The organism is Sphingomonas sp. PR090111-T3T-6A, from assembly GCF_000383095.1.
GTDB lineage: Bacteria > Pseudomonadota > Alphaproteobacteria > Sphingomonadales > Sphingomonadaceae > Solisphingomonas.
On record NZ_AORL01000001.1, the window covers coordinates 1 to 55705 of the forward strand.

General features: G+C 68.1%; 54 protein-coding genes (1 of these 54 cut by a window edge). 23 read left to right on the forward strand and 31 right to left on the reverse strand.

The features are described 5' to 3' along the window. Positions 1-117: 117 nt before the first annotated feature. Positions 118-1800 carry an aminotransferase class III-fold pyridoxal phosphate-dependent enzyme gene (locus tag ST3T6A_RS0100005; RefSeq protein WP_019830826.1) on the reverse strand — a complete coding sequence of 561 codons (1683 nt, stop codon included), beginning with the start codon at positions 1798-1800 and terminating at the stop codon, positions 118-120. Between the two features lie 35 nt (positions 1801-1835). On the opposite strand from ST3T6A_RS0100005, the gene asd reads away from it, so the two are divergent. After that, complete coding sequence (gene asd / locus ST3T6A_RS0100010; RefSeq protein WP_026359283.1) at positions 1836-2711, forward strand: archaetidylserine decarboxylase; 876 nt, start codon at positions 1836-1838, stop codon at positions 2709-2711. 47 nt (positions 2712-2758) lie between these two features. Further along, entirely contained in the window at positions 2759-3295 is a 537-nt protein-coding gene (locus ST3T6A_RS18940; protein WP_162140496.1) for a TPM domain-containing protein, read from the forward strand. A gap of 1 nt (position 3296) precedes the next feature. Here ST3T6A_RS18940 and ST3T6A_RS22090 read toward each other — a convergent pair whose 3' ends face one another. From ST3T6A_RS22090 to ST3T6A_RS0100050, 7 genes are all read right to left on the reverse strand, one after another. Further along, on the reverse strand, positions 3297-3419 hold the full coding sequence (locus tag ST3T6A_RS22090; protein ID WP_019830829.1) for a hypothetical protein: 123 nt from the start codon (positions 3417-3419) through the stop codon (positions 3297-3299). A 159-nt stretch (positions 3420-3578) separates the two neighbouring features. Further along, the gene (locus tag ST3T6A_RS0100025; protein ID WP_019830830.1) at positions 3579-4868 is read right to left on the reverse strand and encodes a Xaa-Pro dipeptidase; all 1290 of its coding nucleotides are present in this window, start codon (positions 4866-4868) and stop codon (positions 3579-3581) included. An 8-nt stretch (positions 4869-4876) separates the two neighbouring features. Further along, the gene (locus tag ST3T6A_RS0100030; protein ID WP_235785689.1) at positions 4877-7327 is read right to left on the reverse strand and encodes a TonB-dependent receptor; all 2451 of its coding nucleotides are present in this window, start codon (positions 7325-7327) and stop codon (positions 4877-4879) included. Between the two features lie 117 nt (positions 7328-7444). Further along, the gene (locus ST3T6A_RS0100035; protein ID WP_019830832.1) at positions 7445-9355 is read right to left on the reverse strand and encodes a tetratricopeptide repeat-containing sulfotransferase family protein; all 1911 of its coding nucleotides are present in this window, start codon (positions 9353-9355) and stop codon (positions 7445-7447) included. A 19-nt stretch (positions 9356-9374) separates the two neighbouring features. Beyond that, a complete protein-coding gene (locus ST3T6A_RS0100040) occupies positions 9375-9962 on the reverse strand; it encodes a TetR family transcriptional regulator C-terminal domain-containing protein (RefSeq protein WP_019830833.1) in 588 nt (195 codons plus the stop codon). A gap of 1 nt (position 9963) precedes the next feature. Next, the gene (locus ST3T6A_RS0100045) at positions 9964-11364 is read right to left on the reverse strand and encodes a M20/M25/M40 family metallo-hydrolase (RefSeq protein ID WP_019830834.1); all 1401 of its coding nucleotides are present in this window, start codon (positions 11362-11364) and stop codon (positions 9964-9966) included. Positions 11365-11428: 64 nt separating this feature from the next. Further along, positions 11429-12517 (reverse strand): aminotransferase class V-fold PLP-dependent enzyme, encoded by a 1089-nt coding sequence (locus ST3T6A_RS0100050; RefSeq protein WP_026359285.1) that lies wholly within the window; start codon positions 12515-12517, stop codon positions 11429-11431. 60 nt (positions 12518-12577) lie between these two features. Between ST3T6A_RS0100050 and ST3T6A_RS0100055 the strand changes: the two genes are divergently transcribed. After that, the gene (locus ST3T6A_RS0100055; protein WP_037537266.1) at positions 12578-13753 is read left to right on the forward strand and encodes a PrnB family protein; all 1176 of its coding nucleotides are present in this window, start codon (positions 12578-12580) and stop codon (positions 13751-13753) included. On the opposite strand, the gene ST3T6A_RS0100060 is transcribed toward ST3T6A_RS0100055, so the two are convergent. Continuing rightward, entirely contained in the window at positions 13750-14607 is an 858-nt protein-coding gene (locus ST3T6A_RS0100060) for an NAD(P)-dependent oxidoreductase (protein ID WP_019830837.1), read from the reverse strand. The two genes, ST3T6A_RS0100055 and ST3T6A_RS0100060, sit on opposite strands and share 4 nt — an antisense overlap. A 132-nt stretch (positions 14608-14739) precedes the next feature. On the opposite strand from ST3T6A_RS0100060, the gene ST3T6A_RS21005 reads away from it, so the two are divergent. From ST3T6A_RS21005 to ST3T6A_RS0100075, 3 genes are read left to right on the forward strand one after another with little or no spacing between them, the layout of a single operon-like run. Continuing rightward, positions 14740-15198: a PDZ domain-containing protein gene (locus ST3T6A_RS21005; protein WP_019830838.1), complete on the forward strand. Its 459-nt coding sequence runs from the start codon at positions 14740-14742 to the stop codon at positions 15196-15198. Further along, positions 15173-15859: a winged helix-turn-helix domain-containing protein gene (locus ST3T6A_RS0100070; protein ID WP_026359287.1), complete on the forward strand. Its 687-nt coding sequence runs from the start codon at positions 15173-15175 to the stop codon at positions 15857-15859. The genes ST3T6A_RS21005 and ST3T6A_RS0100070 overlap by 26 nt, the downstream gene beginning before the upstream one ends. A gap of 7 nt (positions 15860-15866) precedes the next feature. After that, positions 15867-17237, forward strand: a complete 1371-nt coding sequence (locus ST3T6A_RS0100075; RefSeq protein WP_019830840.1) for a sensor histidine kinase — start codon at positions 15867-15869, stop codon at positions 17235-17237. Between the two features lie 199 nt (positions 17238-17436). Here ST3T6A_RS0100075 and ST3T6A_RS0100080 read toward each other — a convergent pair whose 3' ends face one another. From ST3T6A_RS0100080 to ST3T6A_RS0100100, 5 genes are all read right to left on the reverse strand, one after another. Beyond that, complete coding sequence (locus ST3T6A_RS0100080; RefSeq protein WP_019830841.1) at positions 17437-20784, reverse strand: glycosyltransferase; 3348 nt, start codon at positions 20782-20784, stop codon at positions 17437-17439. Positions 20785-21033: 249 nt separating this feature from the next. Further along, the gene (cysN, locus tag ST3T6A_RS0100085; protein WP_019830842.1) at positions 21034-22959 is read right to left on the reverse strand and encodes a sulfate adenylyltransferase subunit CysN; all 1926 of its coding nucleotides are present in this window, start codon (positions 22957-22959) and stop codon (positions 21034-21036) included. Continuing rightward, positions 22959-23882: a sulfate adenylyltransferase subunit CysD gene (gene cysD, locus ST3T6A_RS0100090; RefSeq protein WP_019830843.1), complete on the reverse strand. Its 924-nt coding sequence runs from the start codon at positions 23880-23882 to the stop codon at positions 22959-22961. The genes cysN and cysD overlap by 1 nt, the downstream gene beginning before the upstream one ends. Positions 23883-23954: 72 nt before the next feature. Continuing rightward, positions 23955-24692, reverse strand: coding sequence for a 3'(2'),5'-bisphosphate nucleotidase CysQ (locus ST3T6A_RS0100095; protein WP_019830844.1), 738 nt, complete (start codon positions 24690-24692; stop codon positions 23955-23957). A 63-nt stretch (positions 24693-24755) separates the two neighbouring features. Beyond that, complete coding sequence (locus ST3T6A_RS0100100) at positions 24756-25277, reverse strand: SH3 domain-containing protein (protein WP_235785690.1); 522 nt, start codon at positions 25275-25277, stop codon at positions 24756-24758. Positions 25278-25409: 132 nt separating this feature from the next. Here ST3T6A_RS0100100 and ST3T6A_RS0100105 point away from each other — a divergent pair, with 132 nt between their 5' ends. Next, positions 25410-25694: a hypothetical protein gene (locus ST3T6A_RS0100105; protein ID WP_019830846.1), complete on the forward strand. Its 285-nt coding sequence runs from the start codon at positions 25410-25412 to the stop codon at positions 25692-25694. A gap of 57 nt (positions 25695-25751) precedes the next feature. On the opposite strand, the gene ST3T6A_RS0100110 is transcribed toward ST3T6A_RS0100105, so the two are convergent. The 4 genes from ST3T6A_RS0100110 to ST3T6A_RS0100125 form a co-directional block, all read right to left on the reverse strand. Beyond that, on the reverse strand, positions 25752-26459 hold the full coding sequence (locus ST3T6A_RS0100110) for a glutamine amidotransferase (protein WP_019830847.1): 708 nt from the start codon (positions 26457-26459) through the stop codon (positions 25752-25754). Further along, positions 26459-27862, reverse strand: coding sequence for a nitronate monooxygenase (locus tag ST3T6A_RS0100115; protein ID WP_019830848.1), 1404 nt, complete (start codon positions 27860-27862; stop codon positions 26459-26461). The genes ST3T6A_RS0100110 and ST3T6A_RS0100115 overlap by 1 nt, the downstream gene beginning before the upstream one ends. An 81-nt stretch (positions 27863-27943) precedes the next feature. After that, positions 27944-29086 carry a glycosyltransferase gene (locus ST3T6A_RS0100120; protein WP_026359289.1) on the reverse strand — a complete coding sequence of 381 codons (1143 nt, stop codon included), beginning with the start codon at positions 29084-29086 and terminating at the stop codon, positions 27944-27946. A 52-nt stretch (positions 29087-29138) separates the two neighbouring features. Beyond that, positions 29139-30026, reverse strand: a complete 888-nt coding sequence (locus ST3T6A_RS0100125) for an alpha/beta fold hydrolase (RefSeq protein WP_019830850.1) — start codon at positions 30024-30026, stop codon at positions 29139-29141. Between the two features lie 37 nt (positions 30027-30063). Here ST3T6A_RS0100125 and ST3T6A_RS0100130 point away from each other — a divergent pair, with 37 nt between their 5' ends. The 8 genes from ST3T6A_RS0100130 to ST3T6A_RS18945 all read left to right on the forward strand — a co-directional run bounded on the left by ST3T6A_RS0100130 (position 30064) and on the right by ST3T6A_RS18945 (position 37546). Next, positions 30064-31473 carry a protein adenylyltransferase SelO gene (locus ST3T6A_RS0100130; RefSeq protein WP_026359290.1) on the forward strand — a complete coding sequence of 470 codons (1410 nt, stop codon included), beginning with the start codon at positions 30064-30066 and terminating at the stop codon, positions 31471-31473. A 46-nt stretch (positions 31474-31519) separates the two neighbouring features. After that, complete coding sequence (gene astD / locus ST3T6A_RS0100135; protein WP_157602230.1) at positions 31520-32932, forward strand: succinylglutamate-semialdehyde dehydrogenase; 1413 nt, start codon at positions 31520-31522, stop codon at positions 32930-32932. An 85-nt stretch (positions 32933-33017) separates the two neighbouring features. Beyond that, entirely contained in the window at positions 33018-33809 is a 792-nt protein-coding gene (cobA, locus tag ST3T6A_RS0100140; RefSeq protein ID WP_026359292.1) for a uroporphyrinogen-III C-methyltransferase, read from the forward strand. Beyond that, positions 33806-34102, forward strand: a complete 297-nt coding sequence (locus tag ST3T6A_RS0100145; protein WP_019830854.1) for a DUF2849 domain-containing protein — start codon at positions 33806-33808, stop codon at positions 34100-34102. Before cobA ends, ST3T6A_RS0100145 begins: the two co-directional genes overlap by 4 nt. Before the next feature lies 1 nt (position 34103). After that, positions 34104-35738: a nitrite/sulfite reductase gene (locus ST3T6A_RS0100150; RefSeq protein WP_019830855.1), complete on the forward strand. Its 1635-nt coding sequence runs from the start codon at positions 34104-34106 to the stop codon at positions 35736-35738. Continuing rightward, positions 35731-36156: a DUF934 domain-containing protein gene (locus ST3T6A_RS0100155; RefSeq protein ID WP_019830856.1), complete on the forward strand. Its 426-nt coding sequence runs from the start codon at positions 35731-35733 to the stop codon at positions 36154-36156. Before ST3T6A_RS0100150 ends, ST3T6A_RS0100155 begins: the two co-directional genes overlap by 8 nt. Next, complete coding sequence (locus ST3T6A_RS0100160; RefSeq protein WP_019830857.1) at positions 36149-36919, forward strand: phosphoadenylyl-sulfate reductase; 771 nt, start codon at positions 36149-36151, stop codon at positions 36917-36919. The genes ST3T6A_RS0100155 and ST3T6A_RS0100160 overlap by 8 nt, the downstream gene beginning before the upstream one ends. A gap of 99 nt (positions 36920-37018) precedes the next feature. After that, positions 37019-37546, forward strand: a complete 528-nt coding sequence (locus ST3T6A_RS18945; protein ID WP_019830858.1) for a hypothetical protein — start codon at positions 37019-37021, stop codon at positions 37544-37546. A 49-nt stretch (positions 37547-37595) separates the two neighbouring features. On the opposite strand, the gene ST3T6A_RS0100170 is transcribed toward ST3T6A_RS18945, so the two are convergent. Next, complete coding sequence (locus ST3T6A_RS0100170; RefSeq protein WP_019830859.1) at positions 37596-38012, reverse strand: nuclear transport factor 2 family protein; 417 nt, start codon at positions 38010-38012, stop codon at positions 37596-37598. Continuing rightward, the gene (locus ST3T6A_RS0100175) at positions 38009-39529 is read right to left on the reverse strand and encodes a replicative DNA helicase (protein ID WP_019830860.1); all 1521 of its coding nucleotides are present in this window, start codon (positions 39527-39529) and stop codon (positions 38009-38011) included. The genes ST3T6A_RS0100170 and ST3T6A_RS0100175 overlap by 4 nt, the downstream gene beginning before the upstream one ends. Positions 39530-39688: 159 nt before the next feature. Between ST3T6A_RS0100175 and ST3T6A_RS0100180 the strand changes: the two genes are divergently transcribed. Genes ST3T6A_RS0100180 through ST3T6A_RS0100190 form a run of 3 tightly spaced genes read left to right on the forward strand, consistent with a single transcriptional unit; the run spans position 39689 to position 41335 of the window. Next, on the forward strand, positions 39689-40171 hold the full coding sequence (locus ST3T6A_RS0100180; protein WP_019830861.1) for a UPF0262 family protein: 483 nt from the start codon (positions 39689-39691) through the stop codon (positions 40169-40171). 2 nt (positions 40172-40173) lie between these two features. Then, on the forward strand, positions 40174-40641 hold the full coding sequence (locus tag ST3T6A_RS0100185; protein WP_157602227.1) for a cytidine deaminase: 468 nt from the start codon (positions 40174-40176) through the stop codon (positions 40639-40641). Between the two features lies 1 nt (position 40642). After that, entirely contained in the window at positions 40643-41335 is a 693-nt protein-coding gene (locus tag ST3T6A_RS0100190) for an HAD family hydrolase (RefSeq protein WP_026359293.1), read from the forward strand. A 106-nt stretch (positions 41336-41441) separates the two neighbouring features. Here ST3T6A_RS0100190 and ilvD read toward each other — a convergent pair whose 3' ends face one another. The 3 genes from ilvD to ST3T6A_RS0100205 all read right to left on the reverse strand — a co-directional run bounded on the left by ilvD (position 41442) and on the right by ST3T6A_RS0100205 (position 44445). Continuing rightward, positions 41442-43295, reverse strand: coding sequence for a dihydroxy-acid dehydratase (gene ilvD, locus ST3T6A_RS0100195; protein WP_019830864.1), 1854 nt, complete (start codon positions 43293-43295; stop codon positions 41442-41444). Positions 43296-43369: 74 nt separating this feature from the next. Further along, on the reverse strand, positions 43370-43666 hold the full coding sequence (locus ST3T6A_RS0100200; RefSeq protein WP_019830865.1) for a putative quinol monooxygenase: 297 nt from the start codon (positions 43664-43666) through the stop codon (positions 43370-43372). Then, a complete protein-coding gene (locus tag ST3T6A_RS0100205) occupies positions 43666-44445 on the reverse strand; it encodes an enoyl-CoA hydratase (protein WP_019830866.1) in 780 nt (259 codons plus the stop codon). Before ST3T6A_RS0100205 ends, ST3T6A_RS0100200 begins: the two co-directional genes overlap by 1 nt. Positions 44446-44592: 147 nt before the next feature. Between ST3T6A_RS0100205 and leuC the strand changes: the two genes are divergently transcribed. Further along, entirely contained in the window at positions 44593-46029 is a 1437-nt protein-coding gene (leuC, locus tag ST3T6A_RS0100210) for a 3-isopropylmalate dehydratase large subunit (RefSeq protein WP_019830867.1), read from the forward strand. After that, positions 46029-46628, forward strand: coding sequence for a 3-isopropylmalate dehydratase small subunit (gene leuD, locus ST3T6A_RS0100215; RefSeq protein ID WP_019830868.1), 600 nt, complete (start codon positions 46029-46031; stop codon positions 46626-46628). Before leuC ends, leuD begins: the two co-directional genes overlap by 1 nt. 4 nt (positions 46629-46632) lie before the next feature. Here the strand turns inward: leuD and ST3T6A_RS0100220 are convergent, their stop codons facing one another. From ST3T6A_RS0100220 to ST3T6A_RS21655, 5 genes are all read right to left on the reverse strand, one after another. After that, complete coding sequence (locus ST3T6A_RS0100220) at positions 46633-47532, reverse strand: ROK family protein (protein WP_019830869.1); 900 nt, start codon at positions 47530-47532, stop codon at positions 46633-46635. A gap of 210 nt (positions 47533-47742) precedes the next feature. Then, positions 47743-49041 (reverse strand): sugar MFS transporter, encoded by a 1299-nt coding sequence (locus tag ST3T6A_RS0100225; RefSeq protein ID WP_037537272.1) that lies wholly within the window; start codon positions 49039-49041, stop codon positions 47743-47745. Positions 49042-49125: 84 nt separating this feature from the next. Beyond that, entirely contained in the window at positions 49126-50166 is a 1041-nt protein-coding gene (locus ST3T6A_RS0100230) for a LacI family DNA-binding transcriptional regulator (protein WP_037537274.1), read from the reverse strand. 32 nt (positions 50167-50198) lie between these two features. Next, entirely contained in the window at positions 50199-51257 is a 1059-nt protein-coding gene (locus ST3T6A_RS18950; protein ID WP_019830872.1) for a Gfo/Idh/MocA family oxidoreductase, read from the reverse strand. Between the two features lie 31 nt (positions 51258-51288). Then, on the reverse strand, positions 51289-51693 hold the full coding sequence (locus ST3T6A_RS21655; RefSeq protein ID WP_019830873.1) for a hypothetical protein: 405 nt from the start codon (positions 51691-51693) through the stop codon (positions 51289-51291). Between the two features lie 157 nt (positions 51694-51850). Here ST3T6A_RS21655 and ST3T6A_RS0100245 point away from each other — a divergent pair, with 157 nt between their 5' ends. Then, entirely contained in the window at positions 51851-52624 is a 774-nt protein-coding gene (locus ST3T6A_RS0100245) for an SGNH/GDSL hydrolase family protein (protein WP_019830874.1), read from the forward strand. Positions 52625-52628: 4 nt separating this feature from the next. On the opposite strand, the gene pip is transcribed toward ST3T6A_RS0100245, so the two are convergent. Beyond that, entirely contained in the window at positions 52629-53591 is a 963-nt protein-coding gene (gene pip, locus ST3T6A_RS0100250) for a prolyl aminopeptidase (protein ID WP_019830875.1), read from the reverse strand. A gap of 146 nt (positions 53592-53737) precedes the next feature. Here pip and ST3T6A_RS0100255 point away from each other — a divergent pair, with 146 nt between their 5' ends. Further along, positions 53738-54367: a glutathione S-transferase family protein gene (locus tag ST3T6A_RS0100255; RefSeq protein ID WP_019830876.1), complete on the forward strand. Its 630-nt coding sequence runs from the start codon at positions 53738-53740 to the stop codon at positions 54365-54367. Between the two features lie 65 nt (positions 54368-54432). Here ST3T6A_RS0100255 and ST3T6A_RS0100260 read toward each other — a convergent pair whose 3' ends face one another. After that, entirely contained in the window at positions 54433-55176 is a 744-nt protein-coding gene (locus ST3T6A_RS0100260) for a Bax inhibitor-1/YccA family protein (RefSeq protein WP_019830877.1), read from the reverse strand. After that, positions 55160-55282 carry a hypothetical protein gene (locus ST3T6A_RS22095; RefSeq protein WP_019830878.1) on the reverse strand — a complete coding sequence of 41 codons (123 nt, stop codon included), beginning with the start codon at positions 55280-55282 and terminating at the stop codon, positions 55160-55162. Before ST3T6A_RS22095 ends, ST3T6A_RS0100260 begins: the two co-directional genes overlap by 17 nt. Here ST3T6A_RS22095 and thpR point away from each other — a divergent pair. Further along, on the forward strand, positions 55281-55705 hold the 5' portion of the coding sequence (gene thpR, locus ST3T6A_RS0100270; RefSeq protein WP_019830879.1) for an RNA 2',3'-cyclic phosphodiesterase. Its footprint extends 127 nt past the window's final position; the window shows 425 of its 552 coding nt (coding positions 1-425); it begins with the start codon at positions 55281-55283; the stop codon falls past the right edge of the window. The two genes, ST3T6A_RS22095 and thpR, sit on opposite strands and share 2 nt — an antisense overlap.

Consider the following 55705-nt stretch of genomic DNA (forward strand, 5'->3'; position numbering starts at 1 on the left):
TGTCAGCCTCAAGCCCCCTCCACCACCCTTCGGGTGGTCCCCCTCCCCCTTGGCAGGGGGAGGATCATGGAAACAGGCGGTGAGGCCATGTTCGCGACAGACCTGACCGCCCTTCCCTCACCGGCCCCGCTTCGCCGCCCACATTTCCTTGAGGATCGAGCGGCGGATCATCTTGTTGGTGACGGCCGGATCATGCCACCACCAGCCGTCCGCCTGCATCGCCTTGGCCGCCTTCACGAAGCGCTCGACCACCTCGGCGAAGTCCGTATCGCTATAGTTGAGGCTGAAGATCAGGCGGCCGGTGCCGACCCAGCTCAGCGCCAGCCCCTCGGCCCGGAGATAATATTGCAGCATCCAGTTGTAGCGCGACGGCTGCGTATAGCTCACCGTCCAGATCGAAGAGAGGTTGCTGACCGTCACCGGCAGGCCCGCTTCCGCGAGCTTCGCGTTCATCAGCGCCGCGCGGCCGTTCCAGATGTCGTCCGCGCCCTCGTAGAGCGCCTTGCCCTCATCGGTGTCGAGCGCGCGCAGGAAGGCGTTCATCGCGCCCATCACATAGGGGTGCGAGTTGAAGGTGCCGCGCGCGAAGCAGATGTCGACGGGCTTGTCGTCACGGTAGCGCTTCATCAGCTCCGCGCGGCCGCACAACACGCCGACGGGCAGACCGCCGCCCAGCGTCTTGCCGTAGGTCACCATGTCGGGCTGGACGCCGAAATATTCGGCCGAGCCGCCCTTGGCGAGGCGGAAGCCGACGAACACGTCGTCGAAGATCAGCACGATGCCGTTGGCACGGCACGTCTCGGCCAGCTTCTCCAGCCACGCCGCATAGGCCGCCTTGTCGAAGCCCGCCTTGCGGCTGCTGTCGACCAGCGAGGAGTCCGACGGCGCGCCACTGTTCGGGTGCAGCGCCTGAAGCGGGTTCACCAGCACGCAGGCGATGTTCCTGCGCGTGGCGAGCACCTTGAGCGTCTTCTCGCTCATGTCGGCGAGCGTGTAGGTGTAGTCGGCCGGCGTGGGGTTGCCAACGCCCGGCTGCACATCGCCCCACCAGCCATGGTACGCGCCGCAGAAGCGGACCACATGGCTGCGCTTGGTGTGATAGCGCGCGAGCCGCACCGCCTGCATCACGGCCTCGGTGCCAGACATGTGGAAGCTCATCTCGTCCATCTTCGAGATGGCCTTCAACCGCTGCACATTGTCCGCGACGACGGGGTGGAAGGCGCCGAGCACCGGTCCGAGTTCCGCCACCTGCGCCGCGCCCTCCGCGATCATGCGCTTATAGGCGTCGAAGCCCATCAGGTTGACGCCGTAGGAGCCCGCGAGATCGTAGAAGCGGTTGCCGTCGAGATCGGTGATGGTCACGCCATCGGAGGACGCAAGGAAGCTGCCGGCGGAGAGGTTCTCGCGCACGACGCGGCTGAACTGGAAGGGCACGCGGTAGCTGCCGGTGAACTGGAGATCGGAAAGGCCCTGAGCGGCCTCCTTGGTCAGCGCCGCGGTCCTGGCGAAGCGCGTCTCATAGAGTTCGGACAGGCGCCAGAAGCCCGCCTCGCGCTGGCAGACGACATCTTCCGGCGCCGCATCGGCGCGGAAGAAGCGTTGTTCGTCATAGCTCCAGGCCGGGATCAGCCCCGCCACCCGGCGCGACATGCGCGCATGGCCGGCGAGCGAGCGATGCTTCGCGCGGGACAGCATGAGGCGCGCCCGGCCCTTGGTGGCAGCGGCGGCGGCAACGGCCAGCGCGCCCGCGCCCCACAGGGCGAGAGGCTGCGCGGCGACGGCAGTGAGATTGGCTTCCATGCCAAATTACAGGCACGAAAAACGGTGACGGCATCATGACATTGCGTAGCGCGCTCGCCCGCATCGGCGGGAATGAGGATCTGAACTTCCTGCTCACCAACAGGCTTCCGCGGCGTTTTGCCACGAAGCTGATGGGGCGCATCTCGCCGATCGAGCAGCCGCTGGTGCGCAAAGCCTCGATCGGCCTGTGGCGCCTCTTCTGCGACGTCGACCTGAGCGACGCCGCCGACAGCCGCTTCAGGAGCCTCCACCACGCTTTCACCCGCGCGCTGAAGCCGGGCTCGCGTGCCCCCGATCCCGATCCCCGGGTGCTGGCGAGCCCGTCGGACGCGATCGTCGGCGCCTGCGGCCGGGTCGAGGACGGCAGGCTCTATCAGGTCAAGGGCATGGACTATGCCCTCGCCGACCTGCTCGGCGACGAGACGCTCGGCGCGCCCTATCGCAACGGCAGCTTCGTCACGCTGCGGCTGACGGCGGCGATGTATCATCGCTTCCACGCACCCCACGATCTCTCGGTCGAGGAGGTGCGCTACATCTCCGGCGACACCTGGAACGTGAACCCGATCGCCTTGAAGCGCGTCGAGCGCCTCTTCTGCCGCAACGAGCGCGCGCCGATCCGGGTGCGGCTGGATCGCGGTGGGCACGACATGCTGCTGGTCCCGGTGGCCGCCATCCTGGTGGCGGGCATCCGCTTCACATTCGCGGACGTTGGCCCGCACATCCGCGAAGGCGGCACGCGCGCCATCCCCCTCCCCGGCCTCGTGCACATGAGCAAGGGCGAGGAGATGGGCTGGTTCGAGCATGGCTCGACGATCATCCTCTTCGCGCCGGAGAGCTTCGCGCTGGCAGACGGGATCGAGCCCGGCGTCCAGATTCGGGCCGGGCAGGCGCTGATGCACTTGCCGGAGTGAAGGGCAGCGGCAATCATCAGTAGGACATCACCGATATGGCCCGCTCCATGACGAGTAGCGTTCTGTCTCGTTTCCTTGTGCTCCTCTTGCTGGCGCTCTTCCTGTCGACAAGCGTCCCGCCCCCGAGCGCACGGGCGGCTGCTCCCACGGATATCGCCTTCACCGGCTTCGTGGTCGATCAGGCGAGCGTGCTGTCGCCTGCGGAGAGGGATCGCCTCACCATGCGCCTCGACTGGTTCCAGCAGCGAACAGGGCATCAGTTCGCGGTCGTGACCGTCGACAGCCTCCATGGCCAAAATGTCGCCCTCTTCACGAGGAGGCTCGCCAACCGTTGGGGTGTCGGCCGGTTCGCCGTGAACGACGGCATCCTGCTGCTCATCGCGCCGAACGAGAAGAAGGCGCGGATAGAGGTAGGCCGAGGGCTGGAGCGGCGGCTGACCGATCCACTCTGCACGGCCATCATGCGCTGGACGATCATCCCGGCCATCCGGCGCGATGGCGTGGCGGCCGGGATCGACGCGGGCGTCGGCGCCATATTCGCCCAGTTCGGGCAGGCCCCGCGCCGCCAGGGGCGGGCCGCATAGCTCAATGCCGCCGCCACCAATCCAGCACCAGCGCATAGAGGACTACGCATCCCGCCATGGCGAGCAGCGCCGCAAATTGCAGCGCGGAGGCCAGCGCAGCACGGGCAGCCTGCTCACCGTCCATGCTTCAGCCTTTCTCCAAAGACGCGTGACCTCCGGCGAGGGTAACGACCAAACCAAAAGGTATCCATGGTCATGACCGCGAGGGCGGGAATCCATACGTGCCTTGCCGGTCAGCCACAGATCCAGATCAAGTCCGGGGGTGACGTGCAGCCGTCTCCTCTCACCCCGCCGGAACCGCCTTCATCACCTCGCCGCCCTTGATGACGCCCTTCACATCCTCCAGCAGGCGGATATTCTTCAGCGGGTCGCCGGCTACCGCGATCATGTCCCCATAATGGCCGGGGCTCAGAGCACCGATGTCCTTCTCCCGCCGCATCAGTTGCGCGGAGACCGTCGTCGCGGCCTGGATCGCCTGCATCGGCGTCATCCCGTAGCGCACCATGTAGGCGAACTGCCGCCCGCCGAGCCCATATCTGTAGACGCCCGCGTCCGTCCCGAAGCTCAGCTTCGCGCCTGCCTTCACCGCCTTGGCGAAGCCCTGCCGCTGCTCGTCGGTCGTCTCCCGGTTCTTGCGGAGATATTCCTCCGGCATCCCGAGCTTCGCGCCCTCTTCCGCGATCCAGTCGCCGTCATAGATATCCATGTCGAGCCAGACGCCGGCCTTCTTCGCCATGGCGATGCCCTCATCATCGATCAGCGAGGCATGTTCGACCGAGCGCACGCCCGCGCGGATCGCCGCCTTGATCCCCTCCGTGCCATGGGCATGGGCGATGCAGTAGCTGCCGTGGAGCCTGGCCTCGTCGCAGGCGGCCTTCATCTCCTCGGGCGTGAGTTCGAGCGCGCCGGGCTCGCTGCCCACCGCCAGCACCGCGCCGGTGGCGATCATCTTGATGAAGTCGGCGCCGTGGGCGAGCAGGAAGTCCACCTTCTCGCGCGCCTCGTCGGCGTTGCGGACATATCCGTACTGGAGATCGTCCGGAATCTTCACATCGGGCGCGAAGCCCGTCACCGCCCCACCGCCGCCGGGGATGGTGATATAGGCCCCCGCCACGATCATGCGCGGCCCCTCGACCACACCCTTCTCGATCGCGTCGCGCAGCGCCACGTCGGTGAGGCCGCGATAGACGCCGACGTCGCGCACGCTGGTGAAGCCTGCGTCCAGTTCCACCTTCGCCATCGCCGCGCCGCGCAGCACGCTCTCCGCTGCGGTGGAGCGGAGCGGCGCGATCGGGTCGCCCTGATCGAAGCCGTCCGCGATATGGGTGTGGCAGTCGAGCAGGCCCGGCAGCACCGTATAGGCCGACCAGTCGACCAGCGTGCCGTCGGCCGGCGCGCCCTTCCACGGGCCGATCGCCGTCACCCGGCCGTCGACCACCGTCACGATCTGGTCCGCGAGCACCCTCCCCTGCTCGGGATCGACCAGATGACCGGCATGGACATGCACGGTCGCCGCCCGCGCCGTACCGGCCGCGACGAACGCCGTCGCGGCCAGAAGAAGGGCTTTCAGCACGCCTCGGCTCAGAATTTCTGGCCGAAACGAATGCCGAACTGCTGCGGCTTCACCGGATAGATACGGGCATAAGGCCCGCAATAGATCGGCGAGCAGACGGTATTGCGGCTGAGCTGGCCGCGCTTGTCAAAGGCGTTCTGCACGAAGAATTCGAGGTTCATGTTCCTCAGCCTGCCGCCCAGCGAGAAGTCGAACGTCGTGAACGACGGCGTGTCGCCCAGAAGCGTGCCCTCGACCACGCCCAGATAGCTGCGCGTGCTGCCCTGATAGAGCACGCTGCCCTGCACGAAGGCGTTCACGTCACCCACCTGCCGATCATAGCGCGCCGTCAGCGTGCCCTTGAACTTGGGCTGGATCGGCAGGCGCGTGCCCTTGGGCGCGGCCACGTTCCCGTCCGCCACCGAGCAACTCGTCAGCGGATTGAGCGTCACCGGATCGACCTGGCAGAAATTCCTGGTGAGTTTCGCGTCGTTATAGGCTCCCGAGCCCGAGAAGGTGAGATGGCCGAGCGCGAGGTTGAAGTCCGCCTCCACGCCATACACTCGCGCGTCGCCGGCATTGTAGATGTTGGTGACGCCCACCGAGCCGACCGGCGCCAGCGCATATTGGAGCTTGTTCCACTTCTCGTAATAGAAGGCGCCGTTCAGCGTCAGCTTGCGGTCGAACCAGCGCGTCTTCCAGCCGATCTCGTAATTGTCGAGCGTATCGGCGTCGTAGGGATTGATGCCAAGGCGGCGATTATTGCCGCCGGGACGGAAACCGGTCGAGTAAGTCGCATAGACCATCCGGTCCGGATCGACCTGCCAGGTGAGCGTCACCTTGTGCGTCTCGCCCGCCTCGTTGACCTTCTTGTTGATGTTGTCGCAAGGGCGATCCGTCCCCGTGGTCGGCAGGCAGAGCGCGTTGCCCGCATCGTCCACCTTGGTGATGTCGCTCTGGAAGCCGGAGAAGCCGGTCAGCGTGTTGCGCGCCATGAAGCCGCGGATGCCGGCGGTCAGCGTCAGGTTCGGCAGGATATCGAACGCCGCCTGCCCGAACATCGCATAGTCGCGGTCGACGATGTGCGTGCGCGTCAGGAAGATGTCGTCACCGAACACGGCCGGCGTATCCGGGATCGAGCCCAGCCCCGGGATGTTATAGTGCGCCGTGTTCTGGTTGGCCTGCCGCTGGTAGAACATGCCCGCCGTCAGCCGGATGCGCTCGTCCGCCGGAGAGCTGATCCGCAATTCGTGCGTCTGCTTGCTGATCTTCTGATGGACATGGAAGACCTGCGTCGGATCGAGCGGCGATCCGTCGGCGTTCTGGAAATAGGTGTAGCCGGGGATCTGGTCATAGGCGACGGTGTAATAGCTGTAATCCTGCACCGTATCGAGCGAGCGCTGGAGATAGCCGCCCGAATAGAGCACGTCCCAGTTGGAGAGCTTGCCCGTGATCGTCAGCCCTGCCTGATACCATTTGTCGAGCGTATGCTCGGGCGTGAAGTCATGCACCTCCAGATCGCCGGCCTTGGGATCGTAGAGGAAGCTGCCCTTTGTCTTCTGATGCTGGGCGATGATCGTCGGCGTCGCGGTCCAGTCATCATTGAGATCGATGCCCAGCGCCACGCGGCCGCCATAGGTATCGACCGGGTTGAAGTTCTTCTTGACGAACTTGTCGTTGTTGACCGTCAGCGGGCTGTCGATCGGCGGCCCGTCCGGATCGGCCGGATTGGTGTGCGGCCGCTGATAGGTTCGGGTGCCCGGCGTGTTGTCGATATAGCCGCCGTCATGCTCATAGAAGCCGACGAGGCGGATCGCCGCCCGCTCGCTGATCGGCAGGTTGACGAAGCCCTCCGCCGTGCCGCCGGCATTGCCCTTGCCGAACTTCGTGCCGGTCAGGTCATAGCCCGCCGAGAATTTGGTGGGATCGGGCTTGTTGGTGATGATGCGCAGCGTGCCCGACAGCGAGCTTGCGCCGTAAAGCGTGCCCTGCGGGCCGGACAGCGCCTCGACGCGGGCGATGTCGTAGACATGCACGTCGAGCAGCGCGCCGATCGTCGTGACCGGGATTTCGTCGAGGTAGACGCCCGAGGTTGGCAGCGCGCCGCCCGGAAGCCCGTCGCCGCCCGACGAGATGCCACGGAAGAAAAGCTGCGACTGGCCGGGGCCGAAGGACTGGAAGCTGACGCTCGGCAACTGCTTGGCATAATCGTCGAACGCCTGGACCTGATGCTGCTCCAGCGTCGCGGCGCCCAGCGCCTGGATCGAAATCGGGACTTTCTGGAGACTTTCCGCGCGCTTCTGCGCGGTGACGATGATCTCGCCGGGCTGTGGGGCGCTCGTGTCCGCGGCGGCGACCTGCGTGGGCGTGCTCTGCTGAGCAAGCGCAGGCGCTGCGGCGAGCAGCGAAGACGAACCGAGCAACAGTGGCACGACATTACGCAATGCCGTGCGACGAACAGGCGTCACAGTCGTCATCATATCTTATGTCCCCCTCAGACCATCTTTGTGGTCACCGTCCCATCATTGTTTTATCCGAACAGCCTCTTCCTTTGTCTTGGCCTCGTCAATCGCCGGCTCGTTGCATTGCAGCAACAGTCAGCCGGAAAGCGCCGGATAGTGTCTGTCGAGCCCACCAAGCGCTGCCTTGAGCGGCCCCAGCCACGGCTCGAAATGCCGCCATTGCTCCACGCCCTCACGAAAGATCGGGCGGCGGACCTGCTCGGAGCTCGCCGTCTGCACCGCGCGCTCGGTCTCCCAGAAGCGCAGGCAGGCGGGATCGAAGGGCAGCCCGACATGATCGAGCAGCGCGCGGATCTCGGCCTCGGTGTCCGCCACCATCGCCTCGTGCAGCACGCGGTGGACGCGGCCCGGCAGCACCGCATCGACATGCGCCATCGCCGCGACATAATCGGCATAATAGCGGCCCATCTCGTCGAGCGCGTAGCTGAACGCCTGCCCCCGCGCGAAATGCTGCTTGAAGTTGGAGAAGCAGCAACCGAGCGGATGACGCCGCGTGTCGATGATCTTCGCGTTGGGCAGAATCAGATGGATCAGCCCGACATGCGCCCAGTTGTTGGGCATCTTGTCGATGAAATAGGGCCGGTCGGTCTTGCGGTGGATGCGGGCGCCCTCGAGATATTCCTCGCCCAGCGCGCGCAGTTGCGCGGCGTCCAGCTCCGCCAGCACCTCCGGGTAGCGCGACGGGTCGGATCGCGCCTTGCGCCCCGACAGGCGGTGGGCGAGCGCGAGGATGTCGGGCAGCTCGCGCGTCCCCTCGACGAGCGGATGGCTGGCGAGGATCTGCTCCACCAGCGTCGAGCCGGAGCGTGGCATCCCCAGCACGAAAATCGGGTCGGCGGCCTCCGCGCCCTGCCCTTTGCGTGCCTCGAAGAAGGCCGGCGTGAACAAAGACGCCGAACGCGAAACAAGGTCGCTCGTCTCGTCGGCGTCATGGTCGATCACCTGCCGCCTCAGCCTGTTGCCCTCGGCATAATGGCGGAAGGAGGCTTCCCACGCGGCCGCATCCTCGAACGCCTTGCCGAGCGCGAAGTGGAGGTGGAAGCGATCCTCCGTGCCGATCTCGCCTTCGAGCGCCGCCTCCATGCGGGAGATATCCCCGGCCGTAAAGCGCACCGTCTTGAGGTTGGCGAGGCTCCACCACGCTTCGCCAAGGCCTGCGCGCAAATCGATGCTGCGGCGATAGGCGGCGACGCTGTCCTCTTGCCGCCCGACCGTCTTGAGTGCATGGCCATAGCTCATCCACACCACCGCCGTATCGGGCCGCTGGCGCAGCACCGCCTCGAACTGCCCGATCGCCTGATCATGATCGCCGATCCGGCTGAGCACCGCGCCCTTGAGGTTGGTGTAGGCGGCGTTGTCCGGCTCGTCGGCGAGCAGCCGGTCCAGCTCCGCCAGCGCGTCGAGCGGGCGGTTCTGCCGATGCAGCACGGTGGCGAGGTTATAGCGCGCGGGCGCGAAGCTGGGCGACAGCTCGATCGCGCGGCGCAGCAGCTTCTCGGCATCGGCGTTGCGCCCGATCCGGCCGGCCAGCTCCGCCAGCATCCGGATCGCCGCGACGTCGGTGGGATGCTCGGCGAGCCACGGCTTCAGGATGCGCTCGGCAACGGACAGATCGTTCTCTGCCAGCGCGATCGCCGCGCGGCGCAGCTCCGGGTCGTTCACCGAGGCGCGGATCTGGTGGGCGTAAGCGGCGTCAGCCCCCGCTCCGTCCCCCGAGAACAGGAGCTGGTCGCCGAGCGCACGCCAGATGTCAGCGGACTCGGGATCGCGCCCCGCCGCCTCGCGCAGCGTGCGGATCGCGTCCGCCCGCCGCCCCGTCGCCGCCAGTGCCTGCCCGAGCAGCAGCAGCCCCTGCGCATGGCCCGGCGCCGCGCGGAGAATCTCGCGCGCCTGCTCCTCGGCCAGCATCGGATCGCGGGTGAGCAGGCGGCGGGCGTGGGCGAGCGCCACATCCAGCGTTCCGCGCGGTTCCGATGCCGTGACCATCACGCTCCGACCGTCCCCCTCAGCTAAATCGCGCCTCCAGCCAGCGCGTTGCGATGCCGATCGCCTCCTCCGGCGTGAACACGCTGTCGTCGAGGCACAGCTCCAGCCACAGCCCGTCGATCAGCGCGGTGATCGCCACCGCCTCCAGCCGATGGTTGCCGGGCGTGCGGCAGGCGTCGAGCAGCCGCTCCACCTCGGCGCGATAGGCGGCGTAGGTCTCGGCATGGGCGGCGGCGACCAGCGGCATCGACTTGGTGAGGCTGAGCAGCCCGAGCCAAGTCGCGAGCAGGTCCGCATCCATCACCGGCGGGCGGAAATTGCCGCAGACATAAGCGGTGAGCCGCGCGCGCGGATCGGCCCCGGCGGCCTCCACCGCAGCGGCGAGCGCATCCCCCACCCGATCGGACACCTGCCGGTAGGCGGCGGCGAGCAACGGCTCCACGCCCTCGAAATGATGCGTCACGAGGCCCGGCGACACCCCCGCCTCCGCCGCGATCGTGCGGACCGAGACGCCGCCCGCGCCATGGATGGCGAGCGCGCGCTCGGCCGCGTCGATCAGCGCCTGCCGACGCTCGACCGGAGCCCGTCTGTATCCCGCCCGCGCCACGTCAGCGCGACGACAGGGTGATGAGCAGGCTGTGCCACTGCACCAGCGCACCTGGGATGGCGGCCACGGGCGCGCGCTCGTTCAGGCCATGGGCGAAATCGTCGGACGGCTTCATGAACACCGCCGACACGCCATAGCTCGGCACCCCGTTGGCGCGGAAATGGAGGCTGTCGCTGGCGCCTGCCGCCATGTTGGGGACCACCGGCACGCCCGGATGGGCAAGGTCCACCGCCTTTTTCACCGCGTCCATCACGTCGGGGCGGAGCGGCGAGGCGTCGCTGGCGGTCGGATCGCCGATGGTGGCGAAGGTCGCATCCTTGTCGGCCACCACCTGCTTCAGCGTCGCCTCCACATCGGCGACCTTCACGCCGGGGAAGATGCGGCAGTTGACCGACACCGATGCCTTCTGCGGCAGCGCGTTGAGCGCATGGCCGCCCTGCAACATCGTCGCGACGCAGGTGGTGCGGACCTGCCCGATATATTCGGGATCGGCCGAGAGCGTGGCGGCGGCCTCGGCATCCTTCGGGTTCGCCGCGAAGCGCCGCATCGCATCGCCGAGCGCGCCCGGCGTCTTCTCGGCGGTGGCCTTGAGATAGGCGACGGTCAGCTCGTTGGACTGGACGGGAAACTGATAAGACGCGATCCGGTCGATCGCCTTGGCGAGGCGATAGATCGCGTTTTCGTGCGGCGAGCCGGGACGGCTGGAATGGCCGCCGGGGCTGGTGAAGCTGATCTCGAAATCGGCATAGGTCTTCTCGCCGGCCTGGAAGCCGAAGACCATCGGCTTGCCGTTCTCGTCGAGCGTGCCGCCACCGCCGTCGCCGTTCAGCACCAGCTCCGCGTTCTTGAGCTGGCCGGCCAGCACGCGGGTGGTCGCCATCGCCGTCTCCTCGTCGCCCGAGAGCGCGAGGATGATGGTACGGCGGGGCTTGTAGCCCTCCTGCTTCATCCGGATGAGCGTGGTGACCACCATCGCCACGTCGAACTTGTTGTCGAGCGAGCCGCGGCCATAGACATAGCCGTTCTCCACCACCGGCTTGAACGGATCGCGCGTCCAGTCCTTCGGATCGGCGGCGACGACATCCATATGGTCGGAGATGACGAGCGGCTTCAGCGCCTTGTCGGTGCCGGGCCATGTGACCGTGAGCGCGCCCGTCTCGCCGATCGGCTGGAAACGGATGTCGCTCTCGGCAAAGCCCGCCTGCCTGAACTGGCCGGCGAGATAGTTGGCGAACGCCGGGATCTGGTGGAAGCCCTCGACCGTCTTGAAGCTCACCGCCGTCTTGAGCAGCTCCAGCGCGCGGTCCGCCTCGCCGGCAGGCGGAGTCGCCGGCAGCGCGAACGCCACGCCCGAGACGCCCACCGCCCATGCGGCCAGCACGGCCTTGCTCCAACGCGACATGAAACCCCCTGATCCGGTCTTGTTGGACAATCGTATCGTTGCCCGCCCGGCAGTCAACAGGCTGTCACATAGACGCGGTCAGCCGATCGATGTCCTCGGCGCTGTTGTAGATATGGGGGGATAGCCGGATGCAGCCCTCCCGCGCGTCCACGAACAGGCCGGCCTCGCGGAGCTTCGCCAGCGTCGCCGCCGCATCGTCGACCGCGACGAGCACGGCATTGCCGCGCCTCCCCCGGGCCGAGCGGATGCGGTCGGGCAAGGCGTCGTGGAGGTGCTGGATCAGGCCCTGATTGTGCGCGTGGATCGTCTCCACGCCGATATCGAGGATGCGCCCGATCGAGAAAGCCGCCTGCGCGAAGGGCAGCACCGAGGGTGTTCCGCCCCAGAAGCGGCTGGCGTCCCCGGCCGCGCGGAAATCGTGGATGTCGAACGCGAAGGGGTTGGCGTGCGAGAACCAGCCGACGTCGATCGGATCGGTCGCGCCCAGCGCCGTGTCCGACACCCACAGGAAGGCCGCCCCCGGCCCGCCGCACAGGAACTTGACCGAGGAACCGACCACGAAATCCGCCGTCCACTCCGCCACGTCGACCGGTACGACGCCGAGCGTCTGCACCGCGTCGACGATGGTGAACACGCCCTCCCGCCGCGCCGCGCGCGTGATCGCGTCGACCGGCAGGCGGGCGCTACGGTTCGAGAAGGCATGGGTGACGAGCGCCACCTGCACGTCGCCAGCCGCCATTTCCGCCGCCCAGCGCGCCGCATCCTCCGCCTCGGCGCCCCGCGGCAGGAAGCGCGTGCGATAGCCCCGCGCCGCCGCCGCCGAGGCGACGAAGCCGATCGAAGGGAAGTCTTCCTCGCTCAACAGGATCACGTCCCGCCCCGCCCGCGTGGGCAACGCGTGGATGATCTTGGCGACCGCGCTCGACACGTTGGTCTGCGGGCAGACCTGATCCGCCCGCGCGCCGATCAGCCGGGCGACCGCTTCCCGGAAGCCCGACACCGCCCCCAGCCACGCCGGCCATGCGTCGCCGCCCGCCTCGCTCCACGGCTGGTAGAAAGCCTCGGCCACCGCCGCCTCCGATCCGCGCGGCAGGCAGCCGACCGAGTGGCTGAGCAGATAGACGCCCTCGGGCATGTGGAAGTGCGATCTCATGACCGGAGTGGTTGCATCGCCCGCAGCCAAGTGCAAGGCAGTCGCCACCAGAGGGAGTGGATGATGGGTAGCGTTGCCGAGAGCTTCGATCGCTGGATTCGGGGTGCGTTCGTGGAGATGAACAGCGCGCTGGAGAGGCTCTATTTCGCGCAGGAGGATCGCGGCCAGGTCGAAGGCGTCGGCGACGCGATCAAGCAGGCGCTGCATGACGAGGGTCATGCCCATGTCGTGGCGCTGTGGCGCGAGGGGAATACCGGCGACGGCTTCGAGAGCGCGTTCGGCGTGCTCGGCAATGTCGGCATGTATCTCGCGGCGCTGCGCCGGCACGAGCTGACCAACCCCGCCCGCGAGGAGCGCTCCCCCTTCCGCGAGGCCTCGTCGCTGGCGCTCGATGTCGGCACCGCGATCGGCATGGCGCCGCGCTTCGCCACCGCGCATCTCGCCACGCACAACCGGGCGATTCATGGCCTGCGCAAGAGCTTCACCGACCTGCCGGACGAGTTCCTCTTCATCGACGAGAACGCACGCGGCATCCTCGCCTTCCAGCGCGCAGCCGATGCGCTCGGCCGGATCGTTCCGCTCGGCGTCACCAACCCGGTGGCCGACACGCTGTTCGCCGCCGCCGCCGATGCCATGCGCGAGGTGATCGCGATCAACCAGCGCCTGTTCGATCAGCTCGACGTGGCGCGCTTCTTCTGGAGCGTCAGGCCCTATTACAAGCCCTATCGCGTCGGCCGGCAGGAATATCGCGGGGCCAATGCGGGGGATTTCTCGGGGATCAACGAGATCGACCTGCTGCTCGGCCTCTGCCGCGCGAGCGATCCCTATTATGCGCAGCTTCTCGTCGACAAGATGGCGTTCATGCTGCCCGGCGATCAGGCGCGCCTGCGCGAGACCATGCGCCACAGGAGCCTGATGGACGAGTTGCTGATGCTCGCCGACGACCATGCCGGGGCGGACTGGTTCCAGGCCAACGCCCGCGCCTTCCTCGACATCTGCGACCTCTATGCGGAGACGGCGCGCCAGCATCATGACGCGCTCGTCCGCCGCTTCATCGAGGAGCCTTCCGAGGGGCTCGCCGAGAACCGGATGGCGGGGCTCACCGCCTCCGGCCCGCCGCTCGCCGTGCTGCTGCGCTCGCTGGAGACGCTGCGCGACTTCCGCATGGCAGCGCCTCGCCACGATATCGAGACCCGCGCCGACGACCTCGCCCGCCTGCGCGCGGCGGCCGGCTAGGCCTTGGGCGGCTGGCCGAGCGCCGCCCAGTCGCGTGTTCCCCCATCGGCGCCGATGATCTTGTCCATGCGCGCGGCGAGCAGGCGGATGAAGGGGATATCCGCCCCCTCGCCCGCAGCATCCAGCGCGAGGCCCACATCCTTGCGGCCGAGACGCAGCGGGAAGCCCGCCGGCTCGAACTTCTCCGTCGCGATCAGCGGGCCGTAGACGGTCATCATCCGGCTCCCGAAATCGGTCTCGCGGAAGAAATCGGCCATGGTCTCCGCCGCCACGCCCTCGGAGCCAGCAATGCGATAGGCCTCGGTCAGCGTCTCGATGATCGCCGCGATCGAGGCATTGGCCGCGAGCTTCGACACCGCCGCCATCGCGGGCTCCGCGCCCATGCGCAGCACCTTCTGCCCCATCGCCCCGAACAGCGGCTGGAGGCGTTCCAGATCCTCGTCCGCACCGCCCGCGATGATCGAGAGCTTGCCCGCCGCCGCCGCATCCGGCCGCCCCAGCACCTGCGCCGAGACGAAGCGCTGCCCCTTCGCGCGATGCGCCTCGGTCAGCCGCCTGGTCAGCGCCACGCTCACCGTGCTGCACGAGACATGCAGCACGCCCTCGCCGGCCGAGAGGATGCCGCCTTCGCCCTCCGTCACCGCCTCCAGCGCGGCATCGTTGGCGAGCATGGTGAAGACGATCCCGGCTTTCGCGGCCTCGGCCGGCGTCGAGGCGCGCGCCGCGCCCTGCTCCACGATCGCGTCCGCCTTCGCCGCATCGCGGTTCCACACCGTCAGCCGATGGCCAGCCTCCAGCAGCCGCTGTGCCATGCCATGGCCCATCTGCCCGATCCCGACGAAACCTGCGTCCATATCCCTGTCTCCCGTCCCAGCGGCGTCCGCGCCGAGTTGGGGCGCCCGGCGGCCTCCCGCAATGAGCCGCGTATGAACAAACGGTCATCTACCCCTCATTGCGTTGCAAATGGCGAACCGTGAGAAGGGGCCATGATGGCGTATCGGCGCATGACGGAGCGCCGCATCGGACGGGGGCTCGCAATCGGCGTCGGCATCGTTGTCGGGGCCGTCGCGCTTGTTCTGATGCTGGCGGAAAATGGCAGCTTCCAGCGGTTCGGCCGCGGGGGCGGCGCGGTCACATCCATCCCCGGCCTGACCATCGGCGACACGCACGACCAGATGCCGATCGTCACCAGCGTCCGATCCAACGGCGCGGCGGAGCGGGCCGGCATCCGCGTCGGCGACGAGATCGAGGCGATCGACGGCCATGCCGTCCACAATGTCGCGGCGTTGCGCGCCGTGATGCAGCAACAGGGAACGCAACGTCTGGCGCTTCATATCCGGCGTGGAGATGCGGTATGGACGATCGCGATCGACCGCAAGGAACCAGCGGGCGATGCCATGGCGGTGACGGGGACAGTATATGGCGCAGAAAATCCTGCTGATTGAGGACGACGCGCAGACCGCAGGCTATATCGTCAAAGGGCTGACCGAAGAGGGCATGACGGTGGATCATGCCGCCAACGGCCGCGACGGGCTCTTCCACGCGACGGACGGCGGCTATGACGCGATCATCCTCGATCGGATGCTGCCGGGGATGGACGGCATGGCGGTGCTGGGCGCACTCCGGGCAGGCGGCATCCATACGCCGGTGCTGATGCTCTCGGCGCTCGCGGCGGTGGACGACCGGGTGGCGGGGCTCACCGCCGGATCGGACGATTATCTCACCAAGCCCTTCGCCTTCGCCGAGCTGCTGGCAAGGCTCCGCCTGATGCTCCGCCGTGGCGGGGCGAGCGCGCAGCCGACGACGCGCCTCTCCTGCGGCGGGCTGGAGATGGACCTCCTCTCGCGCAAGGTGAAGCGGGATTCGCGCCCGATCGAGCTTCAGCCGCGCGAGTTCCGCCTTCTCGAATATCTCCTGCGCCACAAGGAGCAGGTGGTCACGCGCACCATGCTGCTGGAGGGCGTGTGGGACTATCATTTCGATCCCGGCACCAACGTGATCGACGTCCATGTCAGCCGCCTGCGCCGCAAGATCGACGATGGCGAGACGGTGCCGCTGATCCACACGGTGCGCGGCGCGGGCTACCGGCTCGGCACCGAAGCCTGAGCGGACGGTGAAGCTCCCGGCGTTCCTGCGTTCGTCGACGACCCGCTTCTTCGCGCTGGTCTTCATCCTCCAGCTCATCTCGGGGACGGCGCTGCTGCTGTTCGTCCGCCACATCATCGCGGACGAACTGGAGCGTACCTCGCGCACGCTGGTGACGGCGCTGCGCGACGACCTGATCGCGGATTACGAGCATGAGGGCTCGCGCGGGCTGAGGCAGCTCATCGCCACCCGCCTCGCCACCACCGGCGCGCGCGACGCGGCGGTGCTGCTGGACGATCCGGTCGGCAACCATCTCGCCGGCAATATCGAGGACTGGCCGCCGTTCCTCCCCTTCAACGCCGGCTGGCAGGTGACGCCGCCGCTCTATCGCGTCGGGCGCGACAAACCGGAGCAGATGGGCGTCATCTCCACCAAACTGCCCGACGGCACGCACCTGCTCGTCGGCCATGTCATCGAGGGCGATCTGCGCGTCCGCAGGCTCACCGGCGAGGCGATGATCGCGGCGCTGCTGCTGGCGATCCCGCTGGCGCTGCTCGGCGCGATCGTGGCCACCCGCGTCATCACCGCACGCGTGGAGCGCATCGCCGAGACGGCGCGCCGCGTCGGCATGGGCGACCTCTCGCTGCGCGTGCCCGCCGACGAGAGCCGGGGCGACGCGTTCGGCGATCTGGCCGAGGCGATCAACCTGATGCTCGCCCGCATCGAGGCTCTGGTGGCGGAGCTGCGCGTCGTCACGGACTCGCTGGCGCACGACCTGCGCTCCCCCCTCACCCGCCTGTCGGCCACCATCGACCGGGCGATGCGCGAGACCGACGACGAGGCCGCCGCCGCCGCGCTGGAGCGCGTCGGCGCCGAGGCGGACACGCTGCTCGCGATGCTCTCCACCGCGCTCCAGATCAGCCGCGCCGAGGCCGGCATCGGGCGGGACCGCTTCGTCTCCACCGATCTCGGGCGGATGCTGGAGGATCTGGCGGAGGTCTACGGCCCGCTCGCCGAGGAGCGCGGCTTCACGCTCACCGCCAGCGGCCAGGGCCATGCCGACGTCCACCGCGAGCTGGTGGGGCAGGCGCTCGCCAACCTCGTCGACAATGCGATGAAATATGGGCGCGCGGGCGGGCATATCCGGCTCTCGGTCGCCACCCATGGGGATTTCGTGTCGCTGCTGGTCGACGACGACGGGCCGGGCATCCCCGCCGACCAGCGCGAACAGGCGCTGCGCCGCTTCGGCAGGCTCGACCCGGCGCGGCAGCCCGGCGGCGCGGGGCTGGGCCTCGCGCTCGCCGCTGCGGTCTCGCGCCTGCACGGCGGCGGCATCGAGCTCGGCGACAATGAGCCGGGGCTTTCGGTGCGCCTGTCGCTGCCCCGCTTGCAGACCTAGCGCGCCTTACGCGGCCGCCTCCTCGTCGTCATCAGTTCACCCCAAACCGTCATGCCGGACTTGATCCGGCATCCAGCTTCTTCTTCGCGACCAAGGCGAAAGCAGCTGGACCCCGGATCAAGTCCGGGGTGACGAGGCAGGGGCACGGAGCGCCAGGCGCGTTACGGGACACCGAACGAAGAAGGAGCAACAGTCCCCCTCAGGCGCTCGCCTCCACGCGCCCCGTCCGCTGGAGCTTGCCCCAGCCGACCCACGGACCCGACAGCGCTGCGCCCACCGCGCGGATCACCACCGAATACATGAGCTGGCGATAGATGAAGCGCTGCGCCAGCAGCAGATGACCCGGATAGGGCTGGCGACGGGGCTCCAGTCGATAGGCGATCCAGCCACACAGCAGGTCGATCGAGCTGAAGGCCAGCCAGTAGACGCCCATGCGCAGCACGTCGCTCTGCGTCTGCGCCCAGCCATGCTGGTGGACGCGGATGATCGTCGAGACGACGCTGATGCCGAGCGCGAGGTCGATGATCGGCGAGATCATCGCGAACACGATCTGGAACAGCCACGCCTGCGGAATGCCGACCAGCGCCAGCCCGGCGGGCTTGCGCTCGCGCAGGATGGCGCGGTGCTTCCACAGGCACTGGAGCGTGCCGAACGCCCAGCGGAAACGCTGCTTGGCGAGCGCGCGGAAGGTCTCCGGCGCCTCGGTCCATGCCACCGCGTCTACGTCATAGGCAACGCGCCAGCCGACGCGCTGGATGGCGATGGTGAGGTCCTGATCCTCGGCCAGCGTATCGACCGGATAGCCGCCCACCGCGTCCAGCGCCGAACGCCGCCACGCGCCGACCGCGCCCGGCACGACGGTGATCGCGTCGAACCGGCTGAGCGCGCGGCGCTCCAGATTCTGCGCGGTCACATATTCCACGGCCTGCCAACGGGTGACGAGGTTCACCCGGTTGCCGACCTTGGCATTGCCCGCGACCGCGCCGATCTCCTCGTCCGCAAACCAGCGGGCGAGGCGGGCGATGGTGGTCTTCTCGAACTGGGTGTCGGCGTCGAGCGCGACGATCACGTCGCCCTTGGCCAGCGTCATGCCACGATTGAGCGCCGCCGCCTTGCCGCCGTTGGTGAGTGTCAGCAGCCGCACGCGCGGCTCGCCCGCGAAGGCCTGAGTGACGATGTCGCTGGTGCCGTCGGTGGAGCCGTCGTCGATGACGATGATCTCAAGCTGCACCTCCTCGCTCGCCAGCACGCGGCGGACCGAGCTTTCGATCACCCGCGCCTCGTTGAAGGCGGGGATCAGCACCGAGACGAAGCGGTTGGGATCGATCTCCGGCACCGGCTCCTGCGCCTGCTCGCGCTTCGAGAAGACCGCGAGGATCGCCATCAGCACGGCACGCGCGATGCCAAGCGTGATCGCCACGAAAAACAGCCACTTCAGCGTCGCGAGCAGACCGGCGAGGAACAGGAAGATGCCGACATCCGCCCGCACCGCGAGCAGATCCTCACCCGAGATGGTGGGCATCACTTGCTGCGGCGTCAGCCCGACGAGCTGCGACACGGTGACGAACTTATAGCCCTTAGCCTTCAGCGCCTGGATCAGGATCGGCAGCGCCTCGATCGTCTCGCGCCGGTCGCCGCCCGCGTCATGGAGCAGCATGATGTTGCCGGATCGCTCGGCATTGCCCGCCAGAACGCCCTGGATGCCGTTGCGGATGATCGCCGCCGCGCCGGGGCGCGTCCAGTCCTCGGTGTCGACATGGAGGCCGACATTGACATAGCCGTCGTCCTGCGCGCGCAGCGCAGGCACGAGTTCGTCGTCGGTCGTCGGCTCGGCGTCGCCGAAATAGGGGATGCGCAGCAGGCGCGTGCCGCGGCCGGTATAGGCCTCGATCAGACGCTGCGTGGCGTTGAACTCGATGCTGGTGCCGCGGCCCGAGACGAGCGCCATGTTCGGGTGCGTATAGCTGTGGTTCCCGATCTCGCTGCCTTCCGCGATGATGCGGTTGAGCAGGCCCGGATGGCTGACCGCATTCTCGCCGATCACGAAGAAGGTGGCGGGCACGCCTTCCTTCTTCAGGATGTCGAGGATCTTCGGCGTCCAGACCGAATCCGGCCCATCGTCGAAGGTCAGCGCCACCATGCCCGGCTGATAGCCCGTGCGGGTGACCACATAAGGCGTCGGCAGGCTCTCATAGGCCTCGCCGCGGATCAGATCGTTGCTGTCGGCCGTGATGGTGCGATGGCCCGTGGTGGGCGTATCGGTGATGCGCAGCACCTCGCCATTGCCCTCGACGTCCACGTCACCGACGGAACGCAGCATGGAGAGATCGGGCACCTTCCTGCTCTCGAACGCCTTGAACGCATCCCATACGCCGGGGTCTTCCGACCCGAGACGCCACAGCGCCACGCCCGAAACGCCGATCGCGTCCGCCGCGCGGAGCTGGTTCCACGCGGTTGCGGCGTCGAGGAACCAGACGGAGTGGGGCACGCCGTCGTCGTCGGCATAGTCGAAGGTCGGGTTGCCGCTCTCGGGATCGAAGCGGATCTGCGTCTCGCTGTCGTGCGCGGTCAGCCACGCATCCTCGACCGAGACGATGCCCGCCTCCTTGTTCCCCTTCTTCCAGTCATAGCCGTAATTGGCGATGGCGACGATCGACTTGGCCGGGCCGACGGCGGCGACCGCCTCGCGCATCCGGTCGACGAACCAGCGCTGCGAGGCGACGGGGCCGGGCTCGCTGCTCGTCTCGTGCTCGTCATAGTCCATGATGAACAGGCGGTCGGCGATGCGGGCGTAGGCCTTCAGATCCCATTCGGGATTGCCGACCGGCACGGCCACCGTCACCATCAGCCCCTTGGCGCCGAGCCGCGCCTTCGCCTCCGCGATGAAGCGCAGATAGTCGCGCTGGGCGGTGACGGGCAGGTCCTCGAAATCGAGCACCACGCCCGCCGCCTGCCAGCGCGCCAGCATCGGCTCGATCTGGTCGAGCAGGTGCGCGCGCGCCTTGGGATCGCGCAGCAGGGCCGCGAAGCCGGGGCCGTCGGGCTGGCCGTTCGAGAAGTTCTGGACGAGCGGCAGGATCTTGGGCCGGCTGGTGCCCTGACGCAGCACCGCGTCGAGTACGCGGTCGTTCAGCGCCGTGAAGTCGTGCTTCGGGCCGTTCACCGTCGCCAGCACCGGCACCAGCCAGTCGATCTGCCCGATATGGCGGACCAGCGAGGTGCGGGACGCATCGTCCCACGGCACGTAGAAGGCGACGACCTGCTGGTGCACGGCGGCGGCGGCCCGCTCCTGCGCGCCGGTCGAGACCGGTAGCCAGCCGCCCAGCGCGCGCTTCAGCACGCGGCGGACATGCGCGATCTGCGCCGGCAGCGGGCGCGGCTGCGCACGCTCGATGCGGATATCCAGCGGGCTCGGCACGGGAACGTGGACGATCGTCAGCGCGAAGACGCAGGCCGTGATGGCGAGCGCGATGATCAGCGCGAACAGGGCTCGAAGCGACCAGCGCTTCCGCCGGCCGCTGGGATCGTAGAAAACCGGGGCCTTCATATCACCTGTTACCCCACCCTCACGCAAAAACGAAAACGGCGCCCGGCCGGGAGTGGGTAGCCGAGCGCCGTTCCGTCATGCATCGGCGTGACAGGGTCCAGGCCCGCCGACGCCATGGACCGTAGCCGTGGCGCCTCAGCGGTGCCGTGACCTCGGCATGAAGGATCGGTAATGTCTTCCCCGGACGCCCGGCCAGGCGTTCACGCCAGCCTTATCCTGCCCGACACGCCGTGGGAACCTCTGCCCGCCTCAAATCTCCCAGATGATGGCATCGCGCAGGATGTGATCGACGATCCGCTCGGCCGCGGCCTCCGCCGACATCCGCGTCGTGTCGATGCGGATCTCCGGATTTTCAGGGGCTTCATAGGGGCTGTCGATGCCGGTGAAGTGCTTCAGCTCGCCACGCCGTGCCTTGGCGTAGAGGCCCTTCACGTCGCGCCGCTCGGCGTCCGCCAGCGGGGTATCGACGTGGATTTCCACGAACTCGCCCTGCGGGAGCATCCGGCGCACCATCTCGCGCTCCGCCCGGAACGGCGAGATGAAGGCGGTGAGCACGATCAGCCCCGCGTCCGTCATCAGCTTGGCGACCTCGCCGACGCGGCGGATATTCTCCACCCGGTCCGCATCGGTGAAGCCCAGATCCTTGTTGAGCCCATGGCGCACATTGTCGCCGTCGAGCAGGAAGCTGTGCCGGCCGAGCGTGTGGAGCTTCTTCTCCACCAGATTGGCGATGGTCGACTTGCCCGCGCCCGACAGCCCCGTGAACCAGAGCAGCTTGGGGCTCTGGTTCTTGAGGCGGGCATGGGCCTCGCGGGTGACGTCGATGGCCTGCCAGTGGACATTCTCCGCGCGGCGCAGCGCGAAGTGGATCATGCCCGCCGCGACGGTCGCGTTGGTGAGCTTGTCAATCAGGATGAAGCCGCCGAGCGCGCGGTTCTGCTCATAGGCCTCGAATACCAGCGGGCGATCGGTCGAGAGGTTGGCGACGCCGATGGCGTTCAGCTCCAGCGTCTTCGCCGCGAGCTTCTCCATCGTGTTGACGTTGATCTGGTATTTGGGCGCCTGCACCTGCACGGTGACGGTCTGCGCGCCGAGCTTCAGCCAGTAAGGCCGGCCCGGCAGCATCGCCTCCTCGGCCATCCAGACGAGGCTCGCCTCGAACTGGTCGGCGGCTTGCGGCGGGTTCGACGCCACCGCGATCACGTCGCCGCGCGAGCAGTCGATCTCGTCGGCGAGCGTTAGCGTGACCGACTGGCCCGCCACCGCCTCCTCCAGATCGCCATCGAGGGTGACGATGCGCTCGACCGTCGAGGTCTTGCCCGAGGGCAGCACCCGGATCGCGTCGCCCGGACGGACCACCCCCGCCGCGATCTGCCCCGCGAAGCCCCGGAAATCGAGGTTGGGGCGGTTCACCCACTGCACGCTCATGCGGAAGGGCTTGGCCTGCTCCGCCTCGGCATCGACCTCAACGGTTTCGAGATGCTCGATCAGCGTGGGCCCCTCATACCAGGGCGTGTTCTCCGAGCGCGTGGTGATGTTGTCGCCGACGAAGCCAGAGATCGGCAGGGCGACGAAATCGGCGATCCCGATGCTCTCGGCGAAGGCGCGATAATCCTCGACGATGGCGTCGAAAGTGGCCCGGTCATATTCGACCAGATCCATCTTGTTCACCGCCAGCACGATGTGCCGCACCCCGATCAGGTGCGCGAGATAGGAGTGCCGCCGCGTCTGGGTCAGCACGCCCTTGCGCGCGTCGATCAGGATCACGGCGAGGTCGGCGGTGGACGCGCCCGTCACCATGTTGCGCGTGTACTGCTCGTGGCCGGGGGTGTCGGCGACGATGAACTTGCGCTTCTCGGTCGCGAAGAAGCGGTAGGCGACGTCGATGGTGATGCCCTGCTCGCGCTCGGCGGCGAGCCCGTCGACGAGCAGCGCGAAGTCGATCGCCTGCCCCTGCGTGCCGACGCGCTTGGAGTCCGCCTCCAGTGCGGCGAGTTGATCCTCGAAGATCATCTTCGAATCATAGAGCAGCCGCCCGATCAGCGTGGACTTGCCGTCGTCCACCGAGCCGCAGGTGATGAAGCGGAGCAGCGACTTATGGCGATGACGGTCGAGATAGGCGTCGATGTCGGCGGCGATCAGCGCGTCGGCGCGGTAGCTGGAGGTGTCGTTCATCAGAAATACCCCTCCTGCTTCTTCTTCTCCATGCTGGCGTCGCCCGCATCGCGATCGATGGCGCGGCCCTGCCGCTCGGACGTCGTGGTGAGCAGCATTTCCTGAATGACCTCGGAGAGCGTCGAAGCCTCGCTCTCCACCGCGCCGGTCAGCGGGTAGCAGCCAAGCGTGCGGAAGCGGATCGAGCGCATCACCGGCTCCTCGCCCGGCTTCAGGCGGAAGCGCTCGTCGTCCACCATCAGCAGCAGCCCGTCGCGCTCCACGGTCGGGCGCGGGGCGGCGAAATAGAGCGGGACGATCGGGATGTTCTCAAGCTGGATGTACTGCCAGATGTCCAGCTCGGTCCAGTTGGAGATCGGGAAGACGCGAATGCTCTCGCCCTTGTTCTTCCGCGCGTTGTAGAGGTTCCACAGCTCCGGGCGCTGGTTCTTCGGGTCCCAGCGGTGCGAGGCCGAGCGGAAGGAGAAGATGCGCTCCTTGGCGCGGCTCTTCTCCTCGTCGCGGCGCGCGCCGCCGAAGGCCGCGTCGAAGCCATAATGGTCGAGCGCCTGCTTCAGCCCTTCCGTCTTCCACATGTCGGTGTGGAGCGCGCCATGGTCGAACGGGTTGATGCCGCGTTCCATCGCTTCCGGATTGTGGTGGACGAGCAGGTTCATGCCGCTCTCCCGCGCCATCCGGTCACGCAGCTCGTACATCGCCTTGAACTTCCACGTCGTATCGACATGGAGCAGCGGGAAAGGCGGCGGCGAGGGATAGAAGGCCTTGCGCGCCAGATGCAGCATCACCGCCGAATCCTTCCCGACCGAATACAGCATCACCGGCCGCGTCGCCTCCGCCACCACCTCCCGCATGATGTGGATGCTCTCCGCCTCCAGGCGCTGGAGATGCGTGAGGCGTTCGGGGGCAAGGGAAAGAACCGTCATGATGCGCCCTGTTTGGCGGGCAATGGCTCCGCTTTCCAGACTCGCTTTCTTCTTACCCCGAAAGCTCGGCTGTCAGGCAGCAAGGTGCAAAGCGCCGTGCAGGCGCTCGGTCCATTCGGGGCGGCTGACGAGCAGGTCCGGCATCCAGCTTTCCGGCTGGTTGTAGACGAGCGGGCGGCCATCCAGCGTGGTGGCGTTGAGCCCCGCTGCCTTGGCGATCGCGACGGGCGCCGCTGAATCCCACTCATATTGCCCGCCGGCATGGAGATAGGCGATCGCGTCGCCGCGCAGCACCGCCATCGTCTTGGCGCCGGCCGAGCCCATCGGCAGCATCTCGACGTCGAGCTTGGCGCAGGTCTTGATCGCGCATTCGGGCGCGCGCGAGCGGCTGACGAGGATGCCCGGCTTCTTGTGGAGATCCGCCAGCACCACCTTGTCGGAGCGCCACAGCGTGCCGCGCGCCGGCTCCGCCACCGCGCCCACCACCGGCTCGCCGTCGATCGCCAGCGCGACATGGACGGCCCAGTCGTCCCGGCCCTCGGAATATTCCCGCGTGCCGTCGAGGGGATCGATGATCCACACGCGGCGCTTCCCCAAGCGCGCCTTGTCGTCGGCGCTCTCTTCCGAGAGCAGGCCGTCATCGGGCCGCTGGTGGCGGATGGCGCGGACCAGAAAGGCGTTCGCGGTCTGGTCCCCCGCCTCGCCGAGCGCCTTGCCGGTGAGCAGGTTGCAACGCCTCAGGTCGAGGAGCACGCGCCCCGCAACGTCGGCGAGGCTGGCAGCGAGATCGATATCGTTCACGAGTTGCAAAATGAGACGGTCGCTCGCCGAAATCAACGCAGCGTTTGTTGGGAGGACAACAGGCCGCCTAGCTCAGTCGAACGCCTCGCCCGGCTCGACGCCCCAAAGACGCGTCTCTTCCAGATAGCCGCCACGGCCCTGCACGTCGAACTTGCACCAGCCCGCGGCACATTTCGAGAGGCGGCCGATCACGCCGGGCTCGGCCCGCCACACCACCCTCGATCCCGGATCGGGCCGATCGCGGAGTTCCGCCACGCCGCCCTTCACCATGCCGGTTCGCTGATCGGACACGAGATTGCCGATCATCCAGCCCTCGGTGCCGTCGGGGTCGCGGATCTTGCGCCAGCCGGGATAGACCTCCAGCACCTGCACCGGCAGGCCCGCGCGCTGATAGAGCCAGCTCGCCGGATAGTTGCGCCCCGGCCCTGTCCGCATCCGCGCCTGCCCGGCGGAGATCGAGCCCCAGTAAGGCGTCTGGCGAACCTGATTCGACGCCGCCTGCGCGCCCGCTCCGATCGCGAGCGCGGCGATCGCCGCCACCATCATCGACTTCACCGCCGACCTCATCGCCTTCATCCCCAAACCGCTGCGCATCCAGGGCTCTAGGACAGGCGCCGGACCCCGCACAAGGCCCACCAAAGGCGGAACCCGCCCAATCGCTCAACCGTTTTCCGCCCTGTGCCCGCGTGCTATGCTCGCCGGCAGAGTGTTCGAGAGGGAGTTGTTATGAAGCGCAAGATCCTGCTCGGCGGCCTCGTTGCCGCTGCCATGGCCGGGGCGCCGGCTTATGCGCAAAGCTCGGGCCAGCTCCTGAAGGGCGGCGCGATCGGTGCGGGCGCCGGTGCCGTCGCGGGCGCGATCATTCCGGGCATGTCGGTCGGCACCGGTGCGCTCGTCGGCGCGGCCGGCGGCGCCGCCATCACGGCGCTGAACCACCGCCACCATTATTATCACGACCGCTATGGTCGCCGTTATTATCTGGATAAGCGCGGCCGCCGCATCTACCGCTGACGCCGGCTTGAGGAAGGGCGCGACCCCTCGGGGGTTCGCGCCCTTCTTCTGTCCGGTTCAGGCCGGCAGCCGCCGGAGCCACTCCCGCAGCATCCGCTGCCCCGCCCGCGCTGCCTCGCGGCCGAACCGGGCATGGTCTCCGCGGATGACCTCCGCCGAGCTTCCCGCGCCGCGGAGATAATCCGCATCCGCCGTCAGCCAGCGGTCGATGCCGTCGTCGATATCGCCCATCTCGGGATGGCATTGCAGCGCCAGCACCGAAGCGCCCAGCGCGAAGGCCTGCGGGAAATGCTCAGTCTCGGCGAGCAGCACCGCGCCTTCCGGCACGTCGAAGCCATCGCCATGCCAGTGCAGCACCGGCGCCCCCGCCAGCGCCGCCAGCGGGGAGCCCCGCCCCGCCGCCGTCAGCGCGATGGGCGCGAAGCCCACCTCCCGCACAGGACCGGGCGCGACCTTCGCCCCCAGCGCCGCCGCGATGAGCTGCCCACCGAGGCAGACGCCCAGCGTCGGCCGCCCCGCCGCGAGACGTTCCGATAGCCGGGCGATCTCGCCCTCCATCCACGGATGCCGGTCACGCTCGGGCACGCCCATCGGGCCGCCCATCAGCACCAGCAGGTCCGGCGAGAGGAAGCCGGCCGTCTCGAACCCCGGATCGCCGAGGCAGAGCCGTTCGATGGCATAGCCCGCATCGGCCAAGGGGCCGGCGAACGCCGCCGGCCCCTCATGCGCGACATGCTGGACGACGAGCGCCCGCTTGCCCGTCATCAATCGCCCGTCAGGATGCGATCGACGAGCTGCTTCACCGTCGGCACGAAGCCGTTCGAGTAGAACGGGTCCTGCTTGAAGCGATAGGCGGCATGACCCGCGAACATCAGGTTGCGCTCGACGTCGCCGCCATGCGCGATCTCCTGAAGCGTCTTCTGGATGCAGAAGCTGCGCGGATCGGCGAGGCGACCGGTCGAGTTCGTGTCATTGTCCGCCCAGGAGGAGAAGCCGCACTGGCTGAGGCAGCCCATGCAGTCGGCCTGATCCTTGCGGATCACCTTCATCTCTTCGGGCGTCACGAAGACGAGCGTGTTGTCCGGCGTCTTGAGCGCGACGGTGAAGCCGTGGCCATACCATTCGCGCGCGCGCAACAGGTCGTTGCGCGTGACCCAGAAGCTCTTGCCCTTGACGCCGACGTCGAGCTGGAACTGGTGATCCCCCGCCGCCTCGCCCGAGAAGGCGATCTGACGCTCGGAGCGCTCCTCCAGATTGCGCAGGAAGGGATTGCGCACCGCCGACGAATAGAAGCCGGTCGGCGAGAAGCGGTGCAGCAGCACATCGCCCTCGTTCAGCGTCATCAGGCGCTGCTTCCAGGCGTCCGGGATCGGGCTTTCCTGCGTGAGCAGCGGCCGCGTGCCGAACTGGAAGGCGATGGCGCCCAGCTCGGGATTGTCGATCCAGTCGTCCCACTCGCGCAGGAACCAGACGTTGCCGGCCATGACGATCGGCGTGGTGTCCGGGATGCCGCCCTCGCGCATCGTCTCGCGCAGCGCCTTCACGCGCGGATAGGGATCTTCCGGCTTCAGCGGATCTTCGGCGTTGGACAGGCCGTTATGGCCGCCCGCCTTCCACGGGTCCTCATAGACCACCGCCGCGAGCCAGTCCGCCGCCTTGTGATAGGCGCGCTTCCACAGCGCGCGGAACGCGCGGGCGGAGCTGACGATCGGCAGGTAGCTCACCTGATGCTCGGCCGCGATCTCGGAGAGCTTGTAGGGCATGCCCGCGCCGCAGGTGACGCCCGAGACGAGCCCCCGCGTGCGCTCCAGAACGCCCTGGAGCACGCGCTGCGCACCGCCCATCTCCCACAGCACGTTGATGTTGATCGCGCCCTTGCCGGAGGCAAGATCATAGGCGCGCTTCACCTGCTCGACGGCGCCGTCGATGGCGTACTGGATCAGCTCCTCATGCCGCTCGCGGCGCGTCAGCGCGCGATATATCTGCGGGATGATCTTGCCTTCATGATCGTAGCTGTCGGCGTTCACCGCCGACACAGTGCCGATGCCCCCCGCAGCAGCCCACGCCCCCGAACTCATATGATTGGTCGCCGAAACGCCCTTGCCGCCCTCGACGAGCGGCCATACTTCGCGGCCGCCGTACAGGATCGGCTGCAAACCTTTGAACAAATCGTCCTCCGTCCCGGAACTGGACCCCGGCGGGTCTTTAGCAGGAAGCGCGGGATTGCGCTCCTTAATATTGCCTTGATGTCAGGATAACGCTCCGGAGCGGCCCATGGCCTCCTCATAGAGCGTCCGATAAGCCGCGATCATTGCCTCCTCGCCATAGCGCGCCCAGGCGATCTGCCGGTTCGCGGAGCCGAGCCTGTGGCGCAGATCGCGGCTGGCGATCAGGCGGCCCAGCGCCTCGGCGAGGCCAGGCTCGTCCTCGGGCGGCACGATGTAGCGGCGGTTGCCCGGCGCGACCATGGAGGCGACGTCGCCCACCTCGGTCGCCACCACGGGCAGGCCGGCGGCCATCGCCTCGACCAGGGATATCGGGAACTGCTCGCTGTCGGAGGACAGCGCGAAGATGTCGAAATGCCCGACATAACGCGCCGCATCGGGCAGGAAGCCCGGCAGCAGCAGCCGGTCGGCCACGCCCTCGGCCTGCGCCGCGGCGAGGACGGCATCGCGCTCCGGCCCCTCGCCTACGATCACCAGCCGCCCGCCCTGCCCCGATCGCGCGAACATGCGGACGAGGCGCGGCAGGTTCTTCACGCCACGCAGGCCCGCCATCGTGCCCACCACCACGTCGCCCGAGGCACGGCGGAAGCTGGGGATGGAGTCCGGCTCGGGTTGGCCAGCGTATCGCTCCAGCGGCACGCCGTTGGGAATGCGGCGGATGCGGGCGGCAGGGCGCCCCCAGTCGATCCGGGCGATCCGCTCCAGCCGGGCGGACGGCACCACGGTGCGATAGGCGGAGCCCAGCGCGAGGCGGCGGAACAGGATGCGCGAGCGCTTCTGCCGGACCAGTTCGTCCGCGTTGAAGCCATCCTCATGATGGACCAGCGGCGGCAGCCCCATGCCCCGCGCATGAAGGCGATGCGCCATCACCCCGTCCATCGCCCCCCAGTTGTAGCTGAGCACGAGGTCGAAACCGGTCATGTAGCGGGCGAGCTGGCGATAGCGGCCGAGACCGGGCCGCCCCGCGAGCGAGGGCGCGTCGTCACCCCCCGGAAAGCGAACGGCGATGCCCGGATCGATCGCGTGGCGCGCGCCCAGCGCATCGGGGACGGCGCTCAGCACCACATGCTCCGCCGACGCGCCAAAGGCATTCATCAGTCGAACCGCACGCGCCTCCTTCCCACCCAGCGAAAAGGTCGAATGGAGATGAAGGACTCGTACCGACATGACCCCAACGGCTTATGCCATTCGGGCGATGAACCGAAGGTGGCTGATCGTCCTACTGTCCTGTGATGATACGACTGAGCAGCCTGTCGATTGCCGCTACAGAATCCGGTTCGTCCAGCGCCGGGGCGTGGCCGACGTCCGCGACGGTGGTGACATCGAGGCCCGGCAGGCGCCGCGCCATCTCGTCCGCCGTCGCCGCCGTCAGCAGATCGCTCCGCGCGCCGCGCAACAGCGCCACCGGGCGGCCCGCCAGCGCCTCGAAGGCCGGCCACAGGTCCACCGGCGGCGCGTCCGCCGGCACCTCGCGGATCGGCTCGGCGATGCGCATGTCGTAATCGAACACGATGCGCCCCGCCGAGGTGAGGCGGCAGACACGCTTGGCCATCGCCAGCCAGTCGCGCAGATCGTAGCGGGGATAGACGTCGCGCTGCGCCTCGGCGAGCGCACGGGCGGCGTGGAGCCAGGTCGGCCAGCTCGCGCTCTTGCCGACATAGGTGCGAATGCGCGCCATGCCGGCAGGATCGATCACCGGGCCGATATCGTTCAGCAGCACGCCGGCCAGCCGCTCGGGCGTGGTCGCCGCGATCAGCATGGCGAGGATGCCGCCGAGCGAGGTGCCGAACAGCACCACCTTGTCGAGCTTCAGCGCCACGAACAGCGCGCCGATGTCGAGCACGTAGGACGGCGGCGCGTAAGTGGAGGAATCGGGCGCCGGCGGGCTCTCGCCCCGGCCGCGCAGGTCGATCGCGATCACGCGCCAGGCGGGCGACAGCCGCTCCTCCACATCCGTGAAATCGCGCGCGTTGCGGGTCAGGCCGGGGACGCAGAGGATCGCCGGACGCCCCTCCGCCTCAGGCCCGCCGGGATAGTCGCGGTAATGGAGCTTGAGCCCGTCGGTCGTCTGCCACCAACCGTCTTCGTAAGGCTGCGATACGGCCATGCTTGTCTCCCATGCGCGGCGCGCCCCATATCGCGGCATGGCCACTTCCCCGCAAGCACCCTCCGCCTTCCGCCCCGAGGCGCGCATCCTCTCTCTGGGCGACGCATTCTACGATCGCGTGACGGCGGCCAATTTCCCGGCGACCATCCTGCGCTTCCGCAACGATCGCGCGGCGGCGGAGGTGGGGCTGGACGGTCTCAGCGACGCCGAGTGGATCGAGCGTTTCGGCCGCTTCCAGCCCTTCGAGGGATCGCTCGAAGAACCGCTGGCGCTGCGCTATCACGGCCACCAGTTCCGCCAGTACAACCCCGAGCTGGGCGACGGGCGCGGCTTCCTCTTCGCCCAGATGCGCGGCCGCGATGGCCGGCTCATGGACCTCGGCACCAAGGGCTCGGGCCAGACGCCGTGGAGCCGCTTCGGAGACGGCCGCCTGACGCTCAAGGGCGGCCTGCGCGAAATCCTCGCCACCGAGATGCTGGAGGCGCTGGGGGTCAACACCTCGCGGACCTTCTCACTGATCGAGACGGGCGAAGCGCTCCATCGCGGCGACGAGCCCTCCCCCACCCGCTCGGCCGTGCTGGTGCGGCTCTCCCACGGGCATATCCGCATCGGCAGCTTCCAGCGTCTCGCCTATCTGAACGATGCGGCGGGCACTGAAGCGCTGGTCCGCTATTGCCTGGAGGAGCTGTACGGCGAGCGGCCCGGCGAGCACCCGGCGCTCCGCCTCTACGAGCTGGTGGTCGGGCGAACGGCGCGGCTGGCGGCGTCCTACATGGCGGCGGGGTTCGTCCATGGCGTGCTCAACAGCGACAATATCGCGATCACCGCCGAGAGCTTCGACTATGGCCCATGGCGCTTCACGCCCTATTGGGACCCGAGCTTCACCGCAGCCTATTTCGACCAGACCGGCCTCTATTCCTTCGGACGCCAGCCGCAGGCGATCCATTGGGACGCAGCCCAGCTCGCCCTCTCGCTCACCGCGATGGAGCCGGTGGAGGCGCTGGCGCCCATCCTCGACCACTTCCCCGCGCTCTACGAACAGGCGCTGGCCGACGCGATGCTGAAGCGCCTCGGCGTGACACCGCGGGGCGAGGCCGAGGACATCGCGCTCACCGATGCGATCACCCGCGCGCTCCAGCAGAACACCATCACCATCGACCGCTTCTTCTTCGACTGGCGGGGCGGAGCCCGGCGCGCGGCCTCTCCCGACGAGGCGGCCTATGACCATCCCGTCTTCCGCCCCTTCGTCGAAGCGGTCGCGGACTATCAGCCGACGGTGTCGCTCGATCATCCCTATTGGGCCGACGCCGAACCATGCTCGATGCACATCGAGGAGGTCGAGGCGATCTGGGCGCCTATCGCGGAGGCCGATGACTGGTCGCGCATGGAACGAAAAGTGAAGGAAATCCGTCGTATGGGGGACGCCATGGCATCGCCGCGCCCTTGACCGGGCAGGGCAAAGAATGCTGGGTAAGCAGTTGGACAGGCGAGCAATTCCACCCATGCTGATTTCGACCGAACCCGCCACCGGCGCCACCCTCTGGAAGGGTGCGGAAGGCGATCCCGACGCGGAGGTGGCGGCGGCGCGCGGCGCGTGGGCGGAATGGGCCGCCCGCCCGCTCACCGTGCGCATCGAGGCGCTGCGTCGCGTCGCCAACATGATCCGCTCGCGCGCCGACGCCTTCGCCGAGCTGATCGCGCGCGAGACCGGCAAGCCGCTGTGGGAGGCGCTCACCGAGGTGCAGTCGGTGATCGCCAAGGTGGACATCTCGGTCAGCGCCTATTCGGAGCGGACCTCCCAGCGGAAGCTCGAAGGGGCGATGCAGTCCCGAACCGCGCTGCGCCACAAGCCGCATGGCGTGCTGGCGGTGCTAGGGCCGTTCAACTTCCCGGCACACCTCCCCAACGGCCATATCGTCCCCGCGCTGATGGCGGGCAACGCGGTGGTGTTCAAACCGTCCGAGAAAGCCCCGGCCTCCGGCGCCTTCCTCGTCCAATGCTTCCATGAGGCGGGTATCCCCGAAGGCTGCCTCCGCCTGCTGGTCGGCAGGCCAGAGACAGGGCAGGCGCTCGCCCGGCATCCCGGCGTCGATGGCGTGCTCTTCACCGGCTCGGTCCGTGCGGGCCAGGCCCTCCACCGCCAGTTCGCCGAGACGCCCCACAAGATGCTGGCGCTCGAAATGGGCGGCAACAATCCCATCGTCGTGTGGGAAACGCCGCATCTCCACGCCGCCGCCATCCTGTGCGTGCAGTCGGCCTATCTTACCGCCGGTCAGCGCTGCACCTCCGCGCGCCGCCTGATCGTGCGCGACGGGATGCACGAGCCGCTGCTCGACGAGATCGCCAAGCTCGTCGGCCGTCTCGTCATCGACGAGCCGCTCGCCAAGCCCGCGCCCTTCATGGGGCCGGTGATCGACAATGATGCGGCCGATCATCTCCAGAATGCCTGGCTCGACCTCATCATGCGCGGCGGCCGCCCGATCCACCATCTCCAGCGGACCGATCCCGACCGCCCCTTCCTCACGCCCGGCCTGATCGACGTCACCGACATGGACAAGCGCGCCGACGAGGAGCTGTTCGGCCCGATCCTCCAGATGATCCGCGTGCCGGACTTCGACGCCGCGCTGGCCGAGGCCAACGCCACCCGATACGGCCTGTGCGCCTCGCTCATCACCGATCAGCCGGCGCTTTACGAGCGCTTCTGGTCGGTCGTCCGCGCCGGCATCATCAACTGGAACCGGCCGACCAACGGCGCGCCCTCCAATGCGCCCTTCGGCGGCATCGGCCTCTCCGGCAACCACCGCCCCAGCGCCTACTATGCGGCGGACTACTGCGCCTATCCGGTCGTCTCGGGCGAGGCGGAGACGATCCGCGCCTCGATCGGCGTGGGCCTGCGCGACTCCTAACGCGGGCACCGCCCCAAGCTCTTCTAGCCCGGCCCCAAGATGCTTTCGGTTGTGACGCGGCGCGTCCTGCCCCATCTCCCGCATCATGGCATCCTTGTTGGACCCCTCGGCGCGCGGGCGCGTCATCCTCGTCGGCGCCGGACCCGGCGATCCCGGCCTCCTCACCCTGAAGGCGGTGGAGGCGCTGCGCTCGTGCGATGTGGTCGTCCATGACGGGCTGATCGACCCGCGCGTGCTGGATTATGCGCCCGAGCACGCCCAGCGCATCTCGGTCGCCAAGAAGCGCGCGCGCCACACTTTGCCTCAGGAGGCGATCAACGCGCTGATCATCGCGCATGTCCGCGCGGGCTCGATCGTGGTGCGGCTGAAGGGCGGCGACCCCTTCGTCTTTGGCCGTGGCGGCGAGGAAGTCGAAGAGGTGCGCGCGGCGGGCCTTCCCGTCGAGGTGATCCCCGGCGTGTCGGCGGCGCTCGGCTGCGCGGCGGAGGCGATGCTGCCCTTGACCCATCGCGACTGGTCGAGCGCGGTCAGCTTCGTCGCCGGCCAGTGCAAGGGCCTCTCCGAGCAGAACTGGTCCGGCCTCGCCGGCAAGGGCCGCACGCTCGTCATCTACATGGGCGTCGCCAACGCCGACGCGATCGCGGACAAGCTGATGGCCGACGGCGTCGACCCGGCGCTCCCCGTCGCGATCATCGAGAAGGGCACGCTGCCCGGCCATCGCGCGCTCAGGACGCTGCTGGCGGACCTCGGCGACATGGTGGCGCGCGAGACGGTCGAAAGCCCCGCGATCATCGTCGTGGGCGAGGTGGTGGTGCTGTCCGATGCCGAGAACCGGCTCGCGACGCTGGCGGCGCAGGCGGAGGCCCTGAAGGCATGAAAATCGCGACCGGAAACGACCTCGCCACCGGCGACGTGGTGTGGTGGGACGGCGAAGGCTGGACCCGCCATATCGAGGACGCCGCCGACGTCGGCGAGAATGGCGCCGCCCTGATCGCGCGCGAGGAAGCCTCGCGCCGCGTCAACGTGCCCTACATCATCGACGCCGAAATGACCCCGCGCGGCCCCCGCCCCGCCCATATCAAGGATCGCATCCGCGCCTATGGGCCGACGGTGCGCCTCGACCTGAACCGCGTTCCCATCGATCCCGCGACCGGAAGCTGGGTGATCTGACATGTACCGCTACGACCAGTTCGACCAGTCGATCGTCGACGCCCGCGTCGAGGAGTTTCGCGATCAGGTGGCCCGCCGCCTCTCCGGCGCGCTCAGCGAGGACCAGTTCAAGCCGCTCCGGCTGATGAACGGCCTCTATCTCCAGCTCCATGCCTATATGCTGCGCATCGCCGTGCCCTATGGCACGATGAACAGCCGCCAGATGCGGATGCTGGCGCATGTCGCGCGCAAATATGATCGCGGCTACGGCCACTTCACCACGCGCCAGAACCTCCAGTTCAACTGGATCGAGCTGAAGGACGCGCCCGCCATCCTCGCCGATCTGGCGAGCGTGCAGATGCACAGCATCCAGACGAGCGGCAACTGCATCCGCAACACCACGTCGGATCAATATGCCGGCGCCGCGCACGACGAGGTGACGGACCCGCGCCCCTGGGCCGAGCTGCTCCGCCAATGGTCGAGCTTCCACCCGGAGTTCAGCTATCTGCCGCGCAAGTTCAAGGTGGCGGTGATCGCCTCCGACGAGGATCGCGCGGCGATGCGGCTGCACGACATCGGCGTGCAGATCGTCCGCAACGAGGAGGGCGCACTCGGCTTCAAGGTGTTCGCCGGCGGCGGCATGGGGCGCACCCCGATGATCGCGCCGCTCATTCGCGAGTTCCTGCCCGCCGAGCATTTCATCAGCTATCTGGAAGCCTGCCTGCGCGTCTACAATCGCTACGGCCGGCGCGACAACATCTTCAAGGCGCGCATCAAGATCCTCGTCCACGAGATCGGCGCGGCGGAATATGCGCGCCAGGTCGAGGAGGAATGGGCGCATGTGAAGGCGCTCAACCTCGATCCGCCGATGAGCGAGTTCGACCGCATCGCCGCTTACTTCGCCCCGCCGGCGTGGGAAGAGGGCCTGTCGGACGAGCTCGACCTGTCGGACCCGGAGTTCAAGGCCTGGGTCGACCAGAACGTCTTCGGCCACAAGCAGCCCGGCTATGCGATCGCGACGATCAGCCTGAAGCCGGTCGGCGGCATCCCCGGCGACGCGTCGGCCGAGCAGATGGACCTGATGGCCGATCTTGCCGAGCGCTACAGCTTCGACGAGCTGCGCGTCACGCACGCGCAGAACATCACCTTGCCGCATGTGAGGAAGGCCGATCTCCACGCGGTCTGGCAGGCGCTGAAGGACGCCGGGCTCGCCACCGCGAACCTCGATCTCATCAGCGACATCATCGCCTGCCCCGGCCTTGATTACTGCTCGCTCGCCAACGCCCGCTCGATCCCGCTCGCGCAGAAGATCGCGGAGCGCTTCGCTCCACTCGACCGCCAGCGTGATCTCGGCGAGCTGAAGCTCAAGATCTCGGGCTGCATCAACGCCTGCGGCCACCACCATGCCGGCCACATCGGCATCCTCGGCGTCGACCGGAAGGGCACGGAGAACTACCAGCTCCTGCTCGGCGGTTCGGGCGCGGAGGACGCCAGCCTCGGCCGCATCACCGGCCCCGGCTTCGACGAGGACGGCGTGGTCGACGCGATCGAGCGCACGCTCGACAAGTATCGCGCCGTCCGCGAGCCCGGCGAGCGCTTCCTCGACACCTATCGCCGCGTCGGGTTCGAGCCCTTCAAGGAGGCCATCTATGGTTGAGGCCCTGCGCTATCGCGACGACAGCGCGCATGAGGAGCCGGCCGTCACCCTCGACGCCTTCCTCGACCAGACCAACGCCACCGCCGTGCGGCTGGAATCGGACGAGGACGCCCGCGCCCTCATCCCCTATCTCGACCGGCTGGCGCTGATCGAGATCGCCTTCCCCACCTTCCGCGACGGGCGCGGCTATTCCGCCGCCTCGATCCTGCGCGAGTCGGGCTACAAGGGCGAGCTTCGCGCCGCGGGCGACGTGCTGATCGACCAGATCGGCCATATGCGCCGCTGCGGCTTCGACGCCTTCGCGCCGGACAAGCCGCTCGATCCGGCCGCCGTGGAGCGCGCCTTCCGCCGCTTCCCCTTCTCCTATCAGAAGGCCGAGGACGGGAGGGTGCCCGTCTGGGCGCTGCGCCGTGGCTGAGGCGGTGCGCACGCGCGACGTGATCGAGACGGGGCCGCGCCACACGCCCGCCGACGTCATCCGCCTCAACACCCGCTTCGCCGGTTCGGCGCCCGCCGATGTGCTCCGCGCGGCGCTGATCGAGAGGCTGACCGGCCGCACGGCGGTCGTCTCCTCCTTCGGCGCGGAATCGGCGGTGCTGCTCCACATGGTCGCGAGCATCGATCCGGCGACGCCGGTGATCTTCCTCGATACGCTGAAGCATTTTCCCGAGACGCTGGCCTATCGGGACCAGCTCATCGAGCGGCTAGGCCTTACCGATGTGCGGACGATCCGCCCCGACGCCGAGCGCCTCGCCGCCCGCGACGCCACGGAACTACGCTGGTCCTACGATCCCGACGGCTGCTGCGAGATCCGCAAGGTCGAGCCGCTGTCCCGCGCGCTTGCCGATTTCGACGCCACCATCTCGGGCCGCAAGGGCTTCCAGTCGACCACGCGCACGCACATCCCCGCTTTCGAGATGGACACGAGCGACGCCGCCGGCCGGATCAAGCTCAACCCGCTCGCCGGCTGGACTAAGACCGATCTGGACGCCTATTTCGAGGCGTACGATCTGCCGCGTCATCCGCTGGAGGCGCAGGGCTATCTGTCGATCGGCTGCTCGCCCTGCACCAGCGTCGTGCAGGAGGGCGAAGACCCGCGCGCCGGTCGCTGGCGCGGCTGGGACAAGGTGGAGTGCGGCATCCACACCCCCGCCGACGGGCCTGACCAGCCGAGCTTCTGACCCCCATCCAATCCAGTTACGACCGGATCAACGGAAGCTTTAGGATTTTCTGCGAGAAGCCGCCCCGGGAGTTTTCAGGGTCTCGGGGGAGCAACCCGCATGACGAGTATTTCAGGCAATAGCTGGGGTTCGGGCATCCAGGCCCTGCTCCAGAAGCAAGTGACGGCGGGCACCATCCCGTCGGGCGATCAGTCGGCCCTGTCGTCGGCGATCAACGACATCGGCAACGCGCTCCAGTCCGGCGCGTCGACGGCCACGTCGATGAAGGATCAGGTCGGCAGCGCGATCGACGCCGACGTGTCGAGCGGCAAGCTCACCACCGATCAGGCGAGCGAGCTGAAGGGCCTGTTCGCCAAGGCGCACGGCCATGTCCACCACGCCCATGGCGGCGGCGGAGCCTCGGCGCTCGACAGCCTCTTCTCCGACGACAGCAGCACCGATCCGACGAGCACGGCCACATCGACCGATCCGCTCACCAGCGTGGCGAGCAGCGCGCACAACGCGCTCGACGGGCTGACCTCGTTCGTCTCCAGCCTGCGCTCGGCGGTGTCGTCCAACGGCCTCTACGGCGCCGGTGGCGGCACGGCGGGCAGCCTGGGCTCCATGCTGATCAACGCCTTCGCCTGATCGAACCCGGCCGCCTCGTTCGCCTGTCCGGGCGAGGCGGCTTCCGGGCTCAGGGCCGCGGCAGGCTCGTCACCTGCGTGTAGACGACGACCCAGCGCCCCTTCCGCCGCGCGAAGGCGTCCACATAGCGGAAGTGCGAGACGAAGGGCTTTCCGTCCTGCGTGCCGCGTTCGATCCCCTCACCGCTCACCACGCCGCCATCGGCACCCTGCGGCTCGACCCGATGATGCAGGATGACGAACGGCTCCAGGACCTCGCCCGGCGTCGTGGCGCCCGCGATGAAACCGTCACGGCCGAGCGCCTCGCCCTTGCCCGTCACGAACAGGAAATCCGGCGCCAGAAACCGCTCCAGCGCCGCCCGGTCATGGTGGAATTGCGCATCGTCGAAGGCCTGCGCCGCCTCGGCCAGCGTGCCGCGCTGCGCATCGGGCGCGGCGGCGAGCAGCAGGGCGGCGAGCACGATCATTCGAGATCCGGCACGACGTAACCCGAATCGACCAGATCCGAGAAGCGCGTGATCTTGGCGTCGAACTTCACCGGCACGGTGCCGGTCGAGCCGTGACGCTGTTTCGCCACCACGACCTCGGCGATGCCGTGGACGCGGGCCATGGCGCGCTGCCAGTCCTCGAACGCCGCCACTTCGCCCGGCGTGTCGCCCGCCTCCACCGAAGCCTCCTTGGGCTTGGTGAAGTGGACATAATATTCCTCGCGATAGACGAAGAGCACGATGTCGGCGTCCTGCTCGATCGAGCCGGATTCGCGAAGGTCGGACAGCACCGGCCGCTTGTTCTCGCGCTGCTCGACCTGACGGCTGAGCTGGGAGAGCGCGATCACGGGGACGTGCAGCTCCTTGGCGAGCTGCTTCAGGCCACGCGAGATTTCCGAGATTTCCTGCACGCGGTTCGACTCGCCGCCCCGCCCCGAGCCCGAGAGGAGCTGGAGATAGTCGACGATGATGAGGTCGATCCCGCGCTGGCGCTTCAGGCGGCGCGCACGGGTGCGCAGCGCCGCGATGGTGAGGCCGGGCGTGTCGTCGATATAGAGCGGCAACTGCTCCAGCTCGGCCGCCGCGCGGGCGAGGTTGCGAAAATCGTGTTGCGAGATCTTGCCCATGCGCAGGCTCTCGCCGCTGATCCCCGAGCTTTCGGCGAGGATACGCGTGGCGAGCTGGTCCGCCGACATTTCGAGGCTGAAGAAGGCCGTGCCGGCGCCCAAGGACTTCTCCGGCCCGATGCCGTCCGCCTTGTCACGCATCAGCCGCTGGGCGGCGTTGAACGCGATGTTGGTGGCGAGCGAGGTCTTGCCCATGCCGGGGCGTCCGGCGAGGATGATGAGGTCGGAGCGGTGCAGGCCGCCCATCTTGGCGTTGAGGCTGTCGAGGCCGGTCGTGATGCCCGAGACATGGCCACCGCTGTTCAGCGCACGCTCGGCATTCTTCACGGCCTCGGTGGCGGCCTGGAGGAAGCTCTTGGTCGAGCCCTGCTCGCCGCCCTCTTCGGCCACCTTGTAGAGCGCGACTTCGGCCTGCTCGATCTGCGTCTTGGGATCGACCTCGTCGGAGGTGTCCATCGCGCTCTCGACCATGCCCCGCCCGACGCCGACCAGCGCGCGCAGCAGCGCGAGGTCGTAGATCTGCGTCGCGAAGTCCCGCGCGCCGATCAGCGCCGCGCCCGAGCCGGTGAGCTGCGCCAGATAGGCCGGTCCCCCCAGTTCCTTCATCGCCTCGTCGCTCTCGAACAGCGGGCGGAGCGTCACCGGATTGGCGATCATGTTCTTGTCGACCAGCCGGAGGATCTGCTCGTAGATTCGCCCGTGCAGCGGCTCGAAGAAATGTTCGGCGCGCAGCTTCACCTGCACGTCCTCGCAAAGCCGGTTGTCGATCATCATCGCGCCGAGCAGCGCGGCCTCCGCCTCGATGTTCTGGGGCAAAGCGGGTGCGTCCGCCTCACCGGCGGGGGGCATGATTCGATAGGGTTCGGCCATCCCCCTTCATCCGCCTGTCTGCGCCCGGGCTCAACCGCGCGCACAGGGATATCCCCGTCCAAAGCGAATCGGCCCACGATTCCATCCACAGACTTCTGCCCAAACGGTGGATAACAGGCCTCTCGCCAAGCGGCACCGGACCCGATAACCCAAGTGTGCATGAGTGACCCGCGGATCATCGACATCACACTCGACGAGCGCACCATCCTGTGGCGCAACGCGGATATCGAGCAGGAGCGCAAGGTTGCCCTGCTCGATCTGCTGAACGATAATTATTTCAAGCCCTTACGTGCCGCATCGGATGGCTATGAAGGGCCATACAAGGTGGCGCTGCGCGTCGAGGAAGGGCGGCTCGCGATCGACATCCAGCGCGCCGACGGATCGCCGGTCGAAACGATCGGCCTCGGGATGATGCGCTTCCGCCGCTCGATCAAAGATTATTTCGCGATCTGTGACAGTTATTATCAGGCGGTTCGTCAACAGACGCCGCAGCAGATCGAGACGGTCGACATGGCGCGCCGCGGCCTCCACAACGACGCCGCCGAGCTGCTCCGCGAGCGGCTGGACGGCAAGATCGAGCTTGATTTCGATACCGCGCGGCGGCTCTTCACGCTGATCTGCGTGCTGCATATCCGGGGATAAAGGTGACGGAAGTTTCGGTGGAAGAAGTGGGCGTCGCGGTGCTGGTCGACGCGGCACGGGCGGCGGCGCGCCATGCGCACGCGCCTTACTCGCGCTTCGCGGTGGGCGCGGCGCTGTTGATGACGGACGGGTCGATCGTCACCGGCACCAATTTCGAGAATGCGAGCTACGGCCTGTCGCTCTGCGCCGAGACGGTCGCGCTGGCGACGGCGAACGCGCAAGGTCGGTTGGCGGACGTGCTGGCGGTTGCGGTAATCGGCGGAATGAAGGGCGCGGACGGCCTCCCCGTCGGCGACAAGCCCGTCGGCCCGTGCGGCCGCTGCCGCCAGGTGCTCAACGAAGCCGCGCAGATGGGCGGGCGCGACCTGCCGGTGTTCTGCGCCTCTGCGGATGGCGTGACGGTCGAGCGGCACATGCTCTCGGCGCTGCTGCCCCATGCCTTCGGGCCGGCAGATCTGGGGCTCGCCTGAGATGCCGATCGAACTGATCTGCCTCGATGCCGACGACACGCTGTGGCATAATATGCGCCACTTCGACGCGACGCAGGCCATCTTCGCGGACCTGCTCGCCCCCTTCGCCGACGCGGGCGTCAGCCGCGAGCAGCTCACCGCGATCGAGATTCGCAACCTCAAGCTCTACGGCTATGGCGCCAAGAGCTTCACCCTCTCGATGATCGAGACGGCGCTGGAGCTGGCCGGCGACCGCCTCACCGATCGCACCATCGCCGACATCCTCGCGGCGGGGCGCGAGTTGTTGGCGCATCCGGTGGAGCTTTTCCCCGGCATTGAGGCGGCGCTCGACGTGCTCGGCGCGCAGGCGCGGCTGGTGCTCGTCACCAAGGGCGATCTGCTGCATCAGGAGACCAAGCTCGCCGCCTCCGGCCTCGGCGACCGCTTCTCGGGCGTGGAGATCGTCAGCGACAAGAATGCCGACACCTTCCACCGCCTCTTCGCCCGCCACGGCGTCGCGCCCGAGCGGGCGGTGATGGCGGGCGACTCGCTGCGCTCCGATGTGCTGCCGGCGCTGTCGGCGGGGGCGTTCGCGGCCTATGTCCCGCACGACATCGTCTGGGAGCATGAACGCGCCAACGAACCCGTCGGCCACGAACGCTATCGCCGCTTGAGCCACCTCGCCCAGCTCGGCGACTGGATCGCGGGGCTTTAGCTTTTAACCGTCACCCCGGACTTGATCCGGGGTCCAGCTTCTTCCGGCGTCAGAAGAAGAAGCGGGATGCCGGATCAAGTCCGGCATGACGGTTGGGAAGAACCTCTCAGCCCCGCTCCACTTGGCTCACGTCCCGCACCGCGCCGCGCGCGGCGTTCGTCGTCATCGCCGCATACGCGCGCAGCGCCGGCGACACTTCGCGCTTGCGGCCGAACGGCTTCCACGCCTTGGCGCCCTTGGCCTCCATCGCCGCGCGACGCTCCGCCAGCGCGGCGTCGTCGAGATCGAGGCGGATGACGCGGTTGGGGATGTCGATCAGGATCGGATCGCCCGTCTCGACCAGCGCGATCAGCCCCCCCTCGGCCGCTTCCGGCGAGACATGGCCGATCGACAGCCCGGAGGTGCCGCCCGAGAAGCGCCCGTCGGTGATGAGCGCGCAGGCCTTCCCCAGCCCCTTCGACTTCAGATAGCTCGTCGGATAGAGCATCTCCTGCATCCCCGGCCCGCCCTTCGGCCCTTCGTAGCGGATCACCACCACGTCGCCCGCGACCACCTGATTGCCGAGGATACCGGCCACCGCCGCGTCCTGGCTCTCATAGACGCGCGCCGTGCCGTGGAAGGTGAGGATGCTCTCGTCCACGCCCGCCGTCTTCACGATGCAGCCCTCGGGCGCGAGATTGCCGAACAGCACGGCCAGCCCGCCATCCTTCGAGAAGGGATGCTCGGTCGAGCGGATCACGCCATCCTTGCGATCGGTATCCAGCTCCTTCCAGCGCGCGGACTGGCTGAACGCCGTCTGCGTCGGAACGCCGCCCGGCGCCGCGCGGAAGAAGGTGCGGACATCCTCGCTGTTGGTGCGGCCGATGTCCCAGCGGGCGAGCGCATCGCCCAGCGTGGGGGCATGAACGGTCGGCTGCGAGGCGTCGATCAGCCCGCCGCGCTCCAGCTCGCCGAGGATCGCCATGATCCCGCCCGCGCGATGGACATCCTCCATGTGGACGTCCTGCTTGGCCGGCGCGACCTTGCAGAGGCAGGGCACGCGGCGGCTGAGGCGGTCGATGTCGGCCATGGTGAAATCCACCCCCGCCTCCTGCGCGGCGGCGAGCAGGTGGAGCACCGTATTGGTCGATCCGCCCATCGCGATGTCGAGGCTCATGGCATTCTCGAACGCCGCGAAGGTGGCGATGTTGCGCGGCAGCGCGGTCGCGTCGTCCTGCTCGTACCAGCGCTTAGCGAGGTCGACGATCAGGTGCCCCGCCTCGCGGAACAGCTTCTCGCGATCCGCGTGGGTGGCGAGCGTCGAGCCATTGCCCGGCAGCGACAGGCCCAGCGCCTCGGTGAGGCAGTTCATCGAATTGGCCGTGAACATGCCCGAGCACGAGCCGCAGGTCGGGCAGGCCGAGCGTTCGATCGTCTTCACTTCCTCGTCGGTGTAATGCTCGTCGGCGGCGGCGACCATCGCGTCGACCAGATCGAGCGCGACCTCCTTGCCCTTCACGACGACCTTGCCGGCCTCCATCGGCCCGCCCGAGACGAACACCGCCGGGATGTTGAGCCTGAGCGCCGCCATCAGCATCCCCGGCGTGATCTTGTCGCAATTGGAGATGCAGACGATCGCGTCGGCGCAATGCGCGTTGACCATGTACTCCACGCTGTCCGCGATCAGCTCGCGGCTGGGCAGCGAATAGAGCATCCCGCCATGGCCCATGGCGATGCCGTCATCGACGGCGATGGTGTTGAATTCCTTGGCGACTCCACCCGCCGCCTCGATCTCGCGGGCGACGAGCTGGCCGAGATCCTTGAGGTGGACATGGCCCGGCACGAACTGGGTGAAGCTGTTGACGACGGCGATGATCGGCTTGCCGAAATCCTCATCCTTCATGCCCGTCGCGCGCCAGAGTCCGCGCGCGCCCGCCATGTTGCGGCCATGGGTGGTGGTACGGGAACGATAGGCGGGCATGGACGGTCCTCAATGAATGAGGACCGGCCTTGCGCAACCTTAGGTCGAAATGTCAACCAACAATTGAAACGATATTACGCGGCGACATCGATCTCCTCGACGACCGTAACCTCGGGCGGCCCGGCGAGCAGATCCGCCGCCGTAGCGCGGAAGGCGACGTAGTGCGGGGCGTTACGATGCGCCTCGACCGCGTCATGATCCTTGTAGAGTTCGTCGATCACGATCCGCTCGCCGCCCTTCTCGCGCCAGGCGTCGTAGCGCAGATTGCCGGGCTCGCCGCGCGCACCGGCGACGGCGGTGCGGACGGCGGCTTCCAGCTCGGCCTCGCGGCCTGGCTTCGGGGTGACGAACGCGACGATCTTGACGGGCATCAGGGCTTTCCTTCGCGACGGAAAATGGGGGGACGCTTTTCAAAGAAGGCGGTGAAGGCCTCCCGTGCTTCCGCGGACTGCATGCATTCGCGGAACAGGCGGCTTTCCTCGTCCATCCGTGCCTTGATGGGGGCGAGGTCGCCCTTCATCAAGCGGCGGGTCTGCGCGAGCGCCTGCGGAGGCTTGGCCGCCAGCGCCGCCGCCTTGGCGCGGGCATGGGCGAGAAGCTGGTCCGCCGGCACGATCGCCGTCACCAGACCGGCCTTGTCGGCGCTCTCGGCGTCCATCGGCTCGCCGAGCAGAAGCATCTGCGCTGCCTTGGCATGGCCCATCCGCATCGGCGCGAGCAGGCTGGACGCCGCCTCCGGCACGAGGCCGAGATTGACGAAGGGCGTCAGGAAGCGAGCGTCCGGCGCCGCATAGACAAGGTCGCAGTGGAGCAGCATCGTCGTCCCCACGCCCACCGCGAGGCCCTGCACCGCCACGACGATCGGCTTCTCGAAGGTGGCGATAGCGCGGACGAAGTCGAACGCGGCCGAGCCGCCCTCGGGCCCGCTCTGGAAATCCTTGAGGTCGTTGCCCGCGCAGAAGTCACCGCCCTTGCCTGCGATCAGCACGGCGTCCACGTCCGCCCGCTCCATCGCCTCGCCGAGCGCCGCGGTCATGGTGCGATACATGGTGGCAGTGAGCGCGTTCTTCTTGTCCGGGCGATCGAGATGAAGCTCGATGACGCCGCCCGTCTCGATGGTTTCGATGCCTTCGCCGAGTTGCACGGTCATGGACTCGCTCCTTTACGTTTACGGAAAGGTTAGCGCTTTGACGCCGCCAAGGGAACAGCCGTTCGGCGCACGAATATTCCGGCTTTACGCTCCTCAAGGACATAAACGGAGACAAGCCCGCCCCCGCGCGCTAGAGGCTGCGCCACTATGGCAACCGAGTCCAAACCCCGCACGCTCTATGAGAAGATCTGGGACGCGCATGTCGTCTCGCAGCGCGAGGACGGCACCGCCCTCCTCTATATCGACCGCCACCTCGTCCATGAGGTGACGAGCCCGCAGGCCTTCGACGGCCTTCGCGCGGCGGGTCGCAAGGTGCGCCGCCCCGATCTCACGCTTGCGGTGCCGGACCATAATCTGCCGACGACGGCCCGCGTCGACGGCGCAGGCCATCGCCTGCCCATCGCCGATCCGCAGTCCGCTGAGCAATTGTCGGCGCTGACCCGCAACACCACCGAGTTCGGCGTCGAGTTCATCGACGAGCTGGCGCCCGAGCAGGGCATCGTCCACGTCATCGGCCCGGAGCAGGGCTTCACCCTGCCCGGCACCACCGTCGTCTGCGGCGACAGCCATACGGCGAGCCATGGCGCTCTGGGAGCGCTCGGCTTCGGCATCGGCACCTCCGAAGTGGAGCATGTGCTCGCCACGCAGACGCTGCTGCTCAAGCGCTCGAAGTCGCTGGAGGTGCGCGTCGATGGCCCGCTCGGGCCGGGCGTGACGCCGAAGGACGTGGCGCTCGCCATCGTCGGCGCGCTCGGTGCGGGCGGCGGTGCGGGCTATGTCGCCGAATATACCGGCTCGGTGTTTCGCGAGATGTCGATCGAGGGGCGGCTGACCGTCTGCAATATGTCGATCGAGGCGGGCGCGCGCGCCGGCCTCGTCGCGCCCGACGACAAGACCTTCGCTTATCTCAAGGACAAGCCCCGCGCGCCCAAGGGGGCCGACTGGGATAAGGCCGTCGCGTGGTGGCGCACGCTCGCGACCGATCCGGGCGCTGTCTACGACAAGACGATCGTCATCGACGCCACCGCCATCGCGCCGCTGGTGACATGGGGCACGAGCCCCGACGACGTGGTGTCGATCACCGGCATCGTTCCCGATCCGGCCGACCTCTCCGATCCGGCGCGTCGCGCGGCGGCGGAGAAGTCGCTGGCCTATATGGGCCTCACGCCGGGCACGCGGATGCAGGACGTGGCGGTGGACCGCATCTTCATCGGAAGCTGCACCAACAGCCGCATCGAGGATCTCCGCGCCGCCGCCGCCATCGCGCAGGGCCGCCATGTCGCGGCGAATGTGAAGCAGGCGATGGTGGTGCCGGGGTCGGGCCTCGTGAAGCGTCAGGCCGAGGCCGAGGGGCTCGACCGCATCTTCATCGAGGCGGGCTTCGAATGGCGCGAGCCGGGCTGCTCGATGTGCCTCGCCATGAACCCGGACAAGGTGCCGGCCGGCGAGCGCTGCGCGTCGACCTCCAACCGCAATTTCGTCGGGCGTCAGGGACCGGGCTCGCGCACGCACCTGCTCTCGCCCGCCATGGCCGCTGCCGCTGCGGTGACCGGCCACCTGACCGACGTGAGGGAGTTCGCCTGATGCGCCCCATCGACACCATCGAGGGCAAGGCCTACCCGCTCGGCCGCCCGAACATCGACACCGACATCATCATCCCCGCCCACTGGCTCAAGACGGTGACGCGCGAGGGCCTCGGCAAGGGCGCCTTCGAGACGATCCGCGCCGAGCCCGGCAATGTGTTCGACGATCCGCGCTATGCCGGAGCCCCGATCCTGATCGCGGGCGACAACTACGGCTGCGGCTCCAGCCGCGAACATGCCGCCTGGGCGATGGCCGACATGGGCATCCGCGCCGTGATCGCGCCGGGCTTCTCCGACATCCACGCCGGCAATGCCTTCAAGAACGGCATCCTGACCGTCGTGCTCCCTCAGGAGCAGGTCGACCGGCTGCTGGAGGTGGCAAAGGAGCACCCCATCTCGATCGACCTCGAACATCAGACGGTGACGACCCCCTATCAGGATCGCTTCCGCTTCGAGATCGACGCCTTCCGCAAGGATTGCCTGCTGAAGGGTCTCGACGAGATCGGCATCACGCTCGAACTCGACGCCGCCATCGCTGCGCACGAGGCGAAGGCGCATGTCGAGACGCCGTGGGTGGAAGGCGCCGCGAAGGCCGCCTGAGCCGTCAGGCGGCGGCCAGAGCGTCCATCGCCAGCGCGATCGCGCCCATCGGCCCGGCCTGATCGCCGAGCGCCGGGGGCGCGATGTAGCTCTCGATCTGCGACGACACCGACACCGCATCGCCATAGCCGGCCAGGCTGTCGACCAGCATCCGCCGCACCATCGGCAGGATCTGCGGCTGCTTGGTCGCGACGCCCCCGCCAATCAGGATGCGCTCCGGCACCGAACCCATCACGAGGTTATGGCAAAGCCCGGCAATGGCATGCGCCACCATCGACCAGACGATATGGTCGGCCGGCAGATCGCCGCCATTCTTGCCCGTCCGCTGCTCCACCGCGAAGCCCGAGGCGAGGCCTTCGACGCAATCGCCGTGAAAGGTGCAGGCCCCTCCCCAGCTATCGCCCGGAAAGCGGGGAACGCGCATATGGCCGGCCTCGGCATGGCCGATGCCCATCACCGGGCGGCCGTTGACGATGATCCCGGCGCCGACGCCAGTGCCGACCGTGATGTAGGCATGGGAGGAGAGCCCCTGCGCCCCGCCCCAGCGCCCCTCGGCCAGCGCCGCGCCCGACACGTCCGTATCGATGGCGGTCGGCGCGCCGTAGCGGCTCGCGAGTCGCTGCGCGACGTCCGTGTTGCGCCAGCCCGGCTTGGTCGTGGCGGTGATATAGCCATAATCGGGCGCGCCCGGCTTGAGCTGCAACGGCCCGAAACAGGCGAGCCCCAGCGCCGCGAACCCGCGCTCGGCCTGCCACTTGTCGAGCACGCGCTCGATAGCCGACAGCGTTTCCTCAGGGCTCGTGGTGGGGACGCGTTCCTCCGCGACGACCCCGCCCGGTCCCGTGGCCAGCACGCATACGCATTTCGTGCCACCCAGCTCCACGCCAGCCGCAAGCACGCTCATCGAACGAAATCCCACTGATACTCAGGCATTCATCCTCGCGCCTTCAGGCTGATGACCATGACCGCCCTCACAAGAGCAGACCGTCCCTTTCCTCTCCGGGAAAAAAACTAAAATTGAAAGAAGAATTTCAATGCAAGCGGATTACAAATGGGAAGGCCCCGCCGCAACGGTGCGGCGGGGCCTTCGTTCTTGTCCCACACGGCGCTTCGATCAGTGTCCCGAGGGCAGCGCCACGGTGGCATGCTCGGCGCCCTTCACCCGCGCCGCTGCCAGCGCGAAGACGAGGATGCCGGCATAGCCGATCACGGGCACGATGAAGGCATGGCCGAAGCCGCCCGTCACATCGGCGATCTTGCCCGCGATGAAGGGCAGGATCGCGCCGCCGACGATCGCGACGCACAGCAGGCCCGACGTGGCCGAGGCCGGCGCCGACGACCGCTGGAGCGTCAGCGTGAAGATGGTCGGGAACATGATCGAGTTGAACAGGCCGATGCTGAGCGCGCACCAGGCCGCCGCCGGGCCGCTCAGCGTGAAGGCGGCCAGCGACAGCAGCCCCGCCACCGCAACCATCACCGAGAGCAGGATCGGCGCCGGGAACACCGCCAGCAGGCCGCTGCCGAGGAAACGGCCGATCAGTGCGCCGCCCCAGTAATAATTGGCGAGCATCCCGCCCGCGACAAGCAGGCTGACGCCCAGCACCTCCGGCTGGTTGAGGAAATTGATCATGATCGACCCGATCGACACTTCCGAGCCGACATAGAGGAAAATCGCCAGCGCCCCCGCCAGCGCCCAGCCGGATCGCAGCGCCGTCAGCGGCGAGGCATTCTCGCCCGCGGCACCCGTCCCGCCATTATGCGGCACGGCGTTCTCGATACGGTGGCGCATCACGAAGATCAGCAGCCCCAGCGCCAGCAGGAAGGCCGCGATGATGAGGAAGGCGTGGTTGACCGCGCCAAGGCCCGCGATGCGCGATGCCTCGTCGGTGATGGTCGCGCCGCCATCCTTGAACACATCGCCCGACAACATCAGCGACGAGCCCAGATGCACGCCCAGCACCACGCCGAGCGAGTTGAAGGCCTGCGCCAGCGTCAGGCGGAAGTGGGACTTCTCGGGCACGCCCAGCGCCGCCGCGAGCGGGTTGGCCGCCACTTGGAGCGCGGTGATGCCCGCCGCCAGCGTGAACAGCGCCACCAGCACGAGCGCGTAGGTCTGCGCCGCAGATGCCGCGAGGACGATGAAGCAGCCCAGGATCATCACGCCGAGCGAGGCCATGATCGTCTTGCTCGGCCCCAGCCGGCCGAGCACGGCGGCGGCGGGCAGCGAGAAAACGCCATAGGCCAGGAAGAAGGCGAACTGGGTCAGCATCGCCTCGGCGCGGCTCAGGCTGTAGATGCCCCGAAGCGCCGCGATCAGCGGATCATTGTTGGAGGTGATGAAGCCCCAGGCGAAGAAGAGGCAGGTAACGGTAATGAACGCGGGCAACGCACCCGCCGCGGATCGACTCTGCATCTCTTCTCCTGTCAGTTCTTGGCCGGCGCCGCGGCGGGCAATCGGCGGGTGGAGGTTGCGCAGGCGATGACGCCGCTGTCAATCTCAGCGTCCGCCCGCGTCCCTCACGGGGCCGGTCGAACCGCGAACGACGAGCTGATAAGGCAACATCCGGTGCGGCGGCACCTCCTCGTCCTCCAGCAGCGAGAGCAGCGCGCCCGTCGCCTCGCGGGCCATGTCCCGGATCGGCTGGTGGATCGTGGTGAGGCGCGGCCAGACGACCGAGGCGATGTTGCTGTCGTCGAAGCCGACCACCGAGAGATCGCCCGGCACCGACACGCCCGCCTCATAGGCCGCGTTGAGCACGCCCGCCGCCATGTCGTCGTTGCAGGCGAAAATCGCGGTGGGCCGATCCTTCAGCGCCAGAAGCTGGCGCCCGGCCTCATAGCCCGAGAGGAAGGTGTAGGCACCCTGCGTCTCCAGTTCGGGATCGATCGGCAGGCCGTGCGCCTCAAGCCCGGCGCGATAGCCCTCGAAGCGCGCCGTGGCTGAGGCGTGGGTGACATGGCCGCGCACGATGCCGATGCGCTTGTGGCCGAGCCCCACCAGATGATCGACCACGGCACGGGCGGCGCTGCGATCGTCCATCGCCACGTCGGGGGCCTGGCTGCCGCCGCTGGTCGGCGCGATGCGGGCGTAAGGCAGCCCGCAGGCCTCCAACTCCGCCACCGTCGCCGCATCGTCGCAAAGCGGGGGCGCGAGGACCACGCCGTCCAACCCCGAGGCGCGCGCGATCGCCTGCATCTTGCCGGACGCGGTCGCCGCATCGGCGAAGGGCAGCACGAGCAGGCGGTATCGCTCGCCATGCAGCCGGTCGAGCGCGCCGGTCTGGAGGTCGACGACATAGTTGGGGCTGGGATTTTCATAAGCCAGCCCGATCAGGAAGGAGCGCCGCCCCGCAAGGCTGCGCGCCGCCACGTTCGGGTGGTAATCCAGCTCCGTCGCCGCCGCGAGGACGCGATCGCGCGTCAGCGGACGGACGTTGGGCTCGTTGTTGAAGACGCGCGACACAGTCTTGATCGACACGCCGGCGGCATCCGCGACATCCGTGATGGTGGAATGCCGCGTTGCTGGTTTTCTTGCCACCCCTGTCCCCGTTCTGGCTCTCCTGCGGGCAATTAGCCCTGTACGGCCGTTACAGGCAAGCGCCGCGCGCCTTTGGGCTGCGGGAGGGGCTCTCCGGCATGGGCGGCGGCGATGATCGCCACGACGTCGCGAGCCTCCACCGGATCGACCGGAAGCGCCCCGCCGGAGCGGATCGCGGCCGCCATCGCGCGATAGAAACCATAAGGATCGCCCGCTGCGACCGGGGCTTCCAGCCGCTCGCCATCCTTCGTCGCGCGATAGGCCGGGATCGGGGGAAGGCCTTCCGCGAAGCCGGGCCGCGAGGGGTTCTCCCCGGCCCGGAGCGCGGCCTCCAGCGGATCGAGGCCTTCGGTCCACCAGCTCCCGCTGGTGCCGTGCAGCGCCATGTGCGGTCGCGTCGCGGCGACCAGCGTCGAGGCGGAGAGGATCGCGCGGGCCTCGCCATAATGGAGCGTCAGCTCGAAATAATCGTCGGCGCCTGCACCGGCGCGCTGGGTGGCGACATCAGCGGTCATCGCGTCCGGCCAGCCGAACAGGCCCAACGCCTGATCGATCAGATGCGGCCCCAGATCCCAGAGCAGCCCCGCCCCCGGCCTCGGCGTGTTGCGCCACACCGCCGCCGCCTCCGGACGGAAGCGATCCCAGCGCGCCTCGTAGAGCGCGACCGGCTCCTCCGCCGCGATCGCGCGCGCGGCGAGATAGTCCCCGTCCCAGCGGCGATTGTGATAGACGCTGAGCAGCCTCCCCGCCTCCGCCGCGACGTCGATCAGCCGGTCGCATTCAGCGAGGCTCGACGCCATCGGCTTGTCGACCACGACATGCCGCCCGGCCCGCAACGCCGTCTCGGCATGGGCGGCGTGGAGGTCGTTGGGTGTCACCACGACCACCAGCTCGACCTCGTCGATCGCCAGCAGCGCATCGATGTCGGAGACGACCTGCGGCCGGTCGCGCCGCTCGGCGGCCTCGGCGCGCGAGGTCATCACGGCGGCGATGCGGTAATCGGGAAGCGCCTCGATGATCGGCGCGTGGAGGACCGCGCCGGCAAGCCCATAGCCCACCAGCCCGACCCCGATCGGGGAGGATGTCGTCATGTCCCCAGTTGGGCGCCCGGCCGCGAGTCCGTCAAGGCTTGGCGGGCTTGGACTGCCTGGGCGGCGTCGGCACCGGCTCGAACCAGCCGAGCACGCAGCGCGGATAGGCCGCGATGCCCACCGACCGCACCCCTGTCGTATCGAACACGCGAACGAAATCGCCCTCGCAGAGCTGCGATCCCCACGGCTCCGTCTCCAGCGCGCCGAAGCTGCTGTTGAGCTTCTCCACCCCCGGACATTCGGTGCGCAGATGGTTGCGATAGGTGCGCAGGCCCGAGGTGAAGATGATCGTGTCCTTCCCGTCGGATCGATGGCCCGTGTAGCGCTGGCTGTCGATGCAGGAGACGGCGCCCGGCGGGCGCGGCGCATCCGGCGCCTTGGCCGCAACCGCGAGCAGCGCGCAAGGAAGGATGACACCCCAGCGAAGCATGTTCATCGGCCCGACTCCTGACTGCCCGCACATGGTTACGCCCTCAGCCCTGAACGACGCATGGCCGAGCTATATCATATAAATTAGGCCACCATGGTTGCCATCGCCGGAGCGGTCGAGCATCTCTCGGCCTGCCTCGCTTTCCCCCGTTGGAGACCGTCCGATGATCCTCCGTCGCCTTGCTCTTGCCGTCACGATGGCGCTGGCCCCGATCGCCGCGCACGCCGCCGAGCCGACTCAAGCCCAGAAGGATCAGTGGGCCAAGGAAGGCGAAGAGCGCCTCCACACGGACTGGGCGTGGCTGGGCAAATATCAGGCTGCCAATGCCGCCCTCTCCGCTCGCGGCAAGGAGCCGCGCGTCGTCTTCATGGGCGACTCGATCACGCAGGGCTGGTTCGATCAGGTGCCGGAGTTCTTCACGGCCGGCCGCGTCGGCCGCGGCATCAGCGGGCAGACCACGCCGCAGATGCTGCTCCGCTTCCGGCAGGACGTGCTCGATCTTCATCCGGCGGTCGTGCAGATCATGGCGGGCACGAACGACATCGCCAGCAACACCGGCCCGATGACCATCGAGCAGACCGAGGCGAACTTCCGCTCCATGACCGAGCTGGCGCAGGCGCATGGCGTGCGCGTGATCCTCGCCTCGATCCCGCCGTCATCGGCTTTCCCGTGGCGTCCGGGCCTTGCCGTCACCGAGAAGATCAAGACGATCAATGCGTGGCTGAAGCAGTACGCCGCCGAGACGGGCTCGACCTATGCCGACTATTGGTCCGCGCTTCAGGACGGCAAGGGCGGCTTCCGCGCCGACTGGGCGAGCGACGGCGTCCACCCGAACAAGGCGGGCTACGCCGTCATGATCCCGATCGCGCAGAAGGCGATCCGCGAGGCGCTGGCCAATCCCGTGCCCAAACCGATCGCCATCGCCGCCAAGCCCTGAAACGTCAGCCGTGCCGATCCGCGTGGGCGTCGGTCGCGCGGATCAGCCGATCGAGGATGCCGGGCTCGCTGTACGCATGGCCCGCGTCCGGGATGAGGTGGAACTCCGCTTCCGGCCAGGCGCGGTGCAGATCCCAGGCGCTGCGCACCGGCGTCGCGGCGTCGTAGCGGCCCTGCACGATCGTGCCGGGAATGCCCTTGAGCTTGTGGACGTCGCGGAGGAGCTGCCCCTCCTCCATCCAGCCCTTGTTGACGAAATAATGATTCTCGATCCGGGCGAAGGCAACGGCGAACTGCTCCTCGCCGAACCCGCCCGAGGTCGCCGGATCAGGGAGCAGTGTGATCGTCTCGCCTTCCCACTGCGCCCAGGCGCGGGCGGCTGAAACCTTCTCGCTCTCGTCGCCGCCGGTCAGGCGCTTGCGGAAGGCTTCAAGGAGATCGCCGCGCTCGGCCTCGGGGATGGGGGCGAGGAAGCGCTCCCACTTGTCCGGGAAGAGCCACGCGGCGCCCCCCTGATAATACCAGTCCACCTCGGCCTTCCTGAGCAGGAAGATGCCGCGCAGGATCAGCTCGGAGACGCGCGCCGGATGCGTCTCGGCATAAGCGAGCGAGAGGGTCGAGCCCCAGCTCCCGCCGAACACCAGCCATTTGTCATGCCCGCACATCTCGCGCAGCCGCTCGATGTCGGCGACGAGGTGCCAGGTGGTGTTGGCCTCCAGCTCGGCATGGGGCTCGGACCGGCCGCAGCCGCGCTGGTCGAACAGCAGCACGTCGTAGCGCGCCGGATCGAAGAGCTGGCGGTGCGCCGGGCTGCACCCGCCGCCCGGCCCGCCATGCAGGAACACCGCCGGGATGCCGCCCGGCTTCCCCACCCGCTCCCAATAGACGCGATGCCCGTCGCCCACGTCGAGCAGGCCGGAAGCATAGGGCTCGATCGGCGGATAAGGCTGGCGCAGCGTCTCGGTCATGCGGGAATCTCCTGAAGCGCCATCCGGCATCGCAGAGCGCGCGGCGTTCGCCAAGTGCGCTTGCCGCTGTTCCCCGCCGGGGACTACCATCGCGCCGCGCCGGAGGGACTCGGCATCCAGATCATCGTTGTTGAGGGAGCAGCAGCATGAGCGACGAACTCGTCTTCTACACCAACCCGCAATCGCGCGGACGGATCGTGCGGTGGATGCTCGAGGAGGTCGGCCAGCCCTATCGCACCGAGGTGCTCGAATATGCCGCCTCGATGAAGGGCTCCGCCTATCTGGCGATCAACCCGATGGGCAAGGTGCCGGCGATCACCCATCGCGGGCAGGCCGTCACCGAATGCGCCGCGATCTGCGCCTATCTGGCCGATGCCTTCCCCGAGGCCGGCCTCGCGCCGCCGCCGCAGGATCGCGCCCGCTATTATCGCTGGCTGTTCTTCGCCGCCGGCCCGGTGGAGCAGGCCGTCACGATCAAGGCGCTCCAGGTCGATGTGCCGGCCGAGCGCGAACGGATGGTCGGCTACGGCACCATGACCTGCATGCTCGACGCGCTGGAAGGCGCGCTCGACGGGCGGGACTATATCGCCGCCGACCATTTCACCGCGGCGGACTGCTATGTCGGCGCCCAGCTCCACTGGGGCATGATGTTCGGCACGGTGGAGAAGCGGCCGACCTTCGAGGCCTATGTCGCCCGGCTGACCGCGCGCCCTGCTCACCAGCGGGCGATGGAGATCGACGACGCCCTCACGCCGGCCCCCGCGCCCGCCGGCTGAGCCCCACGAAAAAGGCCCGGCGGATCGCTCCGCCGGGCCTTTCCTTTACGGCTTCCGTTCCCGGATCAGTTGCGCTGGTTGCCCATGAAGCGCAGCAGGAAGAGGAACAGGTTGATGAAGTCGAGATAGAGCTGCAACGCGCCCATCACCGCCGACTTGCCGGCATAGGCCGTGCCGCGCACCGCGAAATAGCCGCTCTTGATGCGCTGCGTGTCATAAGCGGTGAGGCCCGCGAACAGCAGCACGCCCACCGCCGAGATCAGCAGGTTCATCGCCGACGAGTGCACGAACATGTTGATCAGCATCGCCACCATCAGGCCGAACACGCCCATGATGAGGAAGGTGCCGAAGCCCGACAGATCCTTCTTGGTGGTGTAGCCATAGAGGCTCAACGCCGCGAAGCTCGCCGCCGTCGCGAAGAAGGCCTGCGCGACCGAACCGCCGGTGTAGACCAGCAGGATCGTCGACAGCGACAGACCCATCAGCACGGCATAGGCCCAGAACAGCGCCTTGGCAGTACCTTCCGAGATGCGGTTGATGCCGAAGCTCAGCCACATCACCACGCCGAGCGGCGCGAGCATGACGAGGAAGCGGATGAGGCCGCCCTGCATGAAGATCTGCGCGGCTGGCGACTCTGCGCCACCACGCGCGAACAGCATCGCGACGATGCCGGTTAGCAGCACGCCGGATGCCATGTAATTGTAAACGGACAGCATGTAGGACCGCAGCCCTGCGTCGAACGCCGCCTCACGGGCGCCCGTCGCAGCGCGAGGCACCGCGGTCGTCCGGGGGTCAGACCAGTTCGCCATCGAAGATACTCTCCTTGTCATCGACGATCAGCGTCGACACCGGCAATATCAGGCTTCCCGGTCCGCCTTTCAAGCGAAACCGGATCAGAGCCGGAAGGAAGAGCATGGCGCATCACCGCCTTTTCGTCGCGATCAGGCCCCCCGCCCCGGTGTGCGCGGCGCTGCTGAGGGTGATGGGCGGCGTGCCCGGGGCCCGCTGGCAGGACGACGCCCAGCTTCACATCACGCTGCGCTTCATCGGCGAGGTCGACCGCCATCAGGCCGAGGATATCGCCGCCCTGCTCGGCCATGTCCGCCATCCGGGCTTCTCGCTGACGCTCGCCGAAAGCGGCACGTTCGAGCGCAACGGGCGGGTCGACGCATTGTGGATCGGCGTCTCGCCCCGCGATCGGATCAAGGCGCTCCATGGCAAGATCGACCGGATGCTCGCCCAGGCCGGCGTCGCGCCGGACAGCCGCGCCTTCCTGCCCCACATCACCCTCGCCCGCTTCGCCCGCAGCGCCGCGCCGCCGCCGGGCGCCGCCGCCGG

Bases quoted from the DNA above. Each gene is read 5' to 3' on its own strand.
- ST3T6A_RS0100005 (WP_019830826.1), bottom strand. From the start codon at position 1,800: ATGGAAGCCAATCTCACTGCCGTCGCCGCGCAGCCTCTCGCCCTGTGG.
- asd (WP_026359283.1), top strand. From the start codon at position 1,836: ATGACATTGCGTAGCGCGCTCGCCCGCATCGGCGGGAATGAGGATCTG.
- ST3T6A_RS18940 (WP_162140496.1), top strand. From the start codon at position 2,759: ATGACGAGTAGCGTTCTGTCTCGTTTCCTTGTGCTCCTCTTGCTGGCG.
- ST3T6A_RS22090 (WP_019830829.1), bottom strand. From the start codon at position 3,419: ATGGACGGTGAGCAGGCTGCCCGTGCTGCGCTGGCCTCCGCGCTGCAA.
- ST3T6A_RS0100030 (WP_235785689.1), bottom strand. From the start codon at position 7,327: ATGATGACGACTGTGACGCCTGTTCGTCGCACGGCATTGCGTAATGTC.
- ST3T6A_RS0100035 (WP_019830832.1), bottom strand. From the start codon at position 9,355: ATGGTCACGGCATCGGAACCGCGCGGAACGCTGGATGTGGCGCTCGCC.
- ST3T6A_RS0100045 (WP_019830834.1), bottom strand. From the start codon at position 11,364: ATGTCGCGTTGGAGCAAGGCCGTGCTGGCCGCATGGGCGGTGGGCGTC.
- ST3T6A_RS0100050 (WP_026359285.1), bottom strand. From the start codon at position 12,517: ATGAGATCGCACTTCCACATGCCCGAGGGCGTCTATCTGCTCAGCCAC.
- ST3T6A_RS0100055 (WP_037537266.1), top strand. From the start codon at position 12,578: ATGATGGGTAGCGTTGCCGAGAGCTTCGATCGCTGGATTCGGGGTGCG.
- ST3T6A_RS0100060 (WP_019830837.1), bottom strand. From the start codon at position 14,607: ATGGACGCAGGTTTCGTCGGGATCGGGCAGATGGGCCATGGCATGGCA.
- ST3T6A_RS21005 (WP_019830838.1), top strand. From the start codon at position 14,740: ATGATGGCGTATCGGCGCATGACGGAGCGCCGCATCGGACGGGGGCTC.
- ST3T6A_RS0100070 (WP_026359287.1), top strand. From the start codon at position 15,173: ATGGCGCAGAAAATCCTGCTGATTGAGGACGACGCGCAGACCGCAGGC.
- ST3T6A_RS0100080 (WP_019830841.1), bottom strand. From the start codon at position 20,784: ATGAAGGCCCCGGTTTTCTACGATCCCAGCGGCCGGCGGAAGCGCTGG.
- cysN (WP_019830842.1), bottom strand. From the start codon at position 22,959: ATGAACGACACCTCCAGCTACCGCGCCGACGCGCTGATCGCCGCCGAC.
- cysD (WP_019830843.1), bottom strand. From the start codon at position 23,882: ATGACGGTTCTTTCCCTTGCCCCCGAACGCCTCACGCATCTCCAGCGC.
- ST3T6A_RS0100100 (WP_235785690.1), bottom strand. From the start codon at position 25,277: ATGCGCAGCGGTTTGGGGATGAAGGCGATGAGGTCGGCGGTGAAGTCG.
- ST3T6A_RS0100105 (WP_019830846.1), top strand. From the start codon at position 25,410: ATGAAGCGCAAGATCCTGCTCGGCGGCCTCGTTGCCGCTGCCATGGCC.
- ST3T6A_RS0100110 (WP_019830847.1), bottom strand. From the start codon at position 26,459: ATGACGGGCAAGCGGGCGCTCGTCGTCCAGCATGTCGCGCATGAGGGG.
- ST3T6A_RS0100120 (WP_026359289.1), bottom strand. From the start codon at position 29,086: ATGTCGGTACGAGTCCTTCATCTCCATTCGACCTTTTCGCTGGGTGGG.
- ST3T6A_RS0100125 (WP_019830850.1), bottom strand. From the start codon at position 30,026: ATGGCCGTATCGCAGCCTTACGAAGACGGTTGGTGGCAGACGACCGAC.
- ST3T6A_RS0100130 (WP_026359290.1), top strand. From the start codon at position 30,064: ATGGCCACTTCCCCGCAAGCACCCTCCGCCTTCCGCCCCGAGGCGCGC.
- cobA (WP_026359292.1), top strand. From the start codon at position 33,018: ATGGCATCCTTGTTGGACCCCTCGGCGCGCGGGCGCGTCATCCTCGTC.
- ST3T6A_RS0100145 (WP_019830854.1), top strand. From the start codon at position 33,806: ATGAAAATCGCGACCGGAAACGACCTCGCCACCGGCGACGTGGTGTGG.
- ST3T6A_RS0100150 (WP_019830855.1), top strand. From the start codon at position 34,104: ATGTACCGCTACGACCAGTTCGACCAGTCGATCGTCGACGCCCGCGTC.
- ST3T6A_RS0100155 (WP_019830856.1), top strand. From the start codon at position 35,731: ATGGTTGAGGCCCTGCGCTATCGCGACGACAGCGCGCATGAGGAGCCG.
- ST3T6A_RS18945 (WP_019830858.1), top strand. From the start codon at position 37,019: ATGACGAGTATTTCAGGCAATAGCTGGGGTTCGGGCATCCAGGCCCTG.
- ST3T6A_RS0100170 (WP_019830859.1), bottom strand. From the start codon at position 38,012: ATGATCGTGCTCGCCGCCCTGCTGCTCGCCGCCGCGCCCGATGCGCAG.
- ST3T6A_RS0100175 (WP_019830860.1), bottom strand. From the start codon at position 39,529: ATGGCCGAACCCTATCGAATCATGCCCCCCGCCGGTGAGGCGGACGCA.
- ST3T6A_RS0100180 (WP_019830861.1), top strand. From the start codon at position 39,689: ATGAGTGACCCGCGGATCATCGACATCACACTCGACGAGCGCACCATC.
- ST3T6A_RS0100190 (WP_026359293.1), top strand. From the start codon at position 40,643: ATGCCGATCGAACTGATCTGCCTCGATGCCGACGACACGCTGTGGCAT.
- ilvD (WP_019830864.1), bottom strand. From the start codon at position 43,295: ATGCCCGCCTATCGTTCCCGTACCACCACCCATGGCCGCAACATGGCG.
- ST3T6A_RS0100200 (WP_019830865.1), bottom strand. From the start codon at position 43,666: ATGCCCGTCAAGATCGTCGCGTTCGTCACCCCGAAGCCAGGCCGCGAG.
- ST3T6A_RS0100205 (WP_019830866.1), bottom strand. From the start codon at position 44,445: ATGACCGTGCAACTCGGCGAAGGCATCGAAACCATCGAGACGGGCGGC.
- leuC (WP_019830867.1), top strand. From the start codon at position 44,593: ATGGCAACCGAGTCCAAACCCCGCACGCTCTATGAGAAGATCTGGGAC.
- leuD (WP_019830868.1), top strand. From the start codon at position 46,029: ATGCGCCCCATCGACACCATCGAGGGCAAGGCCTACCCGCTCGGCCGC.
- ST3T6A_RS0100220 (WP_019830869.1), bottom strand. From the start codon at position 47,532: ATGAGCGTGCTTGCGGCTGGCGTGGAGCTGGGTGGCACGAAATGCGTA.
- ST3T6A_RS0100225 (WP_037537272.1), bottom strand. From the start codon at position 49,041: ATGCAGAGTCGATCCGCGGCGGGTGCGTTGCCCGCGTTCATTACCGTT.
- ST3T6A_RS18950 (WP_019830872.1), bottom strand. From the start codon at position 51,257: ATGACGACATCCTCCCCGATCGGGGTCGGGCTGGTGGGCTATGGGCTT.
- ST3T6A_RS21655 (WP_019830873.1), bottom strand. From the start codon at position 51,693: ATGAACATGCTTCGCTGGGGTGTCATCCTTCCTTGCGCGCTGCTCGCG.
- ST3T6A_RS0100245 (WP_019830874.1), top strand. From the start codon at position 51,851: ATGATCCTCCGTCGCCTTGCTCTTGCCGTCACGATGGCGCTGGCCCCG.
- pip (WP_019830875.1), bottom strand. From the start codon at position 53,591: ATGACCGAGACGCTGCGCCAGCCTTATCCGCCGATCGAGCCCTATGCT.
- ST3T6A_RS0100255 (WP_019830876.1), top strand. From the start codon at position 53,738: ATGAGCGACGAACTCGTCTTCTACACCAACCCGCAATCGCGCGGACGG.
- ST3T6A_RS0100260 (WP_019830877.1), bottom strand. From the start codon at position 55,176: ATGGCGAACTGGTCTGACCCCCGGACGACCGCGGTGCCTCGCGCTGCG.
- ST3T6A_RS22095 (WP_019830878.1), bottom strand. From the start codon at position 55,282: ATGCTCTTCCTTCCGGCTCTGATCCGGTTTCGCTTGAAAGGCGGACCG.